Raw genomic sequence first — 56745 nt, forward strand, 5'->3', positions numbered from 1 at the left:
CACGATCCACGGCCGCGACTGACGGTTCCCCATGCCCATACATACGAGCAGAGAGGCCGACAGCCTCATGATCAGCAGCTTTTGTTAGAGCCAGTAAGGCACACCCGGAGGAAAGGCGTGTTCGACAGGAGTGGCGGCGGTTCCCCGGCAACGCCATCTTGATCAAACAGAATGGTAAGGCGCACGTTCCAGGCGCCTGCAATCACATGACAGAAGACGAGGTGCAGCCCCCGAAGTGGGGTTGGGTCCTCGATCCGTCCCCCGGAGATTGGGGCCGTATCAGCGAAAGCAACCCAGCCATCGCCACTGGGGGGAACTCGCAACTGCGGGCGACGAGCCGGTGCATGACGTGCATGGGGACGCTCGGCGGCTGATGGGCAGCAGGGCGTGCTGTGCTGTGGGATGGCTGACCAGAGGGCTGACGGCTTCCCGTCGGCCCTCGTTCGTTTCGTGGTTCTGGGCACGCCGGCTGCGGCACGACTCGGTTCGATGGCAAACGACTGGGTTCGATGTCCACGGACAGAACTGCTGATCCGAGTCGCTTTCGTCGAACTCACAAAGCCATTCAAGGAAAGAGGGTGGCGGTCACGGGGCCTGGAGGTGCATGCTGGCCCGTTTCCCATCGAGAGGATAGGCACATGGACATTCGGCCGCTTGCGGAGTTGCGCGCTGCGGAGGACCTGTCGCTGGCCTTCAGTCCTTACGGGCTTGGCGGCCGTATGAGGCCCGAGGACGCTGCGGAGTTCCAGCAACGGCAGATCGCCGACTGCGACCTGGCGACAGGTGTCGCAGCCGGCACACGCGACTCCTTCGAGCGGCTGCGCACCGTCTTCGCCTATGGCGTGCTGTGTTACGACGTGTACACCATGGTCGGCGACCAAGCCCTGCTCATCTACGAGCAGGCGCTGCGCGACCGCTTCATGGAATGGTGCGCCGGCACCGTCATCTTCCGCGGGCCCCAGACCCCGGACGTCTCCTACACCGTCGCGTCGTATGACGACGTCAAGAAGCGTGCGGACAGAATGATGCGGCGACGCGCGAAGCTGGTCGTCGGCACCCACGTCATCGAGTTCAACGGGACGTTGCACGGGCTCCGCCAGTGGGCGCGGACGGCGGGGCTGCTTCGCGGGCGGCGCAGTCGCGCAGTCGAAGAGGCGCTGGCCAAGCTGCGTAACCACGTCGCCCATCCGTCCGGCCATCACGTCGACACCCCCGTCGGTGCTGCCCGAACGGTGCGGGACCTGGCGGAGCTGATCAACCAGCTGTGGGGGCAGGCCACTCCCGACGGGCGACTGTACCCGGCCCCTCTTCGCCGGGAGATCGCCGTGCTGAGCTGGAACAGTTCCGGGCGGACGCGGATGGAGCCCGCCGGTGCACTCAGCGCCCCCGACTCCCTGAAAGATCAGGAGGACGACGAGTACCAGCATCTCGTGGTGCGGGCCGTCCCCTTCATCCCGGGCAGTCGCTGGAATGACGAGCACTGGGCGGAGTTCGATACCCACTACGAGACCACCCAGTTCCCCACGGAGTACCTGTGGGGCCCGGGCACCCGAGCGGAGGCCCGGACGTGGCTGGAGCACGAGCGCCCGGAGGGAGACAGTGCTGACTTCACGGACCGGGTCTTCCTCGTCCAGGACCACGAACATCTGCTGCCGCCGATGCGACCGGCGGTAGCGGCCGGGCTGCCCGACAACGAACGCGTCGGGATCTGGCACGCCATCCGGGCCGACTTTCCCGCCGACGCCTTCGTACATGTCCGAGACTCCGGAGATCGCAGCGCCGGTCACGCCCGCCACCCCGGCGACTGCCCTGCATGCTCCGCGGAGGTCCTTGGCTCCGGCTCCCACGACGACGCTCTCCGCGCTGCCGCAGCGGCCCTCGGACCGATCCTGGCGGTGCAGCTCCCTCCCGCCCGGCTCCCAACATCGATCTTCTGGCCCGAGCGGCCGTAAGCAGATCCACGCGGTGACTGAGTTCCCTAACTGGCACTGACAGCCAAGCCCCGCGCTCCTCCCGGCGAGGCCAATGCCGGCGTGCGCTGTGCCCTACCTGTCCGGCGAGCACCTCGCCTCTGCTGGGGGCGTGCCCAGCGAGGAATCTGATGGCAGGGCGCAGCCGTTGCGTCGGGAGCCCACTCCTGTGGGCTCGTAAATGATCGCGGCTAGTGAGCCGGAGAGGGCGCCAGCTCCAACTCGGCCGTCGAGAAGCGGAAGCACAGGTTGCCGAACACCGTGTCGGGACGTGGCCCGACGTCACCGTGGTGATACTCCACAACAGCGCTTGTCAGGTACTCGCGGGTCCGATGCCAGTCCATGAGCTCGTCTTTGGCCACCAGGACGGCCCACTCGGGAATGCTCTCGGCGGTGTGTACCGAGGAGACGAACTCGTCCAGGGCGGCGTACCACTCGGCAAGCTGTGCCTGCTGGTGCCGCACCAGGTTGTCTACACCTGCAGCACCATCCTTAGCTGCAGCCGCGCGTAGATCCGCTACCTCAAGGCAGCTCTCGCGGGCCTCGTGCCGGCGGTCGGCGTACCTGGCGTACTGCCACCGGCACTCCGCAGGAATGCGCGCGCCTTGCCGACTCTTCCAGCCCTCGGCGTGAAAGAGCTCCGCATGCCAGCCCGGGTCGTCCGGCCGGGGAGTCAGCCGAATTTCGGCCGAATCCTCGGTCACGGAGTGGACGTCGTTGGCGACCCGGCACCACGACACGTCATCGGCGAACCGTTCCAGCAGGTCCGCTGCCAGCTCTTCCAGATCGCCTGACCAGGAGTTCACCAACTCGACTGACGCGCTAACGACGGGCAGCCCTGCGAACGCGATATTCAAGGCGGTGAGGTCGAACCGATCGTCTGCTACCCAAACCCCTACCTACTCCATGGCCGGAGCCTCGCCCACCGGGACATAGGCAGTTCGCCGACACGCCCTCGGGTCACCCGTCCGTGCAACCCCTGAGCAGCGGCAGGGCAACGACCGGTACGGACACCTGCCCCAGCAGCGCCCGACCCACAGGTGATGGCCGCCCCATCGGACGACGGATCGCCCACCACAAGCTCTCGACGGCGGCTCGCAACCGTTCGTACCCTTCGGCTGAGCAAGGGGGCGACGAACGACGCCGGATAGCACGCCCAGTCACCTACGCGAAGAGGCATCCTCACCTGCGAGGATGCGCCAAAAATCGAACACGTGATGCAATAGGCGTATGCGTTGTTCTGCCTTCCCCGAGGACTTGGTCGCCGCGCAGCGAGCCTGGGACCGGACCTATCGAAGCCTCGCCGACCCGGCCAATCGCCAGCGGACGACACCCCTGCGCCGCCGCCTTCTGCAGCTGTCGGTCCAGGTGTGGCGGCACCCCTACTGGCAGCAGGCCGGCACCGGGCAGCGAGCAGCACTGCGTTCCTCGGCGCGAGAGTTGGAACCAGAGGCTCGTTAGGTGGCCAGCCCGCGTAGTGACCGACGGGCGACCGAGTCCTCTCCGGCCGAAATTGCACTGGCTTTGCCGGACGGGCAGACCGTACGGGCCCGGCTCCACGCACGCCAGGAGGTAGCCGGCCCTCATCCGTGGCGATACCTCGTGGGCGTCCCCTCCTGGATTGCGCGCCCGGACGGGGGCGAGGCGGCCGAGTACACGGTCTGGGTGACCGATCGGCAGCTGACGCCCGTCGAAGGAGTGGATCTGTCCGGCGTGCCGACCCGACGTCTTCCCGCCCCTTCACCGCGGCCGGCCCCCGGCTGGGTGGTCCGCCCTGCGCCTGGACGCCGTGGCCGGACGGTCGTGCACGACGCCACATGCCGCCACGCCGTAGGGGGTGGAACGGAGCTGGGCGCGCAGGAAGCCCTGGACGCTCTGATGCGAGAGGGCGCTCGCGCCTGCACCGACTGCGACGCGGCGGCTGTACTGGTCCCGGCGCTCGAACTCGGCCAAGGGCATGGATAGCAGAGCGATTGCCGCTCCCCTGCGCGTTCTCGCTGGCGTTCGACACCGCACGACACCAAGGAGACCTCGAATCCACCCCTGACGGTGAACAGGCGTCAGTGGCATCGCCGTGCACCGGGGCACGCTGCGCACCGACCGCACGTGGACGGCGGACGGAGCGGAGAGGGTTTCCGGGATACAGCCAACAGCCCCGACAAAGCGCCGTCACTGGATTTCAAGGGCTGCCAGGAAGCCGCAGCACCTCCGGTTACACATGCCGAAGCCCCCGGAGTTCACCCAGTTCCGGGGGCTTTGTGCCGTGAGGCGGATGGTTCAGCTCTCGGCGGGCCCATCGCCGGTGGAGTTGTCCATGCGCCGGCGGCGGGCTATGGCGACGGCGCCTGCGCCTGTGGCGATCAGGGCTCCGGCGCCTCCGATGAGCCACGGGGTGGCGTCGGCGCCGGTGTGCGCGAGCGAGCCCGCGGAGGCAGGCGCCGCGGTGCTCGACGCGGTCTCGTCGGCTGTCGGAGTGTGCGAGGCGGACGGAGCCGGAGCATCCTGGTGCTCGCCGTGCTGGCTCGGGGAGGGCTTGTCGCTCGGCTTCTCGGCGGGCTTGGCGGTCGGCTTCTCCGTGGGCGGCAGGGTGGTGGCGGTCTTGGCGTTGGTGATGGTTACGGTCACGGGGTCGCCCGGCTTAGCCTCGAACTCCTTCGAGGGCTTGTAGATGTTGTAGCCGGCGGGTGCCTTCACCTGCTTGGCCCAGAAATGGCTGCCCGTGCGGGAGTTAATGGCGAGATTGCCGCTGGCCGTGCCGTTGGAACCGGTGGTGAGCGTCAGGAAGGTTTTGTCGCCGCTGCCGATGTTGACCGTGGCTCCGGTCAGTAGTTTGCCGGTTTTGTCGTCCCTGGCCTGCAGCAGGACCTTGGCGGCCTTGAATGGGTCGGTGATCGTGATCCGTGTGGTCGCGCCTGGGGTGACGATGACGTCCTGGTCGGCGACGACGTCGTGGAGCGGGCTGCCGGAGGCCGTTTCCTTGAGCCGGTAGACGCCGGGCGCGAGGCCGGGGAAGGTCAGCTTCCCCTGTGTGTCGGTCCTTCCGCTTCCGGCTTCCTGCCCTGCGGAGTCGAGCAGCAGGAACACGGCGCCGGGCAGGACGTCTCCGGCCGTGTCCTTCGTGGTGATCTCGATGCTGCCCGCGTCCGTGGCCGGGGTCTCGGCCGGGACGGCGGAAGCCGAGGGGGTCGGTTTGGTGGGCTCTGCGCTCGCGGCCGGTGCCCAGGCGAGGGTGCCGGCCGCCGCTATGGCGAGGACGACGGCTGATCGGACGGGACGTGCGTGCACGAGGAAAGAGACTCCTTGATCGGTCGGAGGGTCAGCAGGTGCGGCCAGCGGCGTGGTTCGCGGGGGGCGGCCACACGATGAGAGGCTCCTGCTGGTCAGGTGGCGCGGGATGCGGTGCGTGGGCACCGTCACCGGGATAAGGCTCAGCGGGTCCGGGCCCCGGCGGGGGTGGCCGGTGGGACCGGGGTGCTGCGCGGCGTGCGGCTGGCCCGGCGCTTGGGCGTGGAAGCGGGCCAGGCGCCGGGGAACCAGATGGCGGTGTACTGCTCGATGGCGTCGCGCAGCCCGGTGGTGACGGCCCCGTCCCATGGCGGGCGGCCGGGGCGGTGGTATTTGTCGAAGGTGCCGTACTGCTGGGTATTCGGCCGGGTGTTGGTGGCTTCGTCGCGGCGGTGGAAGGTTCCGTGGTCCAGGAAGCTGAGCGCCACCGCGTCGATCTCCCCGCGGTCCGGGTGGACGACTGCGACACCCAGCCCGCCATAGGTGTCCGCGTAGATGGTGCGGGTGAAGTCGATCCGAAGCCGTAGCGGTGTGCCCGGGACGGGAGCGGCGTAGTAGGTGTTGCCCACGACGGTGTGGTCGTGGAAGGGGAGGGACAGCTCGGTGAAGAACTCGGGGGCCTGCAGGGACACGAGGGTCTCCGGTCGGGGGGTGGGCTGGGGTCAGCGGCGTGGGCCGGGCAGGGCAGGTCGGCTCGTGGTGCTCCAGCGCGGAACGCTGACCGCGGGCAGCGCGGCCGGGCGGCGGGAAGCGGCGGCCCGCTGGACGTCGAGCGGGGTGGGTGACGGCGGACTCGGCGGGAGGATCGGGGAGAGCCGGGCGTGGTCCTTGACGTAGCTGTCGGTGTCGGCCCGCCAGCGGGGAAGGGGTGCGGGGTCGGCCACGGCTTCGGTCACGGCTCGCAGGAGGGCGGCGGGGGTGTCGGTGCTGGCCGTGGCGTACCAGAAGGGCCGGGCCGGGGACGTGCCGGCCCACAGGTGCCAGCGGGCGTCGCGGGTTTCCAGTTCGATCGCCGGGTCGAGGTCGCCGGTGGTGTACTCCAGCGTGGCGAGGCCGTCGGGTGCGGTGATCGCGAAGGTGCTCGGGTGCGGGCGGTCGAGCTGCCAACCGTGGTTGATGAGGGGGGCGACGGCCAGGAACGGGTTGTGGTCGGCGCTGTCGGCGACCGGCCGGGCGAGGTAGTGGCCCGGGCCCTGCCGGTACGCCTCGGCGAGGGCGGTGGTGAAGGCGGTGACGAACTCCGTGGGCGCGGCGTCGTTGAAGCAGACGCCCCAGGCCGGTGGGCCGAAGGCGTCCTTGTAGGCGTTGATGCGCCACAGTCCGTCGTCATCGCCTTCGGGGAGATAGCCGAGGCGGACCTTGCCGTCGGGTGCCGTGAGGTGCGCGTTGCCGAGGTCGTCGTGGTGCAGGTCCCAGCCGAGGTCGCGCAGCGGGTCGAGGCCGGGGTCACCGACCGCTGTGGATCGGGCCAGGTGGCGTGGGGAGATGTAGACGTCGCCGTCGATGGTGTCGTGGTCGTCGCGAGGCACTGAATCCTGGGGGGGGAGGCGGGGTCAGTTGGGGGACTGCAGGGCGGCTGCGAGGTCGGTGGGGCGGCCGGTGTAGTGCAGGGTGCGCAGGCCCAGGCGTCGGGCGGCGTGGCAGTTGTCGGCCCGGTCGTCCACGAAGAGGACGCGTTGTGAATCGCGCACTCCGGTGGCGTTCATCGCGTGCTGGTAGGCGGCCGGGTCGGGTTTGCATACCTGGAGCCGGTCCGAGTAGAAGGCGTGGGTCATCAGGCGGCGCCACGGTGGCGGTCGAGGACGTCGCTGAGGTGGCGGGGTGCGTTCGACAGCAGGACCAGCGGCAGCCCGGACTCACGGGCGTACTCCAGGACTTGCACGACGCGGTCGTCGGTGGACGTCCACATGTCGGTGTCGGCGTCGCGGAGTTCACGCAGCCGTCGGGCGCCGGGGTGGTGGCCGAGGACCGTGGCCCAGTACGCGAGGTCGCTGAGCTGCCCGGCGTCGTAGGCGGAGCGAGCGTTCCAGAAGGCGTTCTGGAAGGCGGGGAGGTCCTCGGGCCACAGGGCGGTGTGGGCCAGGCGGAGCCACTGGTCGGTGGTGGGTTGCAGGCCGATGACGCCGTTGTAGTCGAGGATGACGGCGTCCAGGCCCTGGGCGGTGGCGGGGGTCAAGGGGTGGTGTTCTCCAGGGCGCGATGGGCGAGGGCGGCGACAGTTGCTGCGAGGAGGGCGGGCAGCAGCAGGGCCGTGGACAGGGTGGTGGCGCTGGCCAGGGCACCGATGAGGGCCGGTCCGGCGAGGAGGCCGAGGTAGCCGGTGGCGGTGACCGTGGCCACGGCCTTGGCTCCTCCGGCTCCGGCCGCGGTGATGAGCGAGGGGACGGTGGTGGACAGGCCGAGTCCGAAGACCGCCCACCCGGCCAGCGCCAGCGGGGTGCTTCTTCCGATGACGCCGATGGTGAGTCCGGTCGTGGCTAGAACGGCTCCGGCCCGTACGACTGTCGGTGCGCCGAAGGCGGCGGTGAGCCGGTCTCCGGTCAGCCGTCCCGCGGCCATGGCTGCGCTGTACAGCGCGAACGCGGTGGCGCTCGCGGCCGTCGGGGCGCCCAGGGTGTGCAGGTGCACGGCGGCCCAGTCGGCGGCGGCTCCCTCCCCCAGCAGGCTCGCAGCGGCCAGCGCGGCCAGAAGCCAGAGCCTTCCAGGCGACGAAACCAGGGGCAGCTTCCCGGCGCCTGCGGGCGTTGCGGGGCGGTCCGCGCCGCTCAAGCGTCGGGTGACCGGCACCGCAGCAACCGCGACGCCGGCCAGGAGGGCGCCTGTTGCGGTGAAGAGAGTGCTGTGCGCGGCGTGGGAGGTGAGGGCGGCCAGGGCGGCGCCGGCGAGGGCGCCGAGGGAGTATGCGGCGTGAAGACCAGACATGATGGGCCGGCCGAAGGCCGTTTGGCATCGGACGGCCGCAGTGTTGGCGGCGACATCGAGGACGCCGTGCACAAGGCCGAACGCGAGAGCCGCCGCCAGCAACGCGGACAGGCTCTCGCCTTGGCCCACAAGGACGAGGCATCCGGCCAGGGCAAGGGCCCCTGTGCTGAGCAGCGTCGGTAGCCGCGCCGGGTGGGCGTAGCGGCCTCCGAGCTGAAGCCCGGCGACCATACCGACGGCGGCGGCTAGCAGGACCAAGGCCAGCCCTGCGGTGCTGAGGTGGGCAGCCTGCTGCACGGCAGGCATCCGGGCGCCCCACACCGCCATGATGGCCCCGAGGCCGAGGAAGTACCCGGTCAGCAGCGCGCGGCTGTGCCGGTCGGACGCAGACACCATGCTCACGCCGCGGTGCTGCGGGTGCCGGGGGTCTGGTCGAGGACCGCGACGACGGCACGAGCGGCCCGCTCGGCGCGTGCACGCGCCTCCTTGCTGGTGGCGGCGGTGGTGATGAGGTAGCCGAGCCGCCCCGTGTACAGGTTTCCTCCGTCGGTGGGGAGGAGGAGCTGGTCGCCGGCGCGGCACTGGAAGCGCACCCGGTCCAGCCATTGCGGGCGGAGCCCGTCGTAGGTGAGGTGGGTGAGGGTGCCGGAGGTGTCCGGGTAGAGGAGCCGGATGGCGGCGGCCGAGGACCTGGTGGGCGTGAGGTCGGGGGCACGGCCGCAGGCGATGTCGGCGGCGGCACGGGCCAGGTCGATGCCGGTGGCGAGACGCACGAGGTGGCAGATCATGTCTCCGGCCAGACGGGCGTTGACCTCGATGAGGCGGGGTCTGCCGTCGACGAGGCGCATCTCGATGTGGCTGACGCCGTCGGTGATGCCGAGGGCGTTGATCGCCGCCCGGGCGGCCGGCGCAACGGTCTCCGGGAGCGGGTCGGCGGCGTCCACGCTGTGGGCCAGCTGCTCGAAGTGCGGCGGAGGGCTGAGGGTCTTGCGGTTGACCGCGACCACAGTGGTGTTGCCGCGGTAGGTGACGCACTCCACGGATATCTCCGGCCCGTCGAGGAACTCCTCGACGAGGACGCTGGTGCTCTCGGTGCCCTGCCCGGCCGTGCGATCGGCTGCCTGGTAGGCGGCCGTGAGCTGATCACGGTCATCGACGCGGCGCACGCCGATGGCACCCGCGTGTGAGGCGGGCTTCAGCACCACGGGGTAGCCGATCCGTTCGGCGGCGGCTTCGGCCTCCTGGTGGCTACGCACGCTCACTGAAGCGGCTGAGGGCACGCCGTGGCGGGCGAACAGCGACCGAGCGGTGGCCTTGTTGCGGCACCCCTGCATCACTTCGGGTGCGGTGGTGGGCAAGCCGAGTTGGCGGGCGAGGCGGGCGGTCGGGACCACGCTCCACTCGTCCCAGGTCATGACACCGGTGAGGTCGTGGCGTCCGGCCAGGGCGCGGCCCCCTGCCAGCAGCGCAGCAGGATCGCTGAGGTCCACGACGGCGTGATCAGTGATGTGTGGCTTCTCCCACGAGGGTTCGGTGCCGGTGAGCAGCACGACGTCGTAGGCGGCGGCGACCTGCTCAAGGCAGTAGCCGCGGTAGCTCTCATCTCCGGGAGCGACGACGAGCACAACAGGACGAGCGGACAAGAGGGGATTCTCCATATCGAAGGACGGCAGGGCAGGAAAAGGGGGGTGTCTCAGGCGGCGCGGCGTCGGCGCAGCTCGAACGCGTGGGCCCAGTGGGGGTGGTCGTCGATGAGGCGGCGGGCGTAGAGAGCGGTGAAGTTGTTGTTCAGTCCGGCGACGCCGTAGGGGAGTTGGCGGCGAAGGTCTTCGAAGAGGTCCTCGAGGCTGATCCGGGTGGCTCCGGCGGCCAGGCGGCGGACGGCCATGCGTTCCAGAGCGCGGTATACGTGCGGGTTGCCGGCGTCGAAGGCGTGGAACTGCTCGGTGATGGTGCGGCCGGTCGCTCGGTGCGACCCGAGGGCGGCGATGGTCATAGGGGGTTCTCCACGGGCAGGGGCGCGTTAGGTGCGCAGGGCGGGGTCGGTGCGCAGGCGGGCGAAGGCGCAGAACAGGCCGAGCGTTTGCAGGGCGGCGCAGACGGTGATGACGTGGCCCAGCGCGTCGGGCGGGGTAAGCGCGGTGAGCACGCCGGCGACCGGGAAGGGCAGCAGGAGGATGAGGATGGTGGCCGACAGGGTGCTGCCGAACGCCTCTGAGGGGATCAGGCGGGAGCGCAGGGTGCGCAGGACGACCGCCAGGCCGCCATCGGCTGCCATCAGGACCGCGACCATGACCAGGTAGGACAGGTAGTCGGGGGCCAGGGCGGCAGCGAGACAGGCGAGCGAAGCGATGACGGAGCAGGCTGCTCCCACTGGCCACAGGCCCCGGCGGTCCAGCGCGAACCGGCAGATGGTCACGGCCACGAGGGTGGCCGCCGCTGCGGCGGACCACACCAGGCCGACGGCTGTGGTGGACTGCCCGAAGTGCTGGACGACGATCACGGGACCGGCGGCCTGGAGAAGGCCGGTGGCCAGGTTGGACAGGGTCAGCCCGGCCACCAGCCAGCCGAGCGCGGGAAGCGCGCGGATGGTGCGCCACCCGGTGATCAGCCCTGCCCCGGGCCGCCCCTTCGGCGCGAGGGCCGGAAGGACGGGCGAGGGCGGTGTGCGCAGGGCGAGCAGCGCGGCGAGCAGCGAGAACCCGGTGACCACCGCGAGCATCGACGGCGGACCTGCGAGCAACAGCACGCTGGCGAGCGCCGGTCCGGCCAGGGTCGCGGTCTGGTCGATGCCGAGCAGGACGGCCTGGACACCGTGAGCCCGAGGCCCCGCTCGGCGGCCGGCGGCGGCACCTGCGGTCTCGGCCGCCACGTAGCTGAACTGGGTGAGCACACCGGTCGCCGCCGCGAGCACCATCACGGTCACGCTCGCCACGGCACCGGACGGGTAGAGGTAGAGCAGAATCCCCCCGGCCACGAGGACCAGCGCCCGTCCCAGGGAGGCGAGGTGGAAGACCACCGCAGCGCCCCGCCGGTCGACCATCGATCCGGCCCACCCGAACGCTGCCAGGCGTGGGATCCACTCCAGGGTGAAGGCGGCACCGGTCAGCGCGGCGGAGCGGGTCGTGGACAGGACGAGCAACGGGATGCCGTAGGTGGACATCGCGAACGCCACCGCGTCCGCCGTGCGCGGCAGGTAGATGCTGCTCACCAGCCCGGCCAGGTGGCGTGCGTGCCGGGGTGTGACCGCTGCGCTCACGCGGCCCGCACCGGCTCGGCCCCGACCACCTGGGGGTTACCGGCCAGCCACTGGATCAGGAGCGTGCGGACACGGACCAGCTCCGCCTCACCCTCCATACCGATGGGGCGCACGGCGGGCAGGGGTCCGGGGCGGTCGGCGTTCTCGGGGGTGAGCGATGGTGCCAGCAGGCCGAGGACATGACGGACACGGCCGCTGAACTCGCAGACGGCGGCGGGGACCGAGTGGCGCCGCGCCCACCGGGCTAGCGCGTCGTACAAGTCGGCCAGCTCCGTTCCGGCGTCCGTGAGTTCCAGACCGGTGCCGGGCGCGACCCGGACGAGGCCGTGGGCGCGGGCCGTGTCGGATGCACTGCGCAGTTGGTGCGCGGAAAGGTCGGGCAGGGTGCCGGCGAGCCGTCGCGGCGGTATGGCGCCGTTGTCGTCGATCTCGGTGACCAGGCGGATCAAGGGGCGCGAGGCCAGCAGGTCGACTGCGTGACGTGCTTCGGCAGGGGTGAAGGAGGTGCTCATCGGCGCGGGCCTCCCGCCGGGATGGCTGCCGTCGGGCGGCCGGCGACAGCGTGCGAGAAGAGGTCGCGGTGGTGCCACGCCGGGGACGACCCAACCGCCCGAGCGGGTGGCAGCGCCGCGGGCGCCGGCCGTGACTGGCTGCTGACCCACGGCCTCGGCTTGCTCTTGGCCCGCGGCTGCCCCCAAACGGGGTGGTGGGCCGCCTGGTCGAGGGGCTGTCCGGCGGACCAGGCGGACAGCGTGCCGAGCACGGGACCCAGGGCGTCGCCGGCGGCGGACAGCCGGTAGGGCCGGCCGTGGCCCTCGGTGTCGGCCAGACCGTCGGCAACGAGCTGGCGCAGCGGCGGATAGATGTTGGTCCAGTCGCTGCTGGGCATCACGATCCGGGCCAGAACCCGGCCGCTGACCTCCTCACGCGACTTGAGCACCCACAAGATGGCGGCGGCATGGCGCCGGGTGAGCAGGGTGAGGCTGTCCTCGATCTGCTCGATCGCTGGCAGCGGACGGTCGGACTTCTCCAGGTGCTCCTCGGCCCAGGTGACGATCATCGGCAGGACCGGCAGCAGGGCAGTGGCTCGCTCGGTGTGGCCGTAGGTCACGTGGCGTGCGGTGTGTTCGGTGCGTTCGACGAGGCCGGCGTCGCACAGCGACTTGAGCTTGGGGTGGAGCTGGCCGTTCTGCAGCCAGGACACCTTGGCTGCCAGCTCGCTGTAGCGCAGCGGCGGGCCGGAGAGGGCCAGCAGGATCCTCACGTTCCAGCGCGGGGTGATCATGGCGAGGGCCTCGGTGACCCGGGCGATGTCAGCCTCGGTGTCCGGGGGCAGAGCGGTGATGGCCAAGGGAGAAACTCCTGGGTGAATGAAGAAGGGGGTCGCCCGCGGGTCAGCGGCTGCGCGCCGGACTCGGGGGCATTAGAGGCGGCGCCGGAGCAGGCGGTGAGGAAGTCGGCGGCGTCGGGGCTGAAACGCGGGCCAGGCTCTGCAGGACGGCGGTGACCGATGTGGCCTGGGTCTCGCGGACGGCGACGGCTTCGGCGAGCCGCCGGGCGCCGTCGAGGAGGTGGAGGACCTCCTGGGGGCCGATCTGCCGCTCAGGGTCAAGGGCCCGGGTGAGGTGGTCGCGGTGGAAGTCGATGCTGCGCTCGGCCAGGGCGAGGGTGTCGTGCATGCCGAGCAGGGCGGAGAGCATGCCGGGTGGCTGGTCCTGGGCGTGGGCTTCGAGGTCGGCGAGCGGTGCGCCGTACAGGTCCTCGATCCGTCCGGCTACGTCGGTGGACGTCAGGTGGGGCAATCGGGGACTTTCACGGTCGGCGGGCCCGGGCCGCCCCGGCACGCTGGGGTGCCGGGGCGGCAGACGGGCGCAGGGTGGCGGTGGCCCTGAGCTGTGCCGTACGGACAGGCCGGGCCTGCCGGTCAGGCGGGGGCATGGTGCGCAGCAGCTCGCCGAGGGCGGCGCGGTAGCCGTCGCGGGCCTCCAGTGCCGCTTCCAGCCACTGCGCGTCGAAGCGCAGCGTGTCCGCCGACAGTTCGCCCATGTCACGGTCGGGATCCATGTCGGCGTGGACGCGGTCGCGGGCGACCTGCTCCTCGGTGAGCGCCAGGAACGAGCGCAGCTCCAGAGCGCGGGCGAGCGCGGGTGGAGCATCGTGGCCGGAAGCTGCCTCGTACAGGTCGGGTAGCGGGCTCCCGAAGACCTTCTGCAGGTCGGTGTCCATGGTGCTGGCCTTGTCCCGGCTCATCGGGCGGACCTTGCCGGCCGCCATGCCGACGCCGGCGCGGATGTCCCTGCCGGCCGGTGGGGGGCGCTGGTCTGCACTGCCGGGCCGCTCCGGGGCCGGAGGCGGGCCAGGCGCTCTGCGGCGAGGTCCTTCTTTCCCGGGGCGTCCGGGTCGAGGAGCCAACGCACGACCATGGCCCGGCCGTCGCGGGTGGTGACCGCGGCGCTCACCCGGTCGTCGAGGCCCGTCGTCGGGTCGTCGACCTCGCTGGGCTGGGTCTCAAGAGCTGCGAGGAGGTCGTCCTCCGCGCGCTCCAGCACGGACTGGGCCTCGACGAGGAGGCCGTGCCACTTGACGACGTCGGTGGCGTCGGGATTCGCGGTCGGAGCGGCGGCGACCGCGGCCTTCAGCTGGTCCATGCCCATGTCGAAGCGGGCCTCGATCCGTTCGGTGAGCACGGCCACGACATCCGCAGACTCCTCGGATATGCCGTCAGTCAAAAGGGGGTCTCCTGTTCTGGAAAGGCCGGTGCCTGGGAAATGTGTGGGGCGGCTGTACTCGGCGCCCCCGCTGCTTAGCGGGGCGTGCCGGATTCCGGTCAGTCCAGGCACATGCGGACGTCGCGGTAGACGTACGTGCCGGAGACCCAGCCCTTGACGCCGGTCGTCTTGTCCGTGATGTAGAGCCAGTTGCCGCTCTTCTTGGCCACGCTGAACTTGTGGCTCTTGTAGAGCACGCCGAGCGCGGTGGACTTCGAACTGGCCTTGGACCGGATGGTCACGGCCTTGGCGTGCACCGCATACGGGAGCGGCGGCAGGTTGTGGCAGCTCACGGCGGGGATGGCGGTGGGTACGGTCGCGGCGCTGGCGGGGGTTGTGGACAGCGCCGGCAGTGCGAGCGCGCCGAGCATCGCCGCGGATATGGCGATTCGGGTGGAGCGCATGCGGAAGAGACCTCCGTGAAGGCACAGGGAATGCGGGGGAAGGGGCCGCGGGGGCTGTTCCGGCGGCTGTATAAGAGTCCGGAGAATCGCCGGTTTGGCTAACCGGCGATCGTCGGCTATGTTGCGCCGCCCGTGTGGGGCTGAGCGCTCAGCGTGAGCGGCCGGAGGGGCGCGGGGCGGGGGCCTTGGCGACACCAGCCGAGCGGCTGGCGGTGGCTGCCGGACGCACTGGCGGTAGAAGGCCGGCCTCGCCGGTGAGGCGGTCGTCGCACCACTGCATGGCCTCCCCTGCCGTGTCGAAGCCGCCCTCGCGCAGGGTGTGCGTCCACGTCCCCGTGTCGACCTCCTCGACCACCACGCGGAACGGGCTGGGGGCTTGCTCGTCCCGGGCACGCAGAACCACGACGATGACCATGTCGTCGGGGTCGTCGCTGGTATAGGAGTAGCCCGTGGCATAGCGGTCGCCGTCTTCGGCGAGGCGTCGCTCCAGTGCTCGCGTGGCCTCGTCCGCCGGTGGTGGGCCCAGGTCGGGGTCGAGACTGATGGCGTCGGGTGGGCAGCCGCGGTGGATGAGCCAGGACTGCGCCATCGCGGGCAGCGGCAACGCCGCCTGCTCGAAGCTGAACGTCTGCTTCTCGTAGTCTCGTTGCAGGTGAACGGCCAAGACTTGAGGCATGCCGGGGCCCCAAGTGGCGGCGCGGTCGAACAGCACGTAGTAGCTGTGTGGCCCGTCGTGGTGTTGGGCGAGGGGGACGAGCATGTCCTCGTGGATAGCGACCTTGCGGTGGAAGTCGAGGTATCGCTCCTCGTCGGCATCGAGGTCGTCCAGCGCGAAGTCGACGTGGGGGATGGACTTCCGGGGCGGCGCCGGTTCGGTGGGGGGCAACAAGAGCCTTTCGGTGGATCGGTGGAGTTCAGCGCCGCTTCGCGGGGGTGGACGGCGAGGCGCCGGGGCGTGCCGGGCTCGTCGGCGCATGCGTCGTGGGCGTCCGGCGGGCATCGAGCAGGGCGGCTCGTCCGGCGTCGGTGAGGGAGACGGGCTGGCCCGCGTGCACAGGGTGGCTGGTGTCCCGGACGATCAGGCCGGCGTGTTCCAGCTGCTGCATCTGGGGATAGGGGATGCGGGTGCCGGAGGAGGCGGTCACGGACAGTCGGCCTGTCAGGAGGTGTTCGTGGAGCTTGGCACCGCCGGCGATGGCAAGCAGTGCCGCCTGGTCGTCGGTCGAGAGCCGTCCTCCGTCGGGCGTCGATGCTGCGGCGCCGGCCTCGATGGGCTCAAGGGCGGCAAGCACCTTTTGGGCGGCGGCGTCGCGCGCGTCGGCGGCTTCCTCCAGCTGGTCCGCGGTGCGGTCGATGCGTACGAAGAGGGCGCCGTCGACAGGGAACTCACCGCTTGTGAGCCGGTTGAGCAGTTTGAGGTAGAAGGTGACGCCGATCTGGGCGTTGGCCAGCGTGCGGTGCCGGTCGACCAGCTGGGCGTGCGGTTCGTCGAGGACGCCGCGGTCGCGGTAGGCCCACAGAGTGTCGATGTCGTGGCCGGTTACCGCTTCGAGGCGGTGGTCGAGCTGCGTGACCGCACGCCGGGTGGGTGTCGGCGCGGGTTGAGGGGGCATAGGCGATGCTCCGTGCGTTCAGCGGGTGGGATGGTGCGCGGGGTTGAGTGCGGGACGGGGCAGACCCGGCAGTCCGGTAGGCGGCGGACCCGGCCGTGGCACGGGAGGACGGGTGGTCAGCTGCGGGGAACGCGAGCGGGCCGCGTGCGTCCGAGCGCTCAGCGGCCGGCGGGTCATCCCCAGGCGGCGGCCGACCTCGTCGTAGACGTCGTTGCCCGCACGCGGCCGGATCGCGACGACGTGGATCTCCTTGTGGTGGGTGGATTCCGCAGGCGCCGGTCGGACGCCGTAGACGACGCGCCAGTCCTTGCGGCGGTCCACGAACAGCTTCCGGAATCCCTCCAGGTCACCGTCGAGGCGCTGTCCGAAGCGCTGCGCGTTCACCACTTCTTGCAGGTAGGCGAGGGTGAGGTCCCGGATATCGCTGGGGGCCTGAAGGAGATCGGTGAGCGCGCGAGGGTCGAAGCTCAGCCCGAAGGCGGACTCTCCCGCTCCCGCGGTCATGACGTCGGCTCGTCCGGCTCGGCGGCTTCCTCCGTGGCCGTCGTCTCCGTGCGCAGGGACGGCGGAGGGCCGGGCAGAAGACGGTGCGCGGGCCGGTCGGGAGAGGTCATGCAGGCCGACAGCGGTCCGCCCGGCGCGCGGATCGCGGCAACGGCGTGGGTGAGGAAGTCCCGGTGCCACACGAACAGGCCGCTCAATCCGGCTTCGGGGTCCTTGTGCTGCTGGTAGGCGAGCCACAGGGCATGGAGCCAGGCCACGACGTCGTCGTGTTCCTGCCACTGCAGGCACCAGGGCGCCGCGGTGGTGACCTCGGCCCCGTAAACCGGGAGGAAGAAGTCGTCGACCCAGTCGGACAGGGCGTCGAGTTCGTCTTCCCGTTCCTCCCCGTCGAGTTCCAGGATCGGGCGGGGCTCGGGCGGAGCGGGCGCCGGCGGTCCGCCGAGGCCCGGCATGCCGAACGCGGCGAAGGCGGAGGCACTCGGTGCCGGCGCGGACGCGAGGTGGTCGAGCTGCTGAGCCTGCTGCGCCGACTGCTCCATGAGCCGCCGCACGCTCGCCTCGATTCCCTCCAACTGCGGATCCGGAATACGAACCGGCTCCAACTCTCCAGCGTCAGACGGCTTAGCGGATTCGGACATTGAAAGTTCGGCCTCCTACGAGACACGGGATTGAGACAGGCGAAAGCGTCCTTGCACGGACCGGACAGCGAAATCGCGCGTCCGCTCCGGGGCGTAGTGCCGACGGCTATGCAAGGAGCCGGTTGCATTCACGGCAGGAGAGGACGCGGCTCAGGTTGCGAGAACCACGTCGTCCTTGGTGAGGGTTGCGCGGATCGTCTCGGTGAGCCGGTCGGCCGCGATCGACGCGTAGTGCTCGGTCTTCTCCACGCCGATGAAGTCCCGGCCTTCCAGCAGGGCGGCGACGCCCGTGGAGCCGGAGCCCGCGCAGAAGTCGAGGACCGTGCCGCCTTCGGGGCTGATCTTGACCAGCTCGCGCATCACCTCGACCGGCTTCTGCGTGATGTGCTGGCGCTTTGCCCCTGAAGGCTGCGAAGCCGAGTACATACCCGGCAGGTAGACGGGGTTGCGGGAGCCGTCGATCGCCCCCTTGGATGCCCAGACGATGAATTCGCAGTTCTGGGTGAACCGGCCCTTCTGTGGCCTGGCCTGCGGCTTGTGCCAGGCCAACACACCCCGCCACAGCCACCCGGCCGCCTGGATCGCGTCCGTGGTCGTGGGGAGCTGGCGCCAGTCGGTGAACAGCAGCGCGGTCCCGCCGGTCTTGGTCAGCCGGTGCGCCTCGGTCATGATCTGCGTCAACCAGAAGCCGTAGGAGCGCTGGTCCATGTTCTCGCCGGTGAAGTCGGCGAGGTCGTTCTTGGCGTCTGCGGAGGTGTACTTCTGCTTCGCGGAGCGGGTGGTGCGCTCCTTCGCGGTCCGGCCTCCGCTGTTGTACGGCGGGTCGGTGATGACGGAGTCGACGCAGCCGTCCGGGAGACCGGAGAGAACGGCCAGAGCGTCGCCCTGGTGCAGGGAAAAAGGCAAAGAGTAACCCCAATTTCGGGTGCGGAAACACGGGAGGGAAACCCCGCCTCGCACAGGAGTCCTCGCGGGCCGAACGCGAGCATGCAAAAGCCCTGGGCCGCAGAGCGAGGAGGGCGAGGGGGGAGTCCAAAAACTGTAGAGGCGAATCCGCCGACGACCAAGAAGTGCCGTGCTGAGGTGCCGGTTTCCGGCACCTCCCGCCGAGCTTTTTGGTCAACCGCCGATTCGCGCCTACTGTTTTTGAACCGCCCGGCGCACACCGCCGCTGGCTACTCCCCTGCCACACCTCATGGAGGTATCCCCTGCCCCGGCATACCTAGCTCACGGCACGGCCACACACGGAGCGAGCGGCAACTCGCCCCCACCGGCCCGCCTCCGATCGCCCACCCCGGCCGCCGCGCCCTTCCACCACGCCTCGCGCCCGCAGCACGCCGGACACCGCACCCCTCAAGGAGCCGTTCATGACGTCTCGCTACCCACCCAGGCCCGAAACCGCTGACCGGCGAGCGGTCCGCTCAGGTTGAAGGGGCTCGCCGCCGGCATCGGCGTCGTCTTCCTCTCCCCGATCCTGCTCGCCGGCACCGGCATGATGCTCGCCTCCTCCGCCGACGCCGTGCAGAGCAACAGCTCCTTCAGCAGCTGCCTGAGCGACATCGACAGCGACAAGATCGCCGAACAGGTCACCAAGATCCTCGACGGCGCCTCCGGCAAAGACGTGCACGTCGAGGGCCTGGACCTGCCCGCCGAGCAGGTCCCCAACGCGGCGACGATCGTGGCCACCGGCCTCTCCCTCGACGTCCCCAAGAAGGGACAGATCATCGCGCTCGCCACGGCGATGCAGGAGAGCCGCCTGCGCAACCTGGGCTCCGGCGACCGCGACTCCCTCAGTCTCTTCCAGCAGCGCCCTTCCCAGGGCTGGGGCAGCGCCCAGCAGATCCGCGATCCGGTCTACGCCTCCGAGCAGTTCTACAAGCACTTGCTCAAGGTGGACGGCTGGCAGCAGATGACCGTGACCCAGGACGCCCAAACCGTGCAGAAATCCGGCCTGCCGGACGCGTACGCGCAATGGGAAAGCCTGGCCACCGCGCTGCAGAGCGCCATCGCCAAGACCTTCCCCGGCGCTGGCGATGCCGCGGACGACCAGGACACGAACCAGGGCGAGAAGCCGTCGACCGGCACGACCAGCTGCACGCCGGGCCAGGACGGTTCCGGCTTCGGCCGCATCCCCGAAGGGAGCGTCCCCAAGGGCTACTCCATCCCCAAGGACGCCGACCCGAGGGCCCGTAAGGCCATCGAATGGGCGATGCACCAGCTCGGCACGCTCTACCAGTGGGGCGGATCCTGCACCGACGCACACGGCCCCGACCCCATGGGCCGCTGCGACTGCTCCAGCCTGATGCAGCAGGCGTACGCCCATGCCGGCATCACGCTCACCCGCACCACGTACACGCAGGTGGGCGAAGGCAAGGCGGTCTCGCCCGCGGACCTCAAGCCCGGCGACCTGGTCTTCAGCCGCGGCACCGCCGCACAGCCCGAGCACGTCGGCATGTACATGGGCGAGGGCCTCGTCATCGAGGCACCGCGCACCACCAAGCCGGTGCGGATCACCCCGATCAAGGACTGGGACATCCTCGCCGCCCGCCGCGTCCTCTGACACCGCCCCGCTCGGCAGCAGCCAGGGCGGGCCCGGCGCCTCGGCCACATCCACTCGCTTCCCCCCTCCGGTTTCACCTTTCCGCCGGCCCTCGCCGGGCCCGCGTATGCAAGGAGCCCGCCACACCTATGTCCGTCCCTCTCGCAGACCGCGTCATCCAGCTCGCCTACGACCCAGGAATCTCACCCAAGGGAGGCGGGTTGCCCGGCCTCGCCGTGCTGAAGAACGTGGTCAACAGCATCAACATGTTCGGGATCATCGCCGTCGTCGGCGCCCTCGCCGTCTCGCTCGGCGTCTGGGCCTGGGGCCACCACACCGGTGGCCACCAGGCCGAGGCCAACGGAAAGAAGGGCGCCGTCGTAGCCGCGGGCGCAGCCCTCGGCCTCGGCGCCGCCAACGGCATCGTCGCCTTCTTCTCCGGCCTAGGCTCGCAGGTCCACTGATGCGAAACGGCTTCCCTTCCTTTTCCCTGTCCTCGTACGGCGCTAGCTGGTCGGCCAACCGGCGCATCGCGATCGTCGCTGCCGCCGTCGCCGGCCTGCTCGGTCTCGCCGTGATCGTCGCCCTGCTGACCGGCGGCGGCAACGGCCACCAGGCCCCGGACAGTGCCGCGCCCGCCCCAGCTGGCAGCCCGTCCTCCCCCGAGGCCGCCCCGAAGCCGTCCTCCGGATCCGGATCGGTGCCGGGGCCTCCGCAGGTCGCCGAACCGGTCGCCTACGCCAAGGCGGCAGCCCAGATGCTGTGGTCCTACGACACCCGCGACACCAGCCACGACCAGCAGCTCGCCGGCATGCGCGCCTGGATGACCACCGAGACCAAGTACGCCGACTGGGCCTCGGTCGCCAGCCAGGTCCCCGACCCGGTGCTGTGGTCACGGATGACCGACCAGGACCAGCACGCCACCGCCCACATCACCGAGGGCCACTACCCCGGCGCGTTCAAACAGGCCCTCGCCGACGACCCTTCCGCCATCACCGAGGCGTACATCTACGTCGTCACCGTCAACGGCAAGCAGCAGATCTCCTGGAAGAAGGGCGGCGGCGGAGCCGAGGACCGCGCTGTGACCCTCGCCGTGCAGTGCCGCCCGAACCACGACTGCACCCTGGCCGCCATCGCACCGAGCGTCACGCAGTGACCCGCGCCTGAGACACGAAAGGAGGAGTAACTCCTCGTGGGTTTCTGTGATTTCCCTCTGGCAGACAAGCTGTGCGCCGTCGGCGACGCAGTGGATTTCGCCTCGAACCCCGGCAAAGCCATCGGTGACTGGATGGCGAAGTCCGCCGGTGAACTGGCAGCCGCAGCAGCCGACCTGGCCGCCGAAGCCGTCAACACCACCACCAAGGTCGATCTGAACGCCGGGTGGTTCCGCGACAACTACGAAATGCTGCTGCCGCTGGGCCTGGTCCTGCTGGTCGCCACCTTCTGCGCGCAACTGGTCCGGGCCGCCATCAGACGCGACGGACAAGCCCTCGCCCAAGCATTCACCGGCACCATGTCCGGCGTCCTGTTCGCTTTCTGCGCCATCGCTTTGACCACGGTCGCCGTCGAAGTGGTCGACGCCGTCTCCGACGGCCTGTTCAAGACCGCCCACCTGAACATCGAGACGGCCGTGCGGCGCACCGTGAAGGTCGACGGTATCGGGGGCCTGAGCGGCCTGGGCTGGCTCGTCGCCGCCGTCGCCGGTCTCGGAGCTGCCGTCGGTGCCTTCCTGTACTGGTGCGTGATGATGGTCCGCAAGGTCGGCATCCTCGTCATGGTCACCCTGGCGATCTTCGCGTCCGCCGGTGGTGGCTGGGAGGTCGCCCGGCGCTGGCGCAAGGGCTGGATCGAGGCCACCGCCACCCTCGTCGTCTCCAAGCTCCTGATGACCGTGATCTTCATGCTTGGCATTGCCGCGATGGGCAAGACCGAGGCCAAGGACGGCATCGCCGCCCTCGCCGACGTCATGTCCGGCATCGTGATCATGGCCCTGGTGCTGCTGTGTCCGTACGGCGTCTTCAAGTTCGTGCACTGGGCGGCCGACGGCACCGACGGCGAGTCCATCCACCGTGCCGGCGGTGCCGGAGCACAGATCGCGAAGGCCCACGCCGAGAATGCGGCACGCAAGACCGCAGCAGCCGCGGCCACCGCCGGCACCGGTGGCGCCGCAGCCGGAGCAGGTGGCGCTGCCGCCATGGGTGATGCCGCGCCGCAGGGCCCCGACGGCGGATTCCCCGGTGACGTTGCCGCCAACCCGACCGGCGGCGGCGAAGGCAAGGACGGTTCGCAGGGCGGTGGTACGGGAGGCTCGCCCGGCGGCGATGCCGTCAAGGCCGGCCTGGAGAAGGCCGTCCAGCCCGCGCCGACCAGCGTGTCCGACGACACCAGCGGTCAGGTGGGAGGCACCCCAGGGTCTGGCGGATCCGGCGCGAATGCCGGGTCCGGCCAGGGCGGCGGGTGGCAGGCCACTCCGCCGACGACGACACCGCCTCCGCAGGGCGCACCCCCGTCCTCCGGCTCGCAGGATGCCGCGTCGAGCGGGTCGGCGCCGCCGCCCCCGACTGGCCTCTGACCCCTGCCCGACGCCCGGGGGCGGGACGTGCACGCCACCTCCCGCCCCCGGACTCCACCCGCGCCTCCAGGACCCGCCCCCATGACTGATCTTTCTGTCGCTCCGGTCACGGTGAAGTTCCCGCACCGCAGCCGCCGCGGCATCCTCCTCGGCCTTTCCCTGCCCCAGCTCGTCCTCGTCTCCTGCACGCTGGCCCTGCTGCTGATGACGGTGATCTCCACCGGGCTGCTCGGCGCCGTTGCCCTGGCACCGCTATGGGCGGCATCCGGTGCACTGGTCGCGGTCCGCCGGCACGGCCGATCCCTCATCGATTGGGCGCCGATCGTCACCCGGTACGCTCACCGCCGCCGTACCGGCCAGACGCTCTGGCTCGCCCGGCCCGTCACCCGGCCCCGGCAGGACGGCGTCCTCCACCTGCCCGGCACCGCCGCTTCCCTCAAGGTCGTCACCCCCGGCGATTCCGCCAACGGAGCCGCGGCCGTCCACGACCCGCACCAGCAGACCCTGACCGCCATCGCCCGCGTCAGCAGCCGTGCTTTCGCCCTCCTCGACCCGGCCACCCAGAACCACAACGTGAGCAGCTGGGGGCGAGCGCTGGCGGGTATCGCCCGTACCGGGCACGTCGCCACCGTGCAGGTGCTGGAGCGCACCGTGCCCGACAGCGGTGACACGCTCACCCGCCACTGGACCCAGAACGGGCAGCCCCAGGCCCCCGTCGCCGGACAGGTCTACTCCGAACTGGTCGCCTCAGCCGGCCCGGCCGCCGCACCGCACGAGACCTACCTCGCCATCTCCCTCGACCTCAAGGCCGCCCGGCGCCTGATCAACCAGGCCGGCGGAGGGCTGCCCGGGGCGTTCACCGTCATGCAGCAGACCACCGCTTCCATCGCCCAGGCCGCCCGCAACGCCGGCCTGATGATCACCGGCTGGCTGAGCGCGCGGGAGATCGCCGCCGTCATCCGCACCGCCTACGACCCCAAGGCGCTCGCCGCGCTCCAGCAGTGGTCCGAGTCCGGCCGTGCCGAGGCCGACCCTGCAGCCGCCGGTCCCGTCGTGCAGTTCGAGGAGTACGACCGCCTCGCCACCGACAGCGCCCGGCACGCGACCTATTGGGTGGAGAACTGGCCGCGCACCGAGATGGGGGCGGGGTTCCTGCACGGGATCATGTTCACGGCCGGCGTGCGCCGCAGTCTCTCCCTCATCTACGTGCCGCAGGGGCTCGAGTCGGCGCTGCGGGACGTCCAGCGCAAGAAGGCCGCGATCATCGCCGACGCCAACGAGCGCGCCCGCCGCGGGCAGGTCGACTCCGAAGAGGATTCCGTCGAGTACGCCGACGTCAAGACCCGCGAACGCCAGCTCATCGCCGGGCACGCGGACGTGGCCCTGACCGGCCTGGTCACCGTCACCGCCGAGACCGACGCCCTCCTGGACGCCGCCTGCGCACAGATCGAGACCCAGGCCGTCACCTCCGGAGTCGATCTCCGCAGACTCAACTACCAGCAGCCGGACGCCTTCGCCCTCTCCGCGCTCCCACTCGCCCGCACCGCCCTATGAACCAGCCGCGCCCGCATGCGCCCTGGCCCACTGGACTCCGGATCACCCGCGGCGGGACGCCCCTCACCACCCTGCCGACCGGCAGGAAGGACCACCACCCTTGACCTCTCCCCCGCGCCCCGACGACGCGCACCCCTACCTCCGCGCCGCGAGCGCCGGCATCCGCCACCACACACGAGCCCTGGCGCCGTCGGACGCAGACCCGCCCAAGCCCGTGGACCGTCCGCACCTCGACGTACTGCACGCCCACCTCACCGCTCTACTCCGCCTCCTGGACCGGCTCGCGGACCACACCCGGCCCCCGAATCCGGCCGCCGGACGTCACCTGGCCACCGCCCACACCAGGCTCTGGCAAGCCACCACCGAAGTCCACGCCGCCTTCCACCTGCTGCCCGGGACCCCCCAGGCTGACGCCGAGACCAGCGGCTGCCACCCAGAGCGGCTTCCCGAGGGCCCGCCCGTGCTGACGATCTGCCAACGCCACCTCGCCGCCGGACACGTCGTCCGCCGCAAAACCACCCCCACCGACCTCCGCCCGCCAACCACGGCCTGCGTGCGATGAACACCACCCGCAGAATCGAGGGCCACCGATGAGCCACCGGCCCGCCCGTCGCGCCCGCCGCGCGTCCGCCAGCCCGCTGTTCACTCCCCACGGCGCCGACCGCGCCAGCCGCAAGGCCGCCCGCCGCCAGCTCGCCGAGGCCGCCGCCAAGGCCCGCGCGGAAGCCAGCTCCCACCAGAGCGAAAGCACCCACACTGAGCAGGAGATGCCCGCCCCGCTCTACTCACCGAGCGGACGCCCCGGGCCCGCCTCCGCCCGCGGGAACCGGCTGAGACTTCCCGCCCACCGCATGACCACCGCCGTCGCGGCCGGCGCCTATCCCTTCCTCGCCGAAGGCGGACTCGGCGCCGAAGGCATCTACATCGGCCGCGACGTCCACGCCGAAGCATCCTTCGTCTTCGACCCGTTCGCCCTGTACGGTCGCGTCGAGGGCTTCACCAACCCAAACCTGCTGCTCGCCGGGGTGATCGGCCAGGGCAAGAGCGCACTGGCCAAGTCCTTCGCGCTGCGGTCGGTCGCCTTCGGATACCGCGTCTACGTCCCGTGCGACCCGAAAGGCGAGTGGACGCCAGTGGCCGAAGCCCTCGGCGGCCGGTCCGTCGCCCTCGGGCCCGGACTGCCCGGACGCCTGAACCCCCTGGACGCCGCCCCGCGCCCGGACAGCGTGGCCGAGGCCGACTGGGTCGGCGAGATCCGCAAGCGGCGCCTGCTCCTGCTCGGCTCCCTCGCCCGGACCGTCCTGGGCCGGGACCTGATGCCCATGGAGCACACCGCCCTGGACGTCGCCCTCGACGCCGTCGTCACCCGAGCCGCCGACGCCCACCACACCCCGCTCCTCGGCGACATCGCCGCCACCCTCAACAACCCTCACACGCTCGACGAGGCCGCCGGGATGATGTCGGGCCAACTCGGCGACGCAGCCCGCGACCTGGCCCACGCCATGCGGCGCCTGGTCCACGGCGACCTGGCCGGCATGTTCGACGCCCCCTCCACCGTCGCCTTCGATCCGAACGCGCCGATGCTCACCATCGACCTGTCCCGCCTCGGCGGCTCCGGGGACGACACCGCCCTCGTCCTCGCCATGACCTGCGCGTCCGCCTGGATGGAATCCGCCCTCTCCGACCCCGGCGGCGGCCGGCGCTGGATCGTCTACGACGAGGCATGGCGCCTGATGCGGCACGTCGGCCTTCTGCAGCGCATGCAGGCCCAGTGGAAACTCTCCCGCGGCCTGGGCATCGCGAACCTGATGGTGATCCACCGGCTGTCCGACCTGCTCACCGCCGGCGACGCCGGATCACAGGGCCGCGCCCTGGCCGAGGGCCTCCTGGCGGACTGCTCCACCCGGATCATCTACCGCCAGGAGACCGACCAGCTCCACGCCGCGGCCTCCCTGCTCGGCCTGACCTCCGTCGAGATGGACGCCATCGCCCACCTCAACCGAGGGCGCGGCCTGTGGAAGGTCGCCGGCCGATCCTTCATCGTGCAGCACCTCCTGCACAGTTACGAACTGGCGCTCTTCGACACCGACGCCCGCATGCACTGATAAGCCCGCGGGTTCGCCATTTCTGAAGCGTCCAGGGGGCGGAACACACGGACTGGCGGACAGCACCGATTCGCGAACCCTCACGTACTTAACCCACTACACGGAGACCCGTCATCGAATCCCATCCCACCAACGTCTTGATCCCGCCGCTGGACGAGGACGACCTTGCCGTCCTCATGCACGACATCCAGGAGAACGGACTTCTCCAGCCCATCGTTCTGGACCGCTCAGGACGGATCCTCGACGGCCGCGGCCGGCTGGCGGCCTGCGAGCGCCTGCACATCGAGCCGGCCTTCGTCACCTACGACGGTGCCGGCACCGACACCTACAGCCTGTCCGTCAACCTCAAGCGCCGCAGCTTCTCCAAGGGAATCTGCGCGATGATCACCGTCAAAGCCCGCGCGAACCTCGGCTACTCCTGTCCCGACTCGGGACAAGAGGCCCGTCCCGAGTCGGGACAGGATGCTTGTCCCGACTCGGGACACACCGTTCGAGACATCGAGGAGCAGCTCGGAGTCGCACGCGCCGTCATCGGACGGGCGAATGTGGTCTGGCAGTACGCCCCGGAACTCGTCGACTCTGTGATCAGCGGAGCCGTCGGGTTGGACCGCGCGTACGAAACCGCCCGGCAGAAGAAGGCGCAGACCGCCTCTGCGGAGGCCCAGCTGGCCAAGCTCCGCGCCGAGGACCCGGCCCTCGCCGCCCGCGTGCAGGAAGGGGAACTGACTCTGCAGGGCGCCTGGGCGGAGCGCAGGGCCCGGCAGGAGGAGGAGATACGGCAGCGGCGGGTCGCCACGCAGCTGCTGTGCGAGGTCCTGCCCTCGCTCGCCCAGGCCCGGGGCAGTCGCACGTTCGCCCTGTACGACCCCGAGTTCGCGCCGCCCGGCCGGACCGTGACCCAAGAGGTCATCGAGCATGCGACCACGGCACTGGCCGAGATTGCTTCGGTGTGGAAGGAGCGCAACCTTCCGTGAACTTCACCTCCGACCCTGTTCTCCGGAAGATCGCGCTGGAAGCCGCCCGGCAGGTCACCACCGACACCGGCCGCATTCACCAAGACGAGCTTCTCGACGCGCTCTGCGAGCGGCTTGCTCCGCGCAAGGAACTGCTCGGCCTGGTCATCAAGAAGGCCGGCCAGGCCATGATGCGAGACCTCGGAGAACGCCACAGCCCGCGCCGAAACCGCACGCCCAACGGGATGTATCACCCCAAGAGCATCATGAAGCTCGGCAACGGCATCTGGGTGTGGATGAAAGACAGCACCCCCACCGACATGACCGAATGGGGCCGCATCTCCTCACGCAACTTCGTCCAAACCGCCACGGCCGAAGCACACAAACAGGAATACGTCAGCAGCCGAATCGACGCCTACCGGGAAAACCCCCACTGCAAGCGGCTCGCCCCGCTCGAAGAGACCGTCTTCGGCTACCGGCAGCGCGCCTTCGACGACCTCGGCTTCGACTCCGACACGACGTGACCGGCTCCGGCCTTCCAGTCGCGTGGCCCACCCGACCCTGCCGTCTCCTTAGCAATTGCCTTCAACTGTTCGGACCACTCACCCTGATGGATACCTCCGCCACCCAGCCTTCCGCTGCACCCGGCTCCCAGATGGTGCAGCAAGCCCTCGGTAAGTCGCCGTCAGAACTCCGGTTCCTCCACGAGGGCACCGAGCTGGCGCTGGCATTCCTCGTGACCAGAGCCGCACGTCACCTGGACGACGTGCACCGGCAATTCACCGATGCCGCCCAGCAGGCAGCCACCACCCTGACACGCGCCGTCGCCGGCACCACATCGATCAACTCCCTGGGTGTCCTGCAGCACTCCGCCACGCAGATCGACATCCTCGCCGCACGTCGGGCTGACGCAGTCGACCGCCTCGGGGAAGCCATCACCACCTACCGCCAGGTAACGGCGGACAAGCCCACCGCCACTCCCCCTCCACGCGCCACGCCCGCACCATCCACAGCTGCTCGCCGCACTCGCCGATAACCAAGACGCTCACAGCCCGCCACTGCAAGCCCCGAAGGACTTCCGCATCACCTCGCGCGACCCCGACTTCGACCTGTACGACAACGTCGGCCGCGACGCCGACCAAATTCACGCCGCCCGTTACAACCTCGCCACCCGTGGCGACCTGAAGCGGTGGGCACGACGCGACGCACAGCCCTTCCGCGCCGCCCACCCCCTGCCCGACCAGCCCTGGCCGGCGCCCGACCTCACCCTCTACCTGGATGCCCTCGCCGCAGCCCAGAGCCCGGCGGAGATCGACGCGGTCACCGATCACGTCCTGGACGCCGCCGAACCCGCACTGCGTGCCCTGAGCGACTACCTCGTCGCCGCTGCCCGGTGGAAGCAGGAGAGCCGCGGCGCGGCCAAGGGATCGCCCTCGAACCTGCTGATGACAGCGGCCAGCCGGGCGCTGTCGGTCCTGGCCCTCGCCGACGAGGCCGGCATGAACAGGCTGCGTGCCACCTACGACCCGTCCCCCACCCCCGCGCCGCCGACCAACCCCCAGCAGGGGACTACCGCGAGCCTGCCGCCCTCGCCACCGTCTCCCGGCACCGGGCCCCGGCGGTAGCTCCCAGCTCCAACCGCCTCCCAAGGCCCGGCCCCGCTGCGAACGCCCCCGTCCACCCACACCCGGAGTCCCTTTGCCACACCCCCTGCACGTGAACGCCACCGAATGGGCCGAAGCCCAACGCAGCCAAGCCGAACTCGACGCCCTCACCGCTCAGCTCGCCGACCGCGAAGCCAAGAAGGAACACGACCTGAGCGCCGCCTGCGACGACTGCGCAGTCGACCGCGATCAGGTGCCAGGGCCGGAGACCGACCTCGCTCGCAAACCGACTCCACGGCACCAGCCGGCATCCCGGAGGAGGAGCCGTGGCCGCTGACGAGCCGAACCCCTCAGACGCCCGCACTCCCCCGCTCGCGCCGCTCCCCGACCATCAAAACGTGAAGACGCGATGGTGGCAGGAACTGTGGCGTCGCCACACGCACATCACCACCCCGCTACGGACACGCGGACTCCCGTGCGACATCGAATTCGGCCTCAGCGCCTACATCGTGCGCGTCTCACTCCCCGACGACAGCTACCTGATCATCAGCCCGCCGCAGGATCCGCCCTCCGACCGCCGCCCCGGAGACCCCGAGGGCTGGATCGCGACCCGCGAGGACCCGGACGACGAGACGCTGTTCGAGGTCATCTACGACTCACTTCCCCCCGACAACCCCAGTGCTCCCCATCGGCCTGAAGCCCGTCACGGCGGCAGCACCCAACCCCTGATCGAGGCGATCGACCACCGCCTCGCCCAGCTCGGGCTGCTACCACACCCCTCTCTTCCCCACGAGGGTCCACAAGTGTCCCCAGCCCCGCCCGAGGCCCGGGATGCCCCCGCCACACCACAGCGCGGACCCCGCTACGTCTACGGCGACGCGCTGCGCGATCTGACCGACCGCCTCAACGCAGCCGAGTCGCATGCGGCTGCCGCTGCCCTGCTGCACCAGATCCTGGAACCCACCGAGGGCCTGCTGGCGCAGCTCGGCGAGTTCTTCGAAGCAGCCGGGGAGAAGGCCAAGGAGGCCGAGGAGGACGACGGCTTCGACCTCTCCTACGACCTCGCCGACGCCGCTGCCGAGGTCCGCAACCTCTCCGAGGTCCTGCACGTGGCCGAGGACCGCATGCGGGCCCTCACTCCGCTAGCACCGGCACCACGACTGCCCTCCGTCCCGGCCAACGCGTCGCCCCTCCCGCCACGGGTCCTCCCGCCGGCATCGCCGAAAGCCGCCCCACCGGCCAGACGCACGCCCTGATTCCTTCCCCCTGCGACCCCTTGGAGACTCCATCCGCACCGCCCGCCGTACCCTGCCGCTGATCACCGGCGCCGCCTGCCTCACCCTGGCCCTCACCGGATGCTCCGGCGAAGACGGCCCCGCCCAGGCCCGGCAGACGCCCACCGCCAGCACCGCCCCCAAGCCCGCGCCCGCTCTCACCGCCGCCCAGGCCCGCGACGTCATCACCCGCTATTCCAAGGTCAACAACGAGGCCAACGCCGACCGGGACCGGCGTCTGCTCGACACGGTCGAGGACGGACCGCTGTACGCGATGTCCGTCTCGGACTACACCGAGACCGAAGGGCTTCCCGCCAAGGACCGCGAGCCGTACGAGGCGTGGTCCTACGACCTCGCCAGCGCCAAGCTGTACATCCCCCGCCTGGCTGCCGGGCAGGACCGCTGGTTCGCTGCCGCCCTCTCCAGCGAGATGGGCGAGCCCCCCTCCCGCCTGGCCGTGTTCACCGAACAGCCCCAGCACAAGCGCTGGGAAATGGTCTCCGTCGTCGACCTGGACAGCCAGAAGCTGCCCGAGGTCGCCCTCGACCGCGAGGGATACGCGACGGCCGTCGCCGCCATCGGCAACAAGCATCTGGCCGCCGACGCCGACGTTCTGCGTACGGCCGTGCTGGACAACTTCACCACCGGAGGCACGAACACCGGAAGCAAGGTGTTCGCGCCGACCGAGGCCAGCAAGCGGCAGGTCAAGGTCCACAGCGATGCCGCAATCCGTTTCGGCGACAAGGGAAGCAGCGTCTTCGACGCAGCCGACAACCGCTTCACGGACGCCTACGCCCTCAAGACGGCAGGCGGCGGCGCGCTGGTTCTCTTCTCCCACACGCACACCCAGACCGACGCCGTCGCGCACTCCGGCCTGCAGATCAACCCCGGCAAGGGTGACCGGGCCTGGCTCCACGACGTGCCCCGCACCTCCATCCGGTACACGTTCGTGTGCAACGACGCCGCCACCGTCCCCGCGAAGGCCGAGCCCTCCCGCCTGATCGGCTACACCTGCGCCCGCACCGACGCCTCCGGCCCCCCGGTCGCCTCCTGGTCACACCGCGCGTAGCCGCACCCGCCCGTCACATCGACGGCCGCCGCACGTCCCCCCTTGCTCGTTCCGGAGAACTCCCTGTCCACACACTCCTTCATCGCCCGCCCCACCCTCGGCACGGGGTACAGCGGCATCCACGTCCAGCTCGACGGCGTGCCCAGCCACCACCTCCCGCTCCTCCTGGCCGCCTACCAGTACAAGTTCGGGCGCGACGTCGAGGCCATGTCCCAGCACCTCATCGACGACATCGCCGTCGGCTGGGACGAACTCGGCACCGATCTCCTCGACGACGCCCCACCCGCGCTCGTGGCCGCGCTGACCGGCGGCGAACACTGGCCCAGCCGGACCCTCGATCACCTGATCACTCCGGACGGCTCGCCCCCGGTCCGTATGACGGTCACCGACAAGACCGCCGTCGAACTGGGCATGCCGTGGGGCTACATCTTGCATCCGCAGGGCATCGAAGTGATCAGCATGGCTCACACCGGCACGGGCCCCCTGGTCGCCTGGGACACCGACCCCAGTACCCCCTTCGGCGACCACCCGGCCGACTGGCCCGCCATCACCACACGCCGGACGCCCACCACCTCGCCCGCCGCACGCACGCCGCGGCCCGCTGCCGGAGCAGCGTCAGCCGGGCCGCGCACGGCTGCCCGCCGCTGACCCTCACCGCCCTTCATTGCCGGAGACTTCCCTGCCCTCTCCCCTGATTACGGTCGTCATCGCCACCCGCCTGCGCGACGACCGCCTCGACTACCTGACCGCCATGCACGCCAGTCTCACCCGGCAGTCCGTGCCGTGGGAGGCCGTGATCGCGCTCGACGGCACCACACCCGAACGCCTACCGGCCCCGCTCTCGCAGGACTCCCGCATCCGCACAGTGAACCTGCCCCGGCCGGTCGGCGCCGCCTGTGCCAGGAACCTGGCCCTCACCCACGTGCGCACCCCCTACGTGAACTGGGCCGATGACGACGATGAGTTCACCGATGACGCCATGTCCGTGCGGCTGAACACCCTGGAATCCGCCGGGGTGGGCTGGTGTGCAGGGTGGAGCGAGGACCAGCGCCCCGATGGCTCGACCCGCCTGTGGCGCTGCCCTACTCCGCCCGGCCGGCACGAGGCCGGCGACGTGTGGACGTATTGGAAGTCGCCGACGGACACGATCCCCATCGGGCCGACCACGATCCTCGCCCGCACCGACCTCGTGCGCGCCGCGCCGATGGGCGGTCTTGTCCAGGGCGAGGACTACTGCGCGGCCCTCGGCGTCACCGCGCTCGCACCCGGGATCCTGCTGCCGGTCCCCGTGTACCGGTACCGCAAGCACCCTGGGCAGATGACAGCCCAGGCCGGATACGACCAGTTGGAGGCGGCGGCCCGGGAGCACGCCTGGGCCTACGGCCGCAGCCTGCGTGCCGCCCTGCGCGGTGGCGAGGATCTAGACCGTGGCTGAGGCCCAGATCGTCCTGTCGTACAGCCGGGAGTCCGGGATCGTCGCCATCGCCTCGGGCGAGCAGTACCCGTGGGCGCACACCGCCCTCGCGGAGAGCGGCTTCCAGCGGGACGACGACGGGGTCTGGCACCTGCCCGCGGGCGGCACCCGGATTACCGTGGTCGATCTGGTCGCGTGCGCGAAGCGGCACCGCGCCAGCGTGCACACGAGCAGCCGCCGGTTCATCGGCGACGCCGCCCGTGACCTGGCGCGCCTGCTGCCCGGCCAGTGGCACGCCTCGGTCGAGGTCTATGCGCACCCTGCCTGGCAGGAGGACCTGGTCCCGTGGATCTGGGACAGCGGCGAACTCGGCCGCGCCGTCCAGAGCGAGCGGATCCCTTACGCCGCGGTCCTCACCGACGCGGTGCAGGGCACCACGCTGTTGTTCATCGAGCGGCCCGGCCGTCAACTCGACTACCTGGTGGGAGCCTTCTCGCCGGAGGGGCTCGAAAGAGGCTACGGCGATCCCCACGCTCCGCGCAGCATCGTCCTGTCGCCGTTTCCCGGGCGGGCTGCCCAGGCCCTCACCGACCGGTACCTTCCCGCCTACGAGCAGGCCGTCCATGTCCGCCAGACGGCGGCCATCGCCGCCGTGCTCGGGGACGTCCGCTTCGAGCACGACACCTGGCAGGCCGTGAACGCCTCCGGCCGCTACAGCGACGCCACCCCGCTGAGCGCTGCCGCCCTCGGCGCTGCGACGGAGCTGTTCCTCGACCACGCCTGGCGCCGTTTCCTGACCGTCGTCGACCACGCCCCGACGCTGCTCGACCGGTGCCGGCCCGCGGACAGCCCGTGGCCCGACGACGCCGCAGCCCTCTCCCGTCTGGCCGACGCCGTGATCGACGTCGAAACCCTGCTCGACGAGATCGTCCACGGTGGTGCTGTACCGGATCAGGAGCGCCGAGCACGCGCGTGGCCAGCGATCGTGACCTGGCTCACCGACGGCGAAGCGTTCTTGCGCCAGGCCCGCCTGAGCGCACCCCACCGCCGCCCGGCCCTCCCCGTCACAGCTCCGGCCCGCCCCCTCGCCGCAGCCCGGTCGGCGTACCGCAGCCACTGACCGTTCCCCCGACAAGTCTGGAGACTCCCGCCCCCTTGCAGCCCGGCACCCACTTCTCCTTCGGAGACCACAAGGAACACGGCTTCGTCGCCTCCTTCGCCTCCTCCATTCCCCAGCACCTCGCCCACTGGTTCCTGGAGCGCGAGCAATTCGAGCCCGTCCCCGATGAACCGGGCCTGTACCGCCTCAGCGAGCCCGAGCGCGATGGTCCCCGACGCACCCGCCAGGCCGTCCACGACCTGCGCCGTCGGGGCTACATCGTGCAGGCCGACATCCGCCTCGATCCGGCCCTCTCCACCGGCCCTCGGCGCCCCGTCCGGCCACACGGACTCCAGGAGCGCCGCAGCCGGCTCGCCCAGGCCGCCTCCGGCCGAACGACGCAGCGCTCCACGCCGCCCACCACCTCCCCGCCGTCGGCCCGTCCGATACCGCCGAAGCCCACCTACGCTCCCACCGTCCACCTCACAGTCGCGGCCGGCGGGCGGTCCCGATGACCCACGCGAACCATCCGGCCCCTGACAGCCCCTTGCCGACAGCGTCCGCACTGGCCGGCAAGGCACGCGACTTCCGGCTGCGGATGGCAGTCATCGACTGCGAGACCGATGCCGCCCTCGACAGGACACGCGACCGCCACGGCCGCACCGTCCACGCAGACGCCGCCGCAGCCGCACGAGTTCACCGTGACCAGGCGGCGCTGGAGGCGTACGCCACCCACCTCGCCCCGCACGCCGAGGCTCTCCTCGATGCCGCCCGGCTCGCGCTCGACGAATTGCCGCCCGCCCGGCACCTGACCGGGTGGCGGGCCGTACTGGACGGCCTGGCATCCTCCGCCGCTGAGATCCGCCGGGCCCTCGACCAGCCCGCCGCGCCCGGCTCCCCGGCCGAACGCGCTCAGCACGCGGCCCTGTGGCCGCACCTCACGGCTTGGGCGGACCACAGCCCGATCGCCAGCAACCTCGCCGACCAGCGCGACGGCCAGCACTACAAGGCTCCGCTGAGTGACGAGGAACAGCAGCAGTGGACCGACAGGGCCCGGGCCGCGCAGACGCGCGGCGCGCTGGAGCTGACCGAGTCGTGGTATGCCGCCGACGGACAGCCGATCACCCTCGCTTACCTGGTCGAGGACGACGACTCCACCGTGGTCGCGCTGCGCGGCGACCCGGGCGTCCCGGGCTGGCAGGTGATCGGGCACTTTGCCCACGAGTACGAGGCGGGCAAGGCCCTGCCCGCTCCGGTCCCGCCCGGCGTGCTGCGCTCGGACATCTCCCGGTTCAACCGCCCGGCACCGGCCCCGGAGCTGTCCCTGCAGGACCTGATCCGCGACGTCGTCGAAGGCCACAGTGCCGGTGACGCCTCGAACGCTCTCCTGGGCGCCGTCCAGCGCGGCTACGCCGCTGGCCCGATGGTCCGCCTGCAGGAACTACTGGAGACGAGCAGCCAGTTCGCCAGCGCCCTGGAGACCGTGCAGGGCCGTCAGATCGCCGCCCGCCTCTCAGCGCTGGGCCGGCAGATCGAGTTCCTCACTCGCGAAGTCGAAGAGGCAGCCGAGGACCTCGGTGCGACCGTCGCTGTCCTGCCCCCGCACCGCACCCCCGTGCTGCGTGCCCGCCCGCGCCCGGCCGTGGACACCACACCGCCCGCGCCGCCGCCCCGCGCCAGCATGACCGCCCGCCGCCGATAGGAGATCCGTTTTGCCCGAGGCACCAGCAGAGCCGTTCATGCCGATCCGGCACAGCATCACCGGCGAGATCACCACCACCGGCTACAACGCCGCCGCCCGGCGGATCCTGCTCCAGGACGGCTTCGAAGAGACGCCAGGCTGCGCCTGCCGAGCGACGGAACCCGGTACGGAGCGGACGCACGGGTCTGCTCGGCAGCCAGCGAGCTGCCCGTGGCCGGCCATCCCGTGCACCTGGACCGAGCCCTCGGTCGGCCGGTGAGCGCCGACGGTACGCCCCCCTTGGCCCGGTCGCTGATGCAGGCACAGTCCGTGATCCCCTCCGAGACCAGCCAGCCTCTCCAGCGCATCGCCCACCCCGTCCCCACCTGTTGAAGGGTTCTTGCTTTGACCACACCCGGGCCTACCAGACCAGCGCGTACCAAGGGCGGCGAACTACGGGCCAAGGTGGCCCAACTGCTGGCCGACCGGCCGGCGGACAAGCTCACCATCGGGGACATGGCCAGGCAACTGGGCCACTCCCACGGCGCCGTCCGCAACGCCGCCCTCACCCTGGTGCGACGCGGCGAGGCCGACCAAAGCGGGACCGGACAACCGCAGTTCCGGGCGAACGCGAAAACCGCCGCAGCCGCGCAGAGGGCTGTGATCAGCCCACCGGGCACCCACGCTCCCCGCGCCCAGGCGGCCACGCCCGGTACGACCTACACCGCAGCAGCCGCGCCCAGGCAGACCGGCCCGATCCGCCGCGCGGGGGGCCAGCTCTACCACCCCCGGGAGCTGGCTGATCTGCCCGACGTCGAGGCGTTGAATCGCTTGCGCGACGCCGACGTGCCGGTGCTGCTCTACGGCCCTCCGGGCACCGGCAAGACGAGTCTGGTCGAGGCGGCGTTCCCGGACCTGCTCACCGTCGCCGGTGACGGCGACACCACGGTCGGCGACTTGATCGGCGAGTACACACAGGACGACGCGGGAGCCTACGTCTTCCAGTACGGTCCGCTGGTCACCGCGATGACCGAGGGCCGCGCCCTGCTGATCGACGATGCCACCTTGATCTCACCGAAGGTCCTGGCGGCGCTGTATCCCGCGATGGACGGGCGCAGGCAGATCCAGGTCAAGGCCCACAAGGGCGAGACCATCAAGGCCGAGCCGGGCTTCTACGTGGTGGCGGGCCACAATCCCGGTGTCCACGGCGCGGTGTTGACGGAGGCCCTCGCGAGCCGGTTCAGCGTGCAGATCCAGATCGGCACGGACTATGACCTCGCCCTGGCCTTGAGGATCGATGCCCGGGTGGTCCGGGTGGCCCGACACCTCGCCCACCAGGTCGAACTCGGCGAGCTGGGCTGGGCCCCGCAGCTTCGGGAACTGCTGAGCTACCAGAAGACCGAGGCCGTCCTCGGCACCAAAGCTGCGCTCGCGAACCTCGTCGGCATCGCCCCTGAGGAGGATCGCGACGCCGTTGCCGCCGCCATCATCAAGACGGTCGGCGTCAAGAAGATCGCGCCTCTCACCCTCGGCAAGCAGCTCCCCGCCTCAGCCGCCCGGCAGCCCCCGGGCAGCACCGTTTCCGCACACCGGGGGCGCCCGCGATGAGCGCCCACCACCACGTCCAGTCCCCCGCCACCACGCCGGACGACGACGTCGACCTCGCGCGATGGGACGACGACGGCGCGCCGCCCGCGCAACCCCGTTCCTCCCCGGCCGCGTGGCTGCGCGTGGGAGCCGAACTCGGCGACCGGCTGGTCGCCCTCTCCGGCCGCCAGGACCTCCTCGTCACCTGCCGCCCCGGCACGCGCAGCGGCGCACCGGCCGCGTACTTCCCCACGCTGGGCGAGGTCGAGATCGACGCCTGCCTGTTCGCCCCGCTGAAGCCCCACGAGATCCATCCGCGGATCGTGGGCGACGAGGAGCGGTATCCCGCCGCCTGGGGCGTGTTCGTCCACGAGGCCGCGCACGCGGCCCACTCCGTCTGGACACAGCCTGCCGGAGCGGACCCCCGTGTCGTCGAGGCCGCGCTCCTGCTGGAGGAGAGCCGCGTCGAAGGCGCCCACCTGATCACGCGGCCCACGGACCGCACGTACCTGCGCACCAGTGCCCGAACCCTGGTCATGCCCGACATCGCCCACCCCACCCTCCAGGGCATCGAGCAGGCCGCCGCCGCGGCGGCCCTGATCCTCGGCCGCCGTGACGTCGGCATCCTGGACGCCGGCGAGACCCGGGCCGTCGCCGATCTGTGCGAAAAGGTCCTGGGCGCCAACCTGCTGAGCACCCTCACCCGCATCTGGACCGCAGCCCACCAGTGCGCCGACCACGACGCCACGACCATGCTCGCGCGCGGTCAAGAATGGTGCGACGCTCTGGACGCCGCGGCCCCCCGCCTGTCCGTGCCGGAGAACCTCACCGATCTGCTGTCCGGCGCGGTGGCGGCCGTCATGGACAGCACGGCGGCCACCGACGCCGCCGACCTCGCGGCACAGGACGCAGCCTCCAACGCCATGGCGTCACGGTCCAAGGCGCAGGCCCAGGACCGCGCCCAGCGGACCCGCCAGCGACGCAAAGCCGCCGCCACCGCCAAGTCGGTCTTCAACGCCCGTGGCACCGTCAGCGCCGACGGCACACCGGCGCCCCGTAGCAACCCGGTCACCGGCACCCGCAGGCCCACGGCCGCCGAGCAGAGCGCCGCCGCGCGCCTGAGCCGCGCCTTGCGTGCCGCCGCCTACCGCGAGCGGACCGAGGAGCGGACCACCAGCCCCACCCCGCCCGGCCGCCTCAACATGCGCGCGGCCCTCGCCCGCGACGCTCAGCGCGCGGCCGGGTCGGTCCCCACCGCAGAACCGTTCACCCACACCCGCCGCCGCAACTCCCCCACCCCACCACTGCGTGTGGGGATCGCCGTCGACGTCTCCGGCTCCATGCGCGCCGCCTGCAAGCCCGTCGCGTCCGCTGCCTGGATCGTGGCACGCGCAGCAGCCCTGAGCGACCCCGACTCCCGTACCGCCACCATCGCCTACGACAGGCACCTGACCGCCCTGACCCGGCCCACCCACCGAGCACCGGAGCGCGTGACGACGTTCGATGCCACCGGCGGCCACCACAACCTCGCCGACGCCATCGACGCACTCGACCACGGCCTCGAACTCAGCCGCCCCGGCGCCGGCCGCCTCCTCGTGATCGTCACCGACGCCCGCTACGGCAGGGACGAAACCGCTCAAGCCGTCACCCGCGTCAAGCAGCTCACGACCGCCGGCTGCGCCGTACTCCAGCTCACCCTCACCGATAAGTCCCGCCACTTGCCGGGGACCACCTTGCTGCACCTGCCCCAGCCCTCCAGCGCTCCCGTCGCCATCGCCAAGGCGGCCACAGACGCCATCCGCAGGACACGCTGAGACGACGCAGGAGGCGGAAGCGTCCCCGAGACCACCGCCAAGCACTCCAGACCACCTCCGCAGGCCAGCCCATGTCGCGCGCCGCTGGACCCCCACCATCAGTCCACTCGACCGCACATTCCCGGCCTTAACCCCTGAACTGCCCGCCACGGCAAGGAGATCCCTCAGAACATGGCTGTCCGTACGACCTGGAAAATTGCCCACAGCTGTGGACACGAAGTAACGCATAACCTGTCCGACCGGCCCGCCGACCGGCGCGCCGGATTCGCCCGCTGGCTCGAAGGCCGCGACTGCACCGACTGCTGGAGGGCCGCCCGCGACTTGGACACGGAATCCAAGGAAGCCTGGATCGCCGCCAAGCGTGCCGAGGAGCAGCGGGTCGCCGCCGAGTGGGCCGAGCAGTTCGACATGCCGCCGCTCGATGGACCCGAGAAGGCCCTCGCCTGGGGCGAGCGCTCCCGCCACCAGCTCGTCACCGCCGCGTACAGCGCGCTGGTGAGCGAGGGCACCTGGGACGAGGCCGACTGGGCCGTCCTGGAAGACAAGATCCGCACCGTCGACCGCGCCGGATGGTGGATCGACCAGAGGGACGCAGAGGGCTCTGACCTGCCCGAACTCCTGGACGCCGCCACTTCGGACGACACCGGGACGGAGAACCCGTTCCGCTGACGACGGGGCAACATAGCCGGGAAACGCCGGTTAGCCAAACCGGCGTTCCTCCGGACTATTGATGCTCCCACCCCGACAGCCATCGCGTGGAAGGAACTGCGTGCTCCCTCCGTCCTGGGACCATCACCCCGTCCCCGTCACCGCCCTCACCGCCGACCCGCTCACTCCGACCCGCGACATCACCCACGCCCACTTCCAGGCCGGGGACACCGTCGTCGTTCTCAAGGGGGTGGCCAGCGGGGAACTGTGGGGAGACGCGATGCGCGTCGTCGCCCCCTCCTGGCACACCCCCACCGACGAGAACGGATGGCGGCTGCGCGATCCCACCGGTGGCGACCAGTCCTACGTCACCGCCCACCCCCGCTACCTCGTGCACCTCTCGCGCCGCTGCCCGGACTGCCTGATCTACCTGCGGGCCATGGAGGACACCCTCCTGAAACGGTTCGCCGGCCGCGACGAGCTGATCGACTGCGGCTGGTACACCACCACCGCCCTGGGCCAGCTCGCGCACACCGCCGACCTGCGGAGCGGCCGGTGATCCCCCGCCTGCACCAGCGCACGCACACACCGCACGACCCACTCGAAGTAGCGCTGGGCCGGCCGCTGTCACCGACCGAGGGTCTGACCGATCACACGATCGTCGCCCACTGGCCCGGCCTGGACTATTTCACCCTGGACGACGAGCACAAGTCCTGGACGTCCTTCGAGTGGGCCGAGCACATCGAAGAGGCCCTCCTGGAGCATCCCTTCGCCGCCAGCCCCGACGACGACCGGCGGGCGATCCTCCACCTCGATGTGCGCCTTCACCCGGACGACCGGGAACTGACGGGACCGGAATGGACTGAAGTCGCTCACCGGCTGGCGCGGGCCACCGGCATCGAGATCCCGGGCAAGGAAAGCGGCTGCCGGTGGATCGCCGTCCAGGCCCAGCCCGGACGCCTGGACCTGATCGCCAACCTGATCCATCTCGACGGCGCCTGGCACGCCCCGCCCGCAGACATCCTGCGACGCCTCGCGGACCAGGCCCGCCGCATCGAGCAGGATCTCGGCCTGATCCCCGCCCGGCCCACCACCCAGCCCACCGCGCCCACCGCGTCCGGGCAGCTGGCCAGCGTCCTCAGCCAGCTCGCCGACGAGCAGTCCGGCCCGCTGGCCGCGGTCCGCGGACTGGTCGAGCACACCGCGTACCGGGTCGCCCGCCAGCCTGGGGCTGCCGGCACGGACACGGCGCACCGTCTGGAGCTGATCGCGCGCCGCCTCCACGCGATTCAGCAGGACCTGGACACCACTGCGGCCCATCTGGTCCAGCCCCGGGTCGCCGCCGCGCCGGCCGCGACCCAGCGCACCGCCCACCGATCTTTGTAGGAGAAACGTCTCCTTGCCCCGCTCCACCGACCGCTTCCTGGACATCCGCCGTGACCCGCACTCCGGCGAACTCCTCGCCCGCGGCGGCGACGCCGAAGCACACAGCATCCTCCAGCGCGCGGGATTCGTCGCTGTCGTCCGCCTCCACGAGAGCTACCACCGCGCCCCCGCCGGCCTGACCGAGGACGAGGAGTCCCGTCTGGCCACCGAGGCCGTAGGGCGCCTGCGGGCCGTCGGGTACCACGTCGACTGCGACGAGCGCTTCGACACCGAGTCCCGCCCCGCGGCCTATCCCGCGCTCGGCGCCTCGGTCTCCCACCTCGCCGAACGCATCCGCGAGGCCACCGACACCGCCGAGGCAGCGGACGTCCTCACCGAACTCACCGCGCCCCACGACGGCATCCTCGCCGGATTCTCGGAAGCCCTGGGCGCCCTGGCGGAGTTCTTCGACGGCCTCGGCGACGCGAGCGATCCGTACACCGCCGGGCGCCTGCGCTACCTCGCCGACGAATACGTCCGCATCATCCACTCCGACCTTGCGCACACCCGCGAACGGCTGGCCGACCGGCACGCCCCTCACCCCGGCCGCCGCGCCTGCGCCGAGCAGGTTCCCGACCACGAGCACGAACGCTCCGCGGTGTGCGCCTGTCCACCCCCGCCGCGTGCCATGCCGGCCCCGGCACCGCCACCCGTCGGTGCCACCCGACTGCGCCGCTGAGCCCCTGCAACCGCCCAAGGACACCATGCACGACCACACCGCCTCCGAGCGCCTCGCCTCCTACGCCGACGTCCTCGCCGGCGAACTCCCCGACACCTGGACCAGCACCCACCTGACGGCCGACGCCAAGGACGACCTCGCCGAACTCACCGACCGCATCTGGGACCTGGACCTGGTCGCAGCCTCCCTGGCCGAACACCCCCTGCAGCAGGCCGCCGTCCTCAGCCGCCCCGACGGCGCCCAGCTCGTCCTGCTCGACCGGCACGACGAACGCGACGGTTTCCTCCTCGCCGCCGTCGCCCCGCACGCCCTGCCGGACGAGGCGTACCGCGCCGTCCCCGAGCCCAACGGCATCGCCCTGACCGACGACCCGTTCCTCGGTGCCGAGCAGGTCGCCGGCGACCTGCTCGTCCGCTACGACCGTGCCCTCGCCCAGGTCCGGCACAACGCCCTGGACGGTATCGAGCCCTCCCAGTCGGACCGGGTCGTCCTGACCTGGCAGCCGGACGGCAGCGTCGCCACCGCCCCCGCCGACGACCGGGCCGGCACCATCCTCGCCGCCCACGGCTTCGTCCAGGACCCGCACAGCGGTATCTACCGCCTGGAGGGGGACGACTCCCAGGCCCAGGCACGCGCGCTGCGTGAGATCGGCCCGCAGCTCGACGCGCTCGGTATCGGCACCGCCCTCCAGCACCCCGCGGCCCGGACCGCACCCACCGCAGCCCCGGCATCCATGCCGCCGGCCCCCGCCGGCACCCGCGCACCCACCGCCAGGACGCGATGAACCAGACGGAGCCCGACTTCTGGGTCCTGGAGTACGTCACCATCACCAAGGACTCCCGCACCGGTCTGGTCGTGGCCATCGGCGGCACCGAGCAGGCAGCGGACATCCTCCAGCGGACCGGCGGCTTCCTCTCCGCTCCCGGGCCCCGCGGGGACTACCACCGTCTTCCGCACGGCCTGCCCGTCGAGCAGCAGCGCCTGAAGGCGACCACCGCCTCACACGCCCTGCTCGCCGCCGGCCACAGCGTCCACCTCGATCCCACCCTGAACATGCTGGCCACCCCCGACGGCGACCGTGACGCAGCCCTGCGCTACCTCACCCAACTCGCCGAGCGGGCCTCGGCCGCCGAGACCAGCAGCGCGGTGGCCGAGGTCCTGACCGAGGTCGCGGCGCCTGTGCGCGGGCTGCTGCCCTTGACCAGGGAAGTGATCGTCCGCGCCTGGATCACCGCCAGTGATCTCCACGGCGCCGCTCCCGGCGAGGAACCCGAGCCCATCGCACGGCTCGGCAGCACGGCCAACTCCCTGAGCGAAGCCGCCAGCGTCGTCCTGCACGCCCGCAACCACGCCGCCCGCCGGACGCAGCCGCCGGCGACCGCACCGGCCCCGGCACCGGGCCGTGCACAGGACCCGGCTTCCCGCCGCCGCTGACCCCGGAGAAGAAACGTATGGCCAACCTGGCCGACGAGTACGGCACAGACGTCGAGATCTACATCAAGGCCCTGACGACCACCATCCACGCCGACACCCCCACCGGCGCCCCCGCTGGACTCCACGACCTGCTGGAACAGCTCGGCCTCGAACGCCACGCATACCCCGCAGGCGAGCCGCTCTACATCTGGCACACCGTGCCCGACCACCTCGGTGCCGAGGAGCAGAAGCGCCTGGCGAACCGCGCCATCCCCGCCCTGCTCCTGGCCGGATACACGGTCAACTGCGACCCCGAGGTCTTCGACGAGGCCCTCTACCAGCAGGCCGTGCACCGCCTCCGTGCGCGCGCGGCCCGCCCCGCCCCGCAGCAGCCGGCGCCCGCCCGTTCCCCCTCGCGCTCCGCACCGGCCCGCCGCACCCCGTAAGCCCGGGCGGCCCCGGCCCGGCCCCACGCCGGGGCCGCCCACCTCCCCGCCGCCCGATTCCACGGAGAAACCCGTAGCAGAACGCACACCCGCACCGATCAGCCATCGGCTCAAACCCCGGCTCGCAACCGCCCTGTTCCGCCGCTATCTGCGCGCCTGCATCACGGCCGGCCCCGACCGCGCCTCCCCCTGGTCGGCGCCCGCCCGGAAGCCGTCCCCACCGAGGCGCAGCCCGTCGGGCAGCGCCACCACCACTGAACGTGCACGCACCCGGAGGAGCATGTCCCACCCCGCCCCCTACCCGGTGAGACTGGCCGACGAGATCACCCGCCAGCTCGGCCAGCTCTCCGACCACCTCTCCCAGCTTCCCCCGCCCCAGGCAGGGCAGGTCATCGCCCGCGTCCTCGACCCGGACAACGGAGTCCTCGGCGGCGTCACTCACCTCGTCATCACCGGCAGCCACTTCGCCAAGAGCGAGGCGGAACGAGGCGCCCTGCCAGCGGAGGTATGGCTCGCCTTGGGCCGTGCCGCCAACGAACTGCACGACATCAGCCTGGACCTGGACGAGCACCAGGACCTCCTCCAGCACCTCGGCACCCGACCGGCCACTAGCGCGGCGAAGCCTCCGGCTCCCGCCCCGCTCGTCGTACGGCGGCGCCGGTGACGAAAGAGCAGTGGCAGGGCTGGGGGGAGGGCGAGCAAGCCGAGCAGCACTACCTCGTCCAGCCCCGTGCCCTGGCCGGCGGCGGTGACGTCCGGCACGTCTCAGCGTTCCTGCGCGCCTCGGGCTGGCGGGACAAGTCCAAGAAGGACGGCCCGCTGCTCATGGAGAGCCCGGACCGCACCGTCCGCGTCGCCTACGACCCCTACATCCTCCCCGGCGGATGGACCATCCACGGCCGGGCAGGCGACGCGACCGTGGAATGGTCTGCGCACCTGGGCCGGCAGACTCCGGTGGAGATCGTCGCTGGCCTGACCGACGCCCTCACCCGCCCCCGCTCCGCCCACGCCCCCAACGTCTGGGCGCCCCTGCAGGAGCAGAACTGGCACACGCGTTTCGCGGACCAGAATTACACGGCCACCAGCCCCGACGGCGCCGCGTGGATGCAGTACCGCCAGGACGCCGACGGCGCGGCGATGTGGTGGACCGGAGCGAAGGATGAGCAGGGCAACGGCTGGACGGCCCACTTCACGCCGAACACACCGATGCACCTGGTCAAAGCCTTCTCAGCCGAACTCGCCGGCCCCGACCCCGTGATGCGCCCACGCGGACGCGTCCCGCACAGCGCCCAGATCCGGACCTGGTCGGTCTCCGTCAAGCCCTCCCAGCTCAGCGCGTGGCAACAGGCCCGGATCACAGCCGCCCGCGCCGCCACCTGGGCCCGCACCAGCGCCCGAAGCACCCGGCCACGCACCACCGCCCGCCCCTACAACCCGGCCGGCGGCGCCCGCACCCGCCACTGACCTCACACCCCCATCTCAAGGAGCCCGATGCCCGCCCCCACCCCGGACACCCTGCGCACCCTGACCGAAGCGCTGTCGGACGTCACCGAGTACCTGCGCGAGAATCCCGACCCCGCCGAAGCCCTCGCCCTCGTCGAGCCGCTCCTCGACGAGTACACGGGCCTGCCCGTCCAGCTCGCCGACACCCTGCGCGCCCTCGCCCGCACCATCCAGGAACACCACGCCATCCCGCGCACCGCGCACCTCAACCACCTGATCGCCGAGCTGCGCTCCGCCGCCTGGGAGCAGACCGACCAGCACGCCCTCCACTATGTCCTGGACGAGCTGCGCGCGCTCCACGATGACGCAGAGAGCGAGCAGGGGTGCAGCCGGTGCCGGTGAGCGAACGGCAGCTCTCGGAGTTCGCCGACAAACACGCCTGGCAGATCCCCTTCGACACCAGCCCCCGCCACCTCGCCGGTCCTGGTGACGCTCGGCACGTGACACACGGTCTCGCCGCCGCCGGATGGACTCGCACCTCCGATCCGCTGAGCCCGCGCATGGTCATGACCAGCCCCGACCACCGCTACACCCTGCGCTTCACCCCGGAGTCCGGGTACATGTCCGCGCGGTGGCACCTGACGAGCGAACCCTTCGGTGCCGAGCCCTACTGGTACGCCGCCTTCGGTGAACTCGTCCCCGCAGAGGTCCTCGCCGCCGTAACCGACGCCCTGGTCATCCCGCCGCCGGCCGCACAGCCGGACCCATGGCGAACGCTCGACGCAGCGGGCTGGACTCGCGACGACAGCGGCGCGGCCCACTCCACCGACGGCATGTGCACCATCGAGCACCGCCCGGTCAGCGAACTCCACGACACGCCGGACTGGCACATCGAAACCCACGAGGCCAACCTTCCCGAGCTTGGCGGCCGACGCATCTGGCACGCGCACTTCCACCAGAACGTCTCCGCCCACTTGGTCAACGCCTTTGTCACCGCGCTGACCGACACCGCTCCACTCCAACGTGGCATGCACGAGCCGACCGCTCACTACAGGGCTGTCCAGGAACCGAGCCCACTCTCCCCTCAGCAGGTGGTCGACGCCCACACCAACCGGCTCAAGGCCATCACGGCACACGTCCGCGCAGCCCGCCGACGTCAGACGAAGCCCGCGCCGTCCCCGGCGAACGCCCGCACTGCCCAGCCGGCCGCCCGCCGCTGAACCGACAGGAACTTCCCATCTCCCCCTCACACCGCCGCACCTCGCTGCGGCGCCTCAACCGCTACCTGCGCCACAGCGAACGGATCCTGGCCTCCTGGGACGCCTTCACCGAGTTCAACACGGACCTGGACGGCTGGTCCTTCGACCAGGGCGCCTACGGCCGCCGGGCCGCCGTCCGCGACGCAGACACCGCTACGGCGTTCGCCAGCATCCGGCCCGGCGCCCGCCAATTGCTGGCCACCGCCCGGCTCCAACTCCAGCAGCTGCCCGCCCACCTCACCCGGGACAGCTGGCCCGGGCAACTGCGCGTCCTGGAGGAGGCGCTGTGCCGCCTCGACGCCCTGGACAAGCAGTGGCAACAGACCCGCGCCCAGCTCCCCCAGGGCGCCGGACCGGGCACCGAGGTGTACATCGACGCGCTGGACGAGCATCACGCCGAGTGCTGGAGCTACCTGGACGACTGGGCCAGCCACGGCCGCGCCGTCCTCGACATCCAGGCAGCCACCCGCCGGGCAGCAACCCAGCCGAAGCGTCCGCAGCTCCCCGCCGTCAAACCCCGGCACGGCGGCTACCGCGCGACGAGGCGGTGACCATGCCCTCCGGAGCTGACACCGTCGAGGTCGACTTCATCACCCCACGCCACCTCTCCGGCGGGGGCGACCCCGCCTGGGTCACCATCCCCCTCCATCGCGCCTGCGGCTGGAGCCACGGCCACGACCCCCTGATGCCGCGCGTCCTGCTCTCCAGCCCCGACCAGAAGGCCCTCCTGCGCCTGGAGCCCGACCCCGACGGCCAGTGGTGGACCATCAACCACACGGCCGAGTCCGGCCGACCCGCCTGGTACGCGAGCTTCGGGGCCCGCACCCCGGTCGAACTGATCGCCGCCTTCACCGACGCCCTCACCGCCCCTGCCCCGCCAACCGACGCACCCTGCGATCCGTTCGAGCCACTCCGGCAGCTCGCCTGGTCTGCTCCTGCCGTCGGTGCCGACGGCCTCGTCTCGCCCGACGGCACCGCGTACGTGCAGCGGCTGGTTAACGCGGAAGAACCGGGCATCTGGTTCGTCACCGCCACGCTCGGCCCACGCCCGGTGTGGCAGGCCCGCTTCGACGCCCACACTCCCGACCACCTGGTCGCCGCGTTCACCACCGCAATCGCCGACCCCAAGCCCGCTCTACGCACCGACGGCGGGCGCAGCCTGCCCACCCGCAACCCCGGTGTCGTCGCCCGCAGGACCACGGACGCGCTCGCCGTGGACATCGCCGGGGCGCTGGAAGAACGCGTCCAGACCCTCGCCGCCCGGCACCCCCTCCCTCCTGCCAATCCGATGCCACCGACTCCACCGCCGTCCCGGCACGGCCGCAGCCGCTGATCCCTCCGTCCCGGAAGCACGTAGCCCTTGCCCTCCTCCTCCAACAGCAGCAGCAGCAGCGACGGATACGACCTTGCCCTGCGCCTCCTGCTCGGCGTGCTCGCGATCGCCGTGCCCCTTGCCCACCTCGCCTGGCTGTCCGGCAACATCACCGCTTACCTCACCGAAGGCGGCTGGGCGCCCTACCAGCCCACCGCCGCCCTGCTCCACCCTGAGCAGGTCTGGCCCACCGTGGAAGAAACGCCCCTGCTCGTCGGCGCCCGCATCGTGCCCGTCGTCCTCCTCCTGGTCCTCGCCGCGGTGATCGGTGTGGTGTGGGCCCGGCACAGGAGTCAGGGTGGCGGCCGGAAGAAGAAGATCACCGACATGGCCAAGGCCCGGGACATCGAGCCTTTGATGGCCAAGGCGATCACCGACAAGGCCCGCTCGCTGCGGCCGAGTCTGAAGGACGCCAAGCACATCGAGGCCAAGGACACCGGCATCCTCCTCGGGAACCTGCAGGGCAGCCGCCACGAGGTGAGGATGGGGTTCGAGGACGTCGCTGTCGCGATCATGGCGCCCCGCTCGGGCAAGACCACCTCGCTGGCTATCCCGTCCATGCTCGGCGCGCCCGGTCCGGTCCTGCTGACGTCGAACAAGGCCGCCGGCGACGCCTTCACCACCGCTTACGAGGCCAGGGCCCGGGCGGGGACGGTGTGGACCATGGACCCGCAGCAGATCGCGCACGCCGCACGCGAGATGTGGTGGAACCCCCTGGCCGGCGCCACAACGCTGGACGGGGCGAACCGGCTCGCCGGACACTTCCTGGCCGCCTCGGTCGATGCCTCCCAGCAGGGCGACTTCTGGTCCAAGGCCGGCAGCAACATCCTCTCCCAGCTGCTGCTGGCCGCAGCGCTCGATGAGCGGCCGATCACCGACATCATGCAGTGGCTCGCCTTCCCCGCCGACCGCACCCCGCTCGACATCCTGCGCGACCACGGCTTCGCCGCTGTCGCAGCCCAGCTCAAGGGCACCGTCGAGGGACCGCCCGAGACCCGCGACGGCATCTACGAGACCGCCCGCCAGTACGCCGCCGCCCTCCTCAACGCGGAGATCGCGGCCTGGGTGACCCCCCAGAAGGACGTCGCCGAGTTCCGGCCGGAGCAGTTCGTCACCTCCACCGACACGCTGTTCCTGCTGAGCAAGGACGGCGGAGGCGGGGCCTCGGCCCTGATCGCCGCGTGCGCGGACTCCGTGATGCGCGCGGCGACCGCCCAGGCCGAACGCGCCGGCGGACGCCTGGACCCGCCCATGCTGGCGATCCTCGACGAGGCCGCCAACGTGTGCAAGATCAGCGACCTGCCGGACCTGTACTCCCACCTCGGCAGTCGCGGAATCATCCCGATCACGATTTTGCAGTCCTACCGCCAGGGCCAGAAGGTCTGGGGAGACGCGGGCATGGACGCCATGTGGTCCGCCTCGACCGTCAAGGTCATCGGCTCCGGCATCGACGACCCCGACTTCGCCGACAAGCTCAGCCGCCTGATCGGCGACCACGACGTGGAGACAACATCCACCTCCCACTCGGAGTCCGGGAAGTCGACCTCGGTCAGCATGCGCCAGGAACGGATCCTGCCCGCCGACGCGATCCGCGCCCTGCCCAAGGGCACCGCGCTGTGCTTCGCCACCGGCATGCGCGCCGCCATGCTCGACCTGCGGCCGTGGTACCGGGAGCCCGGAGCGCAGGAGTTGTCCGCGGCGTCCGCCCGCGCGTCGAAGGCGATCACGGCGCGTGCCCTCGCGAAGCACGCGCCGACGCAGTCCGACTTCGGGACGGCCGCGTGAGCGACGCCCCGCTGCACCTGGTGCCGGTCCGCTCCCGTGAGGCGAAGGACTTCGTGCGCGCCTGGCACCGTCACCACCCGCCGCCCGCAGGACAGATCTTCTCGGTCGGAGCCGCCGACGAGAGCGGCACGCTGCGCGCCGTGGCCATCGTCGGCCGGCCGGTGGCCCGTCACCTGGACGACGGCGCCACCCTCGAAGTCACCCGGACCGCCAGCGACGGCGCCCGCAACGCCAACTCCTTGCTCTACGGCGCCGCGTGGCGGGCGGCGAAGGCCCTCGGCTACCGACGGCTGGTCACCTACACGTAGGACGGCGAGAGCGGCGCATCGCTGCGCGGCGCCGGGTGGCGCGTGATCGCCAGCCGTCCGCCCCGCGCCGGATGGCACACCCGTCCCGCCCGAGAGCCGGCCACGGCAACGACCACGTCACCCGCCTGCTGTGGGAAGCCCTCTGACCGAGCCCTTTCCCGCACCGCAACGGACCCACCCTCTTCACCTTGCCCCGTACCGCCCCTCGTCCTTCCGGAGTTGTCCTGCACACCGTCGACCTGACCGAACACACCCGCCTTCTCGGCGAGGTGGCCCCCACCCTGAAGGAACTGGCCGCGGAGGCGGCACGCATCCGGGAGGGCGAGATCGCCAAGCCCTTCCGAGAGATCGCACCCCTGAGCCTGCGAGTGCACGAGCTGGCGATGAAGTGCACGCGGCAGGTGCACGACCTGTCGGTCAGCCAATATCCCGCGATGAAGGACGGGGCCGAGAACCTGGCGCTCCTCGCCGGCGCCTGCTCCCAGATCTCCCTGGCCGCCACCCTGTGCAACCTCGCCATCCATCACCGCACCGAGATCCTGCTGTACGAGGACGCCGATCCCACCCCGGCGACCAGCCGTGATCAGCTTCGCCGTGCCGGTGTCGAGATGCAGCAAGCGGCCACCACCTATCGCGCCGTAGCGCGACGGGTCTCCCGCCGCCTCGCCTCATTCCCGGCGCGCGCTGAAGACCGGCAACTCATCGCCGAGGCCCAAAGGCCCAGCCCGCAGAAGGCGCCCTCCGCGCCGCCCGCGCTCGCTGCCCGGCGCCGCGTATGACGACACCACCCGAGGGCTTCCTGTTCGACGTGGCCGCCCCGCCGACGCCGGTTGAGCGCCTGCTGCTGCTCTCAGACCAGTACGTGCAGCACAACGACATGCTCGACCGTCTCCTGCGGGCCCATCCGCCATCCGAGCCCAACGCCCACGCCGCCTCCGCCCAGCGACTCGCTTCTGCGACCCGCACCGCCCTCAAAGCGGTCACCGACGAACGCCTCTTCCGCAGTCCCGACCTGTCGGACGCAATGGTCCGCCTTGAGCAGCTCGCCTTCCTGAGCAGTGCCTCCGCGGACCAGCAGCTCCCGGTGGCACGCACTCTGACCGCCTTGGCACCCGAAGCCGCGATGGGCTGCGCCAACACCCTCGCCTACGAAATCCGACGCCGCCGGGGGACGGCAGCAGGCGACGGTCCGGAGCACACCCTGACCGCCGCTCACCACACCGCCCTGTGGGAGATTGCCTGCGGGAACGTGGTGGTCACCAGCTCCCTGGGACGGCAAAACGTCCACTACCGCGACGAGCGCGTGCTCCTGGGCACACTGCGGGCGCTGGAGGCAAAGGGGCTCGCGGAGCGCGTTCCACAATCCGCGCCTGCCGCCTATGTGGGCGGCCCGCTCCAGGACCGAGTCCGCCTCACTCCCGCCGGCACCACCGCGCTGGCCACGGCCATCAGCAGCCCGCCCACTCGCAGGGCGCCCGGCACGACACCCGCGCCCGCACCCACCGCTGCGAAGACGGCCGCCCGCAGCCGTTAACTGACCCATCGGAGCCCACAGCAGCCCATGACCTCGCACAACCGCGCCCCACACCCGGATCCACCCCGCGCCCGGGTGGACGGAAACCGAGAGGCCCTGCCCGCACGCGTCCCAGACGTCTCCTGCACACCGGCACCGACGCGCTGCACCCGATCAGCCCTGGCCCACTGCCGCCCGCGGTACAAGGCCCGGCGGTGAGGCCCTTCGCACCCCAGGACCGGGTCCTGGTCTCCCCGCGCCATCTGGCGGGAGCGGGCTTCGACCGGCTCGCCGACGCGATCAGCCCACTGATCCACCTCTTCGGCTGGCCGAGCGAGCACGATCGCGCAAGCGGACGCATCAGCGTCCACAGCCCCGACGGCAGCCTGTTCGTCAACTTCAACTCCCGTCACACCCACGGCCACTGGTGGTCCGTCGCACACCACGAGCCGTACTGGGAAGCCCGCTTCACCCGGCAGACCCCGATCGAGGCCATCGCCGCCGTCACCCAGGCTCTGCCCCAGCTGCTCGGCGACGACCGGCACATCGACCGGATCCCGCTCACCACCACCCCCCTCGCGCAGATCGCCGGACTGAACCACTGGCACCGCGAGGACGACACGTTGACCTCGCCCGACGGCCACTGCCACCTGCAGCACACTCCGGCGGAAGACACCCCGTAGCGCTTCCGGCACCACGTGTACGACGGCTTCGACACCCACTGGGACGCCTCCTTCACCCAGGACGCCCCCGAGCGGCTCGTCGCCCAGTTCTTCACCCACCTCGCGACGACCACCCCGGTCGAGCGCACCTTCCGTGACGTCCCCTACCTCGTGCAGAACCTGGACGACGCGCTCATCACCCCCGTGCACCGAGCCGCCGTGAACCCACACGTCCACCACGCCGCCGCCCAGCTCGGCCGCGCCGTACACCGCCGCTGACACCAGCCTCACCCAAACCCGTCATCCCCAGATGAACGCCGACTGCGCCGGTCGAGCACCTCCTGCTCCTCGCCGGCGACTTCACCCGGCACAACGACGCCCTGACTCGGCTGCACGTACCCGTCCGTTGCCGCGAGCGCACTGCCATTCCTCCCGGCCTGCACTTCCGAATCCCTTGGACCACCGTGTCACTCCTGGACATCCCCGACGTTTTCATCGGGTCCACCGACGACGGCCACACCTTCGTTGTCGCGTTGTACGCCCTCTTGGCCCACACCCACGACCTCGTCGACCCTTCCTGGACGACCCGCTGGAGTCCCGACCAGCCGGCAGGCGGACCGGACCTGCGCTTCCAGGTCAGGGACGGCACGGTTGCCGTGACTGCCTCGACCACCGCCGCCCGGTTGCTGCTGGAGCAACACGGCTTCGTCCCCACAGCAGACGGCGCGTCCTACCGCCCGCGGGACGGGCTGGACGAGCGCGGACTGCTCGGCGCTGTCACCGCTGCCGAGGCACACGCGTACGCCCACGGTCTCAGCGCGCGTGTCCACCTGGGCATCCCCACACCAGCCGACATCCCCGCGAGCGCCCGCCGCCGCTCAGCTGCCACCGCCGGTCCGCGAACCACACCGTCGGCCCGGCGCCGCACCCGCTGACCTTCGCTACAGAATCCAGCCGCTATCCGAGGAGCTTCCACGTCCGACGCCCCCTCCGTGCATGATCTCGCCCGTGCCCTCGCCGACCAGCTCCACCCCGGGGCCGCTCCCCGGGACGTGACCGTCAGTTTCGGCGCCCGCCGGCAAGCCCCCGTCGAGTACCGCAGCCGCGGTCGGGGCGGACCCGTGACGGTCTACGCCCAGGCACTGCACGCCGCCCTCTACGGCCTTCCTGCGCCCGACGAGTCGCTGCCCATCGCCCTGGACGCGCTTCTGCAAGCCACACACACCGCGACCGCCCCGGAACAGCAGACCGCCGTCCTGCGGCAGGTCGCCGAGCAGCTGCGCAACGCCGCCGAGATCATCCAGCGCTACCAGTACCGAGCCCAGTGGGACCGCGTCCCCACTGAGGTCGCCGAGCAGCTCGACACGGCTCACGACCAGGCCCTGCAGATCGCCCAGGCCCTCGACCGCGTGGCCCCCGCCTTCAGCCACCAGCCCACCACGGACACCCCGCCCCGTGCCCAGGCCGCCCACGGCCAAAGCGCCACCACCCCCGTAGCTTCCCCGCCTTCACCGGCCCCACGCCACCGCTGACCGGCCGCGACAGCCCACCCGAGAAAGACATCTCCTGGCCACCACCGACTCCCTCCAGGACCTCCTCTCCCAACCCCGCTGCGCGCTCGGCGTGTTCGTCCCCGCCGGGCTGCATCCGGCCCGCGCCGAGCGCCGTCAACTCGACCAGATCGCCCGGGCCGGCGCCGACCTGTTCGAGATCGGCCTCTCCCACCATGACGCCGGCCTCGACGGGCCCGTCATCCAAACCGCCTACCGCCGCGCCCTGAGCCGTGGAAACGCCCTCGCCCGCGCCCTGCGCGCGGTCGAGCATGCCGCTGGCCTTCGGCCGACCGTCGTCATGACCTACTGGGATCCCGTCCATCGGCACGGCCCCGAACGCCTGGCCCGGCTGCTCGCCGACGCGGGCGCCGCCGGGACGATGGTCGTCGACCTGCCCGAGGACCAGGCAGATTGCTGGCAGGCCGCAGCGAAGGCCGTGAACCTCTCCACCCCACGCCTCGTCCCGCGCCACCTCGCCGACACCGGTCTCGCCACCGTGGCCGCCGACGCGTCGGGATGGCTCTACGCACCCGCCAGCACCGGCCCCACCGGCTACCGCGGCCCGCTCGACGTGCCCGCGCTCGCCGACTTCACGACACGCCTTCGCGCCGCGAGCCCCCTGCCCGTCGTGTCGGGCGTGGGGATCTCCACACCAGCGCTCGCGGAACGCGTCGCACCACTGGTGGACGCCGTCGTCATCGGCACCCCCGTCGTCCGCGCCCTGATAACCGCCCCCGAGCAGGCCCCGGTGCTCACCACCGCGTTCGCCCACGCCCTGACCCCTTACGCCACCACGGAGACCCGTGCCTGACTCCACCAACCCGGTCCCGGTCCTGGCCCGCATCGCCTCCGACGCGTCCTGTCTGCACCAGGCCCTGCGTGCCCTGCCCGCCGAACGGGACGCATCCACACTGGCCGCGCACATCACTGACGCCCAGGACCTCGCCGGCATCGCTTTGCGGCTGTTTCTCACCCGCAGCCGCCAGAAGTCGCGGCCCTCCCCTACGGACCTGCTGCTTCTTCACCGTGTCGCGCAGATTGCCAAGGCCGCCCAGGACGCCGCCGCCGAACTGACGGCTGCCCTTGCCCGCGCCGTGGAGAACCAGCGCCGCCAGGCCGCCGCCACATCACGGCGGGTCGTCCTGATCGGGCCGACACCGCAGCAGTTCATCGAGTCGGCCGCCGACCTCCTCGACCGCATCCCCGCCCTCTGCGACGCCCGCGAGTGGCCGGAATCCCCCTGCCAGTGACGCGACAGCGGCGATGTGAGCGCCCCCCTTTCCTACATCCAGGACAGACCATTTCAGATCAGCCCCGATTCCGCGCCCTCTCCCTCGGCGCGGGAGTTCAGTCCAGCACTCTCCTCGCCCTGTCAGCCGAGGGCATTCTCCCGAAGGTCGACTACGCGATTTTCGCCGACACCGGCTGGGAACCCGAAGCGGTTTATGCCCACCTTGAACGGCTGGAAGAAGAGATAGCCGCGCCCGCCGGGATACCCGTACTGCGCGTGTCGGCCGGAAATATCCGCGACGACGCATTGAACCCGGATCACCGTTTCGCATCCATGCCGCTCCACATCCTCAACAAGGACGGGCGACCTGGGATGACCCGACGGCAGTGCACCGGCGAATATAAGGTAAAGCCGATCAAGCAGAAGGTTCGCGAACTGCTCGGATACCCCTATCCGGCACGCATTCCGAAGGGCGTTTTCGTCGAGCAGTGGGTAGGCATCTCCACGGATGAATTCCACCGCGCGAAGGACGCGGACGTCAAGTACATGCGTAACCGGCATCCCCTTCTGGACATGCCCTGGAGCAGGGCCGACTGCGTGCGCTACCTGACTTCGCTCGGTCTCGCAGATACGCCGAAGTCGAGTTGCCTGGGATGCCCGTTCCACGGAAATGCGCAGTGGCGGCACATCAGGGACACCTCTCCGTCCGAGTGGGCTGACGTCGTCGAATTCGACGCAGCCATCCGGCAGGGCAATGCCCGCGCCAACGCCACCGACAACAGGCTGCTCGGCGAGGCGTTCCTGCACCGCTCCCGCGTCCCGCTGAGCGAAGCCCCCATCGACCACGTCACGGCTGCCGAGCGGGCCGCCCTGCGGATCAGCGCGGACGAGGCCGACGTCCTGGAGAACGGTGTCGAGGACGGCTGCTCGCCCTGGGCGTGCCGCGGCGACGCCGACGCGCTGACACGGGACGACTTCGGGCTGGCCACGTGATACTCGACCTCTTCGCGGGGCCGGGCGGCTGGAGCAGGGCACTGCACGTCCTGGGCGTGCGCGACGTCGGCCTGGAATGGGACCCGTGGGCGTGCAAGACACGAGCTGCGGCAGGGCAGTTGACCATCCGGTGCGACGTGGCGAGGTATCCGACCTGGCCGTTCCTCGGCCGCACCCGCGGGGTGATCGCCTCGCCGCCGTGCCAGGCGTGGAGCACGGCCGGCAAACGCCTCGGCCTGGTCGACCAGCCGCTGGTGCACGCAGCGGTCGAAGACCTGGCCGCCGGCCGCGACACCCGCGAATACCTCCTCACCGCCTGCCGCGACGAGCGCTCCCTGCTCGCCGCCGAGCCGATGCGCTACCTGTACGCACTGAACAGGGTTGGCGAGCCCGACTGGGTGGCCATGGAGGAAGTACCGGACGTGCTGCCCTTGTGGAAGCAGTACGCGGCCGTCCTACGGGGTTGGGGGTATTCCGTCTGGTACGGGATCCTCAACGCCGCCGACTTCGGCGTCCCGCAGACCAGGAAGCGCGCGATCCTCCTGGCCTCCCGCGTCCGCACGGCGCAGCCGCCCACGCCCACGCACGCCCAGCTCGCCGAGCCGGAATCGCTGTTCGGTCCGGGCCGCGCCCGCTGGGTCAGCATGGCCGAAGCCCTGGGCTGGGGCGCGACCGACCGGCCCGTCCCCACCGTCTGCGCAGGAGGTGGGCCCGGCGGCGGCCCCGAACCGTTCCCTTCGGGCTCCCGCAAGACGCTTTCCGACGCCCGGGAGCGCGGCACGTGGATGCCCCGTCCGGACGGGGTGGTTCTGCAGTCCCGCCGCGAGGGCGCCGGGTGGGCGGCCCGGCACGGCATCCGCGACAACCGTGCGTCCACGCCCACGTTCACCGCCGAGGCCCACCGCTGGTCCTGGTCCCTGCGCAGCAACAATCAGGCCAACGCCACCGTCCGTCCGCTGTCCGAGCCGGCCGGCACGCTGTTCTTCGGGCACCGCGCCAACGAGTGCACCTGGGTCGCCGAACCCGCCACACCCTCGGCCACGGACACCGATACGCCGGCCGTTCCCGAGCCGATCCGGATCACCGCCCGCGAGGCCGGCCTCCTGCAGACCTTCCCCGCCGACTACCCCTGGGCCGGCAACAAGGGCCAGCAGTTCTCCCAGATCGGCAACGCCGTGCCCCCGCTGCTTGCCGGCCACCTCCTCGCCCCGCACCTCGGGGTCACCCTCGACCCCGACGACTTCACCCTCGCCGCCTGATGCCCCACACCCCCGAACCCGACGAAGACGACCTCGACGCCATCGCACCGCCCCAACCCGTCTTCCACGTCGAGCAGGCCCTCCTCGGCGCCCTACTCCTCAACCCGCACCGCCTGGACGACGTGAGC

At 71.2% G+C, this 56745-nt stretch carries 70 protein-coding genes and 1 pseudogene (1 of these 71 only partly in view); 50 read left to right on the forward strand and 21 right to left on the reverse strand.

The window, feature by feature from the left end; genetic code table 11:
- Positions 1-638 precede the first annotated feature (638 nt).
- Positions 639-1952 (forward strand): hypothetical protein, encoded by a 1314-nt coding sequence (locus ACGF3J_RS35935; RefSeq protein WP_393855716.1) that lies wholly within the window; start codon positions 639-641, stop codon positions 1950-1952.
- Positions 1953-2161: 209 nt separating this feature from the next.
- Here ACGF3J_RS35935 and ACGF3J_RS35940 read toward each other — a convergent pair whose 3' ends face one another.
- On the reverse strand, positions 2162-2827 hold the full coding sequence (locus ACGF3J_RS35940) for a hypothetical protein (protein ID WP_393855717.1): 666 nt from the start codon (positions 2825-2827) through the stop codon (positions 2162-2164).
- Positions 2828-3734: 907 nt separating this feature from the next.
- Here ACGF3J_RS35940 and ACGF3J_RS35945 point away from each other — a divergent pair.
- Positions 3735-3935 (forward strand): DUF6233 domain-containing protein, encoded by a 201-nt coding sequence (locus tag ACGF3J_RS35945; RefSeq protein WP_393855804.1) that lies wholly within the window; start codon positions 3735-3737, stop codon positions 3933-3935.
- Between the two features lie 312 nt (positions 3936-4247).
- Here the strand turns inward: ACGF3J_RS35945 and ACGF3J_RS35950 are convergent, their stop codons facing one another.
- The 19 genes and pseudogenes from ACGF3J_RS35950 to ACGF3J_RS36040 form a co-directional block, all read right to left on the reverse strand.
- Positions 4248-5255 (reverse strand): SpaA isopeptide-forming pilin-related protein, encoded by a 1008-nt coding sequence (locus ACGF3J_RS35950; RefSeq protein ID WP_393855718.1) that lies wholly within the window; start codon positions 5253-5255, stop codon positions 4248-4250.
- Between the two features lie 143 nt (positions 5256-5398).
- Positions 5399-5887 carry a hypothetical protein gene (locus ACGF3J_RS35955; RefSeq protein WP_393855719.1) on the reverse strand — a complete coding sequence of 163 codons (489 nt, stop codon included), beginning with the start codon at positions 5885-5887 and terminating at the stop codon, positions 5399-5401.
- Positions 5888-5917: 30 nt separating this feature from the next.
- Positions 5918-6784 carry a DUF317 domain-containing protein gene (locus tag ACGF3J_RS35960; RefSeq protein ID WP_393855720.1) on the reverse strand — a complete coding sequence of 289 codons (867 nt, stop codon included), beginning with the start codon at positions 6782-6784 and terminating at the stop codon, positions 5918-5920.
- Positions 6785-6808: 24 nt separating this feature from the next.
- A pseudogene (locus ACGF3J_RS35965) lies at positions 6809-7431 on the reverse strand (HAD family hydrolase).
- Positions 7428-8573 carry an MFS transporter gene (locus tag ACGF3J_RS35970; protein WP_393855805.1) on the reverse strand — a complete coding sequence of 382 codons (1146 nt, stop codon included), beginning with the start codon at positions 8571-8573 and terminating at the stop codon, positions 7428-7430. Before ACGF3J_RS35970 ends, ACGF3J_RS35965 begins: the two are co-directional and overlap by 4 nt.
- Before the next feature lie 2 nt (positions 8574-8575).
- On the reverse strand, positions 8576-9835 hold the full coding sequence (locus ACGF3J_RS35975) for an acetyl-CoA carboxylase biotin carboxylase subunit family protein (protein WP_393855721.1): 1260 nt from the start codon (positions 9833-9835) through the stop codon (positions 8576-8578).
- A gap of 35 nt (positions 9836-9870) precedes the next feature.
- Positions 9871-10173, reverse strand: coding sequence for a hypothetical protein (locus tag ACGF3J_RS35980; RefSeq protein ID WP_393855722.1), 303 nt, complete (start codon positions 10171-10173; stop codon positions 9871-9873).
- Between the two features lie 27 nt (positions 10174-10200).
- Complete coding sequence (locus tag ACGF3J_RS35985) at positions 10201-11436, reverse strand: MFS transporter (RefSeq protein WP_393855723.1); 1236 nt, start codon at positions 11434-11436, stop codon at positions 10201-10203.
- The gene (locus ACGF3J_RS35990) at positions 11433-11948 is read right to left on the reverse strand and encodes a regulator (protein WP_393855724.1); all 516 of its coding nucleotides are present in this window, start codon (positions 11946-11948) and stop codon (positions 11433-11435) included. The genes ACGF3J_RS35985 and ACGF3J_RS35990 overlap by 4 nt, the downstream gene beginning before the upstream one ends.
- Positions 11945-12787 (reverse strand): winged helix-turn-helix transcriptional regulator, encoded by an 843-nt coding sequence (locus ACGF3J_RS35995; RefSeq protein ID WP_393855725.1) that lies wholly within the window; start codon positions 12785-12787, stop codon positions 11945-11947. Before ACGF3J_RS35995 ends, ACGF3J_RS35990 begins: the two co-directional genes overlap by 4 nt.
- Before the next feature lie 43 nt (positions 12788-12830).
- Positions 12831-13238, reverse strand: a complete 408-nt coding sequence (locus tag ACGF3J_RS36000) for a hypothetical protein (RefSeq protein WP_393855726.1) — start codon at positions 13236-13238, stop codon at positions 12831-12833.
- 10 nt (positions 13239-13248) lie between these two features.
- Positions 13249-13686, reverse strand: a complete 438-nt coding sequence (locus ACGF3J_RS36005) for a hypothetical protein (protein ID WP_393855727.1) — start codon at positions 13684-13686, stop codon at positions 13249-13251.
- Entirely contained in the window at positions 13683-14165 is a 483-nt protein-coding gene (locus tag ACGF3J_RS36010) for a hypothetical protein (protein WP_393855728.1), read from the reverse strand. Before ACGF3J_RS36010 ends, ACGF3J_RS36005 begins: the two co-directional genes overlap by 4 nt.
- 98 nt (positions 14166-14263) lie before the next feature.
- On the reverse strand, positions 14264-14575 hold the full coding sequence (locus tag ACGF3J_RS36015; RefSeq protein ID WP_393855806.1) for an SH3 domain-containing protein: 312 nt from the start codon (positions 14573-14575) through the stop codon (positions 14264-14266).
- 181 nt (positions 14576-14756) lie between these two features.
- A complete protein-coding gene (locus ACGF3J_RS36020) occupies positions 14757-15497 on the reverse strand; it encodes a hypothetical protein (RefSeq protein WP_393855729.1) in 741 nt (246 codons plus the stop codon).
- A 25-nt stretch (positions 15498-15522) separates the two neighbouring features.
- Positions 15523-16221: a hypothetical protein gene (locus tag ACGF3J_RS36025; protein WP_393855730.1), complete on the reverse strand. Its 699-nt coding sequence runs from the start codon at positions 16219-16221 to the stop codon at positions 15523-15525.
- An 18-nt stretch (positions 16222-16239) separates the two neighbouring features.
- Positions 16240-16725, reverse strand: a complete 486-nt coding sequence (locus tag ACGF3J_RS36030; protein ID WP_393855731.1) for a hypothetical protein — start codon at positions 16723-16725, stop codon at positions 16240-16242.
- On the reverse strand, positions 16722-17264 hold the full coding sequence (locus ACGF3J_RS36035) for a DUF4913 domain-containing protein (RefSeq protein WP_393855807.1): 543 nt from the start codon (positions 17262-17264) through the stop codon (positions 16722-16724). Before ACGF3J_RS36035 ends, ACGF3J_RS36030 begins: the two co-directional genes overlap by 4 nt.
- A gap of 249 nt (positions 17265-17513) precedes the next feature.
- Positions 17514-18269, reverse strand: coding sequence for a DNA-methyltransferase (locus ACGF3J_RS36040; protein ID WP_393855732.1), 756 nt, complete (start codon positions 18267-18269; stop codon positions 17514-17516).
- 520 nt (positions 18270-18789) lie between these two features.
- On the opposite strand from ACGF3J_RS36040, the gene ACGF3J_RS36045 reads away from it, so the two are divergent.
- From ACGF3J_RS36045 to ACGF3J_RS36185, 29 genes are all read left to right on the forward strand, one after another.
- Positions 18790-19923: a C40 family peptidase gene (locus ACGF3J_RS36045; protein WP_393855733.1), complete on the forward strand. Its 1134-nt coding sequence runs from the start codon at positions 18790-18792 to the stop codon at positions 19921-19923.
- Positions 19924-20051: 128 nt separating this feature from the next.
- A complete protein-coding gene (locus ACGF3J_RS36050) occupies positions 20052-20366 on the forward strand; it encodes a DUF6112 family protein (RefSeq protein ID WP_052836973.1) in 315 nt (104 codons plus the stop codon).
- Positions 20366-21058, forward strand: a complete 693-nt coding sequence (locus ACGF3J_RS36055; protein WP_031185631.1) for a hypothetical protein — start codon at positions 20366-20368, stop codon at positions 21056-21058. The genes ACGF3J_RS36050 and ACGF3J_RS36055 overlap by 1 nt, the downstream gene beginning before the upstream one ends.
- Positions 21059-21094: 36 nt before the next feature.
- Positions 21095-22474: an ATP-binding protein gene (locus ACGF3J_RS36060; protein WP_393855734.1), complete on the forward strand. Its 1380-nt coding sequence runs from the start codon at positions 21095-21097 to the stop codon at positions 22472-22474.
- Between the two features lie 81 nt (positions 22475-22555).
- On the forward strand, positions 22556-24028 hold the full coding sequence (locus ACGF3J_RS36065) for an SCO6880 family protein (RefSeq protein ID WP_393855735.1): 1473 nt from the start codon (positions 22556-22558) through the stop codon (positions 24026-24028).
- A 100-nt stretch (positions 24029-24128) separates the two neighbouring features.
- On the forward strand, positions 24129-24590 hold the full coding sequence (locus ACGF3J_RS36070) for a DUF6238 family protein (protein WP_393855736.1): 462 nt from the start codon (positions 24129-24131) through the stop codon (positions 24588-24590).
- Between the two features lie 28 nt (positions 24591-24618).
- Positions 24619-26133, forward strand: a complete 1515-nt coding sequence (locus tag ACGF3J_RS36075) for a VirB4 family type IV secretion system protein (protein ID WP_393855737.1) — start codon at positions 24619-24621, stop codon at positions 26131-26133.
- A gap of 137 nt (positions 26134-26270) precedes the next feature.
- Positions 26271-27107 (forward strand): ParB N-terminal domain-containing protein, encoded by an 837-nt coding sequence (locus tag ACGF3J_RS36080; RefSeq protein WP_393855738.1) that lies wholly within the window; start codon positions 26271-26273, stop codon positions 27105-27107.
- Positions 27104-27610 (forward strand): hypothetical protein, encoded by a 507-nt coding sequence (locus ACGF3J_RS36085; RefSeq protein WP_393855739.1) that lies wholly within the window; start codon positions 27104-27106, stop codon positions 27608-27610. Before ACGF3J_RS36080 ends, ACGF3J_RS36085 begins: the two co-directional genes overlap by 4 nt.
- A gap of 86 nt (positions 27611-27696) precedes the next feature.
- Entirely contained in the window at positions 27697-28122 is a 426-nt protein-coding gene (locus tag ACGF3J_RS36090) for a hypothetical protein (protein WP_393855740.1), read from the forward strand.
- 409 nt (positions 28123-28531) lie between these two features.
- Entirely contained in the window at positions 28532-28711 is a 180-nt protein-coding gene (locus tag ACGF3J_RS36095) for a hypothetical protein (RefSeq protein ID WP_234319903.1), read from the forward strand.
- 91 nt (positions 28712-28802) lie between these two features.
- Entirely contained in the window at positions 28803-29027 is a 225-nt protein-coding gene (locus ACGF3J_RS36100; protein ID WP_393855741.1) for a hypothetical protein, read from the forward strand.
- Positions 29017-29946, forward strand: a complete 930-nt coding sequence (locus ACGF3J_RS36105) for a hypothetical protein (protein ID WP_393855742.1) — start codon at positions 29017-29019, stop codon at positions 29944-29946. Before ACGF3J_RS36100 ends, ACGF3J_RS36105 begins: the two co-directional genes overlap by 11 nt.
- Positions 29947-30238: 292 nt before the next feature.
- A complete protein-coding gene (locus ACGF3J_RS36110) occupies positions 30239-31033 on the forward strand; it encodes a hypothetical protein (protein WP_393855743.1) in 795 nt (264 codons plus the stop codon).
- Positions 31034-31171: 138 nt separating this feature from the next.
- A complete protein-coding gene (locus ACGF3J_RS36115) occupies positions 31172-31681 on the forward strand; it encodes a hypothetical protein (RefSeq protein ID WP_362334606.1) in 510 nt (169 codons plus the stop codon).
- Between the two features lie 43 nt (positions 31682-31724).
- Positions 31725-32468, forward strand: coding sequence for a glycosyltransferase family 2 protein (locus ACGF3J_RS36120; protein ID WP_393855808.1), 744 nt, complete (start codon positions 31725-31727; stop codon positions 32466-32468).
- Positions 32461-33567 (forward strand): hypothetical protein, encoded by a 1107-nt coding sequence (locus ACGF3J_RS36125; protein WP_393855744.1) that lies wholly within the window; start codon positions 32461-32463, stop codon positions 33565-33567. Before ACGF3J_RS36120 ends, ACGF3J_RS36125 begins: the two co-directional genes overlap by 8 nt.
- Positions 33568-33602: 35 nt before the next feature.
- Positions 33603-34061, forward strand: a complete 459-nt coding sequence (locus ACGF3J_RS36130) for a hypothetical protein (RefSeq protein ID WP_393855745.1) — start codon at positions 33603-33605, stop codon at positions 34059-34061.
- Entirely contained in the window at positions 34058-35248 is a 1191-nt protein-coding gene (locus tag ACGF3J_RS36135) for a hypothetical protein (protein ID WP_393855746.1), read from the forward strand. The genes ACGF3J_RS36130 and ACGF3J_RS36135 overlap by 4 nt, the downstream gene beginning before the upstream one ends.
- Positions 35249-35285: 37 nt before the next feature.
- Positions 35286-35507: a hypothetical protein gene (locus ACGF3J_RS36140; RefSeq protein WP_362334602.1), complete on the forward strand. Its 222-nt coding sequence runs from the start codon at positions 35286-35288 to the stop codon at positions 35505-35507.
- A gap of 185 nt (positions 35508-35692) precedes the next feature.
- Positions 35693-36835 (forward strand): AAA family ATPase, encoded by a 1143-nt coding sequence (locus ACGF3J_RS36145; protein ID WP_393855809.1) that lies wholly within the window; start codon positions 35693-35695, stop codon positions 36833-36835.
- Positions 36832-38628 (forward strand): hypothetical protein, encoded by a 1797-nt coding sequence (locus ACGF3J_RS36150; RefSeq protein ID WP_393855747.1) that lies wholly within the window; start codon positions 36832-36834, stop codon positions 38626-38628. The genes ACGF3J_RS36145 and ACGF3J_RS36150 overlap by 4 nt, the downstream gene beginning before the upstream one ends.
- A 321-nt stretch (positions 38629-38949) precedes the next feature.
- Positions 38950-39297 carry a hypothetical protein gene (locus ACGF3J_RS36155; protein WP_393855748.1) on the forward strand — a complete coding sequence of 116 codons (348 nt, stop codon included), beginning with the start codon at positions 38950-38952 and terminating at the stop codon, positions 39295-39297.
- Between the two features lie 100 nt (positions 39298-39397).
- Positions 39398-39835 (forward strand): hypothetical protein, encoded by a 438-nt coding sequence (locus ACGF3J_RS36160; protein ID WP_393855749.1) that lies wholly within the window; start codon positions 39398-39400, stop codon positions 39833-39835.
- Entirely contained in the window at positions 39832-40662 is an 831-nt protein-coding gene (locus ACGF3J_RS36165) for a relaxase/mobilization nuclease (RefSeq protein ID WP_393855750.1), read from the forward strand. Before ACGF3J_RS36160 ends, ACGF3J_RS36165 begins: the two co-directional genes overlap by 4 nt.
- A 13-nt stretch (positions 40663-40675) precedes the next feature.
- A complete protein-coding gene (locus ACGF3J_RS36170; RefSeq protein ID WP_393855751.1) occupies positions 40676-41380 on the forward strand; it encodes a hypothetical protein in 705 nt (234 codons plus the stop codon).
- A gap of 25 nt (positions 41381-41405) precedes the next feature.
- Positions 41406-42164, forward strand: a complete 759-nt coding sequence (locus tag ACGF3J_RS36175) for a hypothetical protein (protein ID WP_393855752.1) — start codon at positions 41406-41408, stop codon at positions 42162-42164.
- Complete coding sequence (locus ACGF3J_RS36180; protein ID WP_393855753.1) at positions 42161-42814, forward strand: hypothetical protein; 654 nt, start codon at positions 42161-42163, stop codon at positions 42812-42814. The genes ACGF3J_RS36175 and ACGF3J_RS36180 overlap by 4 nt, the downstream gene beginning before the upstream one ends.
- A 17-nt stretch (positions 42815-42831) precedes the next feature.
- A complete protein-coding gene (locus ACGF3J_RS36185; protein ID WP_393855754.1) occupies positions 42832-43239 on the forward strand; it encodes a hypothetical protein in 408 nt (135 codons plus the stop codon).
- Positions 43240-43383: 144 nt separating this feature from the next.
- Here the strand turns inward: ACGF3J_RS36185 and ACGF3J_RS36190 are convergent, their stop codons facing one another.
- Positions 43384-43509: a hypothetical protein gene (locus ACGF3J_RS36190; RefSeq protein WP_393855755.1), complete on the reverse strand. Its 126-nt coding sequence runs from the start codon at positions 43507-43509 to the stop codon at positions 43384-43386.
- Positions 43510-43519: 10 nt separating this feature from the next.
- Between ACGF3J_RS36190 and ACGF3J_RS36195 the strand changes: the two genes are divergently transcribed.
- The 19 genes from ACGF3J_RS36195 to ACGF3J_RS36285 all read left to right on the forward strand — a co-directional run.
- A complete protein-coding gene (locus tag ACGF3J_RS36195) occupies positions 43520-43903 on the forward strand; it encodes a hypothetical protein (protein ID WP_393855756.1) in 384 nt (127 codons plus the stop codon).
- Positions 43900-44703: a DUF317 domain-containing protein gene (locus tag ACGF3J_RS36200; RefSeq protein WP_393855757.1), complete on the forward strand. Its 804-nt coding sequence runs from the start codon at positions 43900-43902 to the stop codon at positions 44701-44703. The genes ACGF3J_RS36195 and ACGF3J_RS36200 overlap by 4 nt, the downstream gene beginning before the upstream one ends.
- A gap of 27 nt (positions 44704-44730) precedes the next feature.
- A complete protein-coding gene (locus tag ACGF3J_RS36205; RefSeq protein WP_393855758.1) occupies positions 44731-45084 on the forward strand; it encodes a hypothetical protein in 354 nt (117 codons plus the stop codon).
- Positions 45081-45902: a DUF317 domain-containing protein gene (locus tag ACGF3J_RS36210; RefSeq protein ID WP_362334448.1), complete on the forward strand. Its 822-nt coding sequence runs from the start codon at positions 45081-45083 to the stop codon at positions 45900-45902. The genes ACGF3J_RS36205 and ACGF3J_RS36210 overlap by 4 nt, the downstream gene beginning before the upstream one ends.
- 230 nt (positions 45903-46132) lie before the next feature.
- Positions 46133-46492: a hypothetical protein gene (locus ACGF3J_RS36215; protein ID WP_393855759.1), complete on the forward strand. Its 360-nt coding sequence runs from the start codon at positions 46133-46135 to the stop codon at positions 46490-46492.
- A 2-nt stretch (positions 46493-46494) separates the two neighbouring features.
- Positions 46495-47274, forward strand: a complete 780-nt coding sequence (locus tag ACGF3J_RS36220) for a DUF317 domain-containing protein (protein ID WP_393855760.1) — start codon at positions 46495-46497, stop codon at positions 47272-47274.
- Between the two features lie 27 nt (positions 47275-47301).
- A complete protein-coding gene (locus ACGF3J_RS36225) occupies positions 47302-49098 on the forward strand; it encodes a type IV secretory system conjugative DNA transfer family protein (protein ID WP_393855761.1) in 1797 nt (598 codons plus the stop codon).
- Positions 49095-49406: an XF1762 family protein gene (locus ACGF3J_RS36230; protein ID WP_393855762.1), complete on the forward strand. Its 312-nt coding sequence runs from the start codon at positions 49095-49097 to the stop codon at positions 49404-49406. The genes ACGF3J_RS36225 and ACGF3J_RS36230 overlap by 4 nt, the downstream gene beginning before the upstream one ends.
- Positions 49407-49594: 188 nt before the next feature.
- Positions 49595-50185, forward strand: a complete 591-nt coding sequence (locus ACGF3J_RS36235) for a hypothetical protein (RefSeq protein WP_393855763.1) — start codon at positions 49595-49597, stop codon at positions 50183-50185.
- Positions 50182-50940: a hypothetical protein gene (locus tag ACGF3J_RS36240; RefSeq protein ID WP_393855764.1), complete on the forward strand. Its 759-nt coding sequence runs from the start codon at positions 50182-50184 to the stop codon at positions 50938-50940. Before ACGF3J_RS36235 ends, ACGF3J_RS36240 begins: the two co-directional genes overlap by 4 nt.
- 194 nt (positions 50941-51134) lie before the next feature.
- The gene (locus ACGF3J_RS36245; RefSeq protein WP_393855765.1) at positions 51135-51602 is read left to right on the forward strand and encodes a DUF317 domain-containing protein; all 468 of its coding nucleotides are present in this window, start codon (positions 51135-51137) and stop codon (positions 51600-51602) included.
- A 15-nt stretch (positions 51603-51617) separates the two neighbouring features.
- Entirely contained in the window at positions 51618-51860 is a 243-nt protein-coding gene (locus tag ACGF3J_RS36250; RefSeq protein WP_393855766.1) for a DUF317 domain-containing protein, read from the forward strand.
- Positions 51861-52045: 185 nt separating this feature from the next.
- Positions 52046-52516, forward strand: a complete 471-nt coding sequence (locus ACGF3J_RS36255) for a hypothetical protein (protein ID WP_393855767.1) — start codon at positions 52046-52048, stop codon at positions 52514-52516.
- A gap of 57 nt (positions 52517-52573) precedes the next feature.
- Positions 52574-53113, forward strand: coding sequence for a hypothetical protein (locus tag ACGF3J_RS36260; RefSeq protein WP_393855768.1), 540 nt, complete (start codon positions 52574-52576; stop codon positions 53111-53113).
- 91 nt (positions 53114-53204) lie between these two features.
- On the forward strand, positions 53205-53945 hold the full coding sequence (gene trpA, locus ACGF3J_RS36265) for a tryptophan synthase subunit alpha (RefSeq protein ID WP_393855769.1): 741 nt from the start codon (positions 53205-53207) through the stop codon (positions 53943-53945).
- Complete coding sequence (locus ACGF3J_RS36270; protein WP_393855770.1) at positions 53938-54384, forward strand: hypothetical protein; 447 nt, start codon at positions 53938-53940, stop codon at positions 54382-54384. The genes trpA and ACGF3J_RS36270 overlap by 8 nt, the downstream gene beginning before the upstream one ends.
- A gap of 50 nt (positions 54385-54434) precedes the next feature.
- Positions 54435-55358: a hypothetical protein gene (locus ACGF3J_RS36275; protein ID WP_393855810.1), complete on the forward strand. Its 924-nt coding sequence runs from the start codon at positions 54435-54437 to the stop codon at positions 55356-55358.
- A complete protein-coding gene (locus ACGF3J_RS36280; protein ID WP_393855771.1) occupies positions 55355-56617 on the forward strand; it encodes a DNA cytosine methyltransferase in 1263 nt (420 codons plus the stop codon). The genes ACGF3J_RS36275 and ACGF3J_RS36280 overlap by 4 nt, the downstream gene beginning before the upstream one ends.
- On the forward strand, positions 56617-56745 hold the 5' end (the start) of the coding sequence (locus tag ACGF3J_RS36285) for a DnaB-like helicase N-terminal domain-containing protein (protein WP_393855772.1). It continues 990 nt past the right edge of the window; 129 of the gene's 1119 nt are visible here — the first part of the coding sequence; the start codon lies at positions 56617-56619; its stop codon lies beyond the right edge, outside the window. Before ACGF3J_RS36280 ends, ACGF3J_RS36285 begins: the two co-directional genes overlap by 1 nt.

The sequence above is a fragment of the Streptomyces sp. NPDC048171 genome, from assembly GCF_043202655.1.
Lineage (GTDB): Bacteria > Actinomycetota > Actinomycetes > Streptomycetales > Streptomycetaceae > Streptomyces.

Bases quoted from the DNA above. Each gene is read 5' to 3' on its own strand.
- ACGF3J_RS36205 (WP_393855758.1), top strand. From the start codon at position 44,731: ATGCCCGCCCCCACCCCGGACACCCTGCGCACCCTGACCGAAGCGCTG.
- ACGF3J_RS36015 (WP_393855806.1), bottom strand. From the start codon at position 14,575: ATGCTCGGCGCGCTCGCACTGCCGGCGCTGTCCACAACCCCCGCCAGC.
- ACGF3J_RS36150 (WP_393855747.1), top strand. From the start codon at position 36,832: ATGAGCGCCCACCACCACGTCCAGTCCCCCGCCACCACGCCGGACGAC.
- ACGF3J_RS36220 (WP_393855760.1), top strand. From the start codon at position 46,495: ATGCCCTCCGGAGCTGACACCGTCGAGGTCGACTTCATCACCCCACGC.
- ACGF3J_RS36050 (WP_052836973.1), top strand. From the start codon at position 20,052: ATGTCCGTCCCTCTCGCAGACCGCGTCATCCAGCTCGCCTACGACCCA.
- ACGF3J_RS35935 (WP_393855716.1), top strand. From the start codon at position 639: ATGGACATTCGGCCGCTTGCGGAGTTGCGCGCTGCGGAGGACCTGTCG.
- ACGF3J_RS36175 (WP_393855752.1), top strand. From the start codon at position 41,406: ATGCACGACCACACCGCCTCCGAGCGCCTCGCCTCCTACGCCGACGTC.
- ACGF3J_RS36030 (WP_393855731.1), bottom strand. From the start codon at position 16,725: ATGACCGCGGGAGCGGGAGAGTCCGCCTTCGGGCTGAGCTTCGACCCT.
- ACGF3J_RS36180 (WP_393855753.1), top strand. From the start codon at position 42,161: ATGAACCAGACGGAGCCCGACTTCTGGGTCCTGGAGTACGTCACCATC.
- ACGF3J_RS35975 (WP_393855721.1), bottom strand. From the start codon at position 9,835: ATGGAGAATCCCCTCTTGTCCGCTCGTCCTGTTGTGCTCGTCGTCGCT.
- ACGF3J_RS35980 (WP_393855722.1), bottom strand. From the start codon at position 10,173: ATGACCATCGCCGCCCTCGGGTCGCACCGAGCGACCGGCCGCACCATC.
- ACGF3J_RS36065 (WP_393855735.1), top strand. From the start codon at position 22,556: ATGACTGATCTTTCTGTCGCTCCGGTCACGGTGAAGTTCCCGCACCGC.
- ACGF3J_RS36075 (WP_393855737.1), top strand. From the start codon at position 24,619: ATGAGCCACCGGCCCGCCCGTCGCGCCCGCCGCGCGTCCGCCAGCCCG.
- ACGF3J_RS36185 (WP_393855754.1), top strand. From the start codon at position 42,832: ATGGCCAACCTGGCCGACGAGTACGGCACAGACGTCGAGATCTACATC.
- ACGF3J_RS36035 (WP_393855807.1), bottom strand. From the start codon at position 17,264: ATGGAGCAGTCGGCGCAGCAGGCTCAGCAGCTCGACCACCTCGCGTCC.
- ACGF3J_RS36240 (WP_393855764.1), top strand. From the start codon at position 50,182: ATGACGACACCACCCGAGGGCTTCCTGTTCGACGTGGCCGCCCCGCCG.
- ACGF3J_RS35970 (WP_393855805.1), bottom strand. From the start codon at position 8,573: ATGGTGTCTGCGTCCGACCGGCACAGCCGCGCGCTGCTGACCGGGTAC.
- ACGF3J_RS36025 (WP_393855730.1), bottom strand. From the start codon at position 16,221: ATGCCCCCTCAACCCGCGCCGACACCCACCCGGCGTGCGGTCACGCAG.
- ACGF3J_RS36135 (WP_393855746.1), top strand. From the start codon at position 34,058: ATGACCCACGCGAACCATCCGGCCCCTGACAGCCCCTTGCCGACAGCG.
- ACGF3J_RS35990 (WP_393855724.1), bottom strand. From the start codon at position 11,948: ATGAGCACCTCCTTCACCCCTGCCGAAGCACGTCACGCAGTCGACCTG.
- ACGF3J_RS36140 (WP_362334602.1), top strand. From the start codon at position 35,286: ATGCCGATCCGGCACAGCATCACCGGCGAGATCACCACCACCGGCTAC.
- ACGF3J_RS36095 (WP_234319903.1), top strand. From the start codon at position 28,532: ATGACAGCGGCCAGCCGGGCGCTGTCGGTCCTGGCCCTCGCCGACGAG.
- ACGF3J_RS36005 (WP_393855727.1), bottom strand. From the start codon at position 13,686: ATGAGCCGGGACAAGGCCAGCACCATGGACACCGACCTGCAGAAGGTC.
- ACGF3J_RS36110 (WP_393855743.1), top strand. From the start codon at position 30,239: ATGTCCGTCTCGGACTACACCGAGACCGAAGGGCTTCCCGCCAAGGAC.
- ACGF3J_RS36055 (WP_031185631.1), top strand. From the start codon at position 20,366: ATGCGAAACGGCTTCCCTTCCTTTTCCCTGTCCTCGTACGGCGCTAGC.
- ACGF3J_RS36195 (WP_393855756.1), top strand. From the start codon at position 43,520: ATGTCCCACCCCGCCCCCTACCCGGTGAGACTGGCCGACGAGATCACC.
- ACGF3J_RS36090 (WP_393855740.1), top strand. From the start codon at position 27,697: ATGGATACCTCCGCCACCCAGCCTTCCGCTGCACCCGGCTCCCAGATG.